This is a genomic window from Sporosarcina sp. OR05 (assembly GCF_041414805.1).
Lineage (GTDB): Bacteria > Bacillota > Bacilli > Bacillales_A > Planococcaceae > Sporosarcina > Sporosarcina saromensis.
In genome coordinates, this window is the sequence record NZ_JANKJL010000003.1 from 1 (window position 1) to 57,671 (window position 57,671).

Below are 57,671 nucleotides of genomic sequence, written 5' to 3' on the forward strand. Positions count from 1 at the left end.
AGAAAAGCGGAGACGACCGCATAGGCGCGACAAGCATAAGACGGCCTGCAAGGAGTGGCATAGCCACGGGAGCAGGATGGCTTATGACCTCGAGCGACTGGGAGTCGAAGCTGGACAATGTTAATTTAGTATAGTTGAACTTGTGTTTAGCAACAATGTTGGTTTTATCCGGTTTTGAGCGAATAAAAATAAATTATTTTTAAAAAAACGCTTGCAATATTGACCAGATTTGATATAATAAATCTTGTCCTGTGAAAAACAGTCTAGTGACGATAGCGAAGAGGTCACACCCGTTCCCATACCGAACACGGAAGTTAAGTTCTTCAGCGCCGATGGTAGTAGGGGGCTTCCCCCTGTGAGAGTAGGACGTCGCTGGGCAGTCATTTACAAGATGACTGAATGTAACAACCGTAAATTAGTTGTTACTGATTATTCCGCAGTAGCTCAGTGGTAGAGCAATCGGCTGTTAACCGATCGGTCGTAGGTTCGAGTCCTACCTGCGGAGCCAATTGGAGAGCTGTCCGAGTGGCCGAAGGAGCACGATTGGAAATCGTGTAGACGGTTAACGCTGTCTCAAGGGTTCAAATCCCTTGCTCTCCGCCAGTTTACTTTACTTATTATATGGCCCCTTGGTCAAGCGGTTAAGACACCGCCCTTTCACGGCGGTAACACGGGTTCGAATCCCGTAGGGGTCACCATTTACTACTTTGCATTACAAAGCAAAAGAAGAAACGTACAACAGTACGTGACCGAGTGAGTGAAAGAAGCTGACAAAGAGATGCGCAGCTTATCACGCTTTAAACTTGGAGGATTAGCTCAGCTGGGAGAGCACCTGCCTTACAAGCAGGGGGTCGGCGGTTCGAACCCGTCATCCTCCACCATTAACTTAAACGCAACATGTGATTTGTATAATTTCCAAAAGGAAATTATAACAACATCTTAAGAAACACTGAAAGCGTAGGATTTGAATTCCCTACAACTATTATTATCGCGGGGTGGAGCAGTGGTAGCTCGTCGGGCTCATAACCCGAAGGTCACAGGTTCAAATCCTGTCCCCGCAACCAAATGGTCCCGTGGTGTAGCGGTTAACATGCCTGCCTGTCACGCAGGAGATCGCCGGTTCGATCCCGGTCGGGACCGCCATATGTGGCTCAGTAGCTCAGTCGGTAGAGCAAAGGACTGAAAATCCTTGTGTCGGCGGTTCGATTCCGTCCTGAGCCACCATTTTTATATAGTGATGCCGGTGTAGCTCAGTTGGTAGAGCAACTGACTTGTAATCAGTAGGTCGTGGGTTCGACTCCTATCGCCGGCACCATTTTTCCCTTGGTGGGGTAGCGAAGTGGCTAAACGCGGCGGACTGTAAATCCGCTCCCTCCGGGTTCGGCGGTTCGAATCCGTCCCCCACCACCATTATACAGGGGCATAGTTTAACGGTAGAATAGAGGTCTCCAAAACCTTTGGTGTGGGTTCGATTCCTACTGCCCCTGCCATTACTGTTTAATTCAATATGATGGCGGTCGTGGCGAAGTGGTTAACGCATCGGATTGTGGTTCCGACATTCGGGGGTTCGATTCCCCTCGTCCGCCCCATTCACAGCAATTATCCAAAATGAATATAGTTCTATTATGGCGGTCGTGGCGAAGTGGTTAACGCATCGGATTGTGGTTCCGACATTCGGGGGTTCGATTCCCCTCGTCCGCCCCATTTACTTTTTGGGGTATAGCCAAGCGGTAAGGCAACGGACTTTGACTCCGTCATTCGTTGGTTCGAATCCAGCTACCCCAGTTTCGCGGAAGTAGTTCAGTGGTAGAATACGACCTTGCCAAGGTCGGGGTCGCGGGTTCGAATCCCGTCTTCCGCTCCACTTTTCATACGGCGGCATAGCCAAGCGGTAAGGCACGGGTCTGCAACACCCTTACCACCGGTTCGATTCCGGTTGCCGCCTCCAGTTTTATGAACGCTGTGTATATTGAATATGCCCGAGTGGTGGAATGGCAGACACGTCGCACTCAAAATGCGATGCCGCGAGGCGTGCCGGTTCAAGTCCGGCCTCGGGTATCCACACTTACGAGATACAACCCAGGTTGTATCTTTTTTTATTGGAACCATCCTGAAAAACGCTTCTCTCTGTCTTTATGAAGAGGAAGCGTTTTATGCTAGGGGCCTATCTAAGTTTAGTTCATAATGAACTTAAGCCTGATCATTCTCTAATGCAATAGAAGTTTGACCTGCATGCAGCACAAAAGACTCAGCTTCTCCGCCACTCATGCTCGTAAACATCTTGCCGCTCGCTTGAAGAAGTTGAAGGGCTTCTGTTGTGTCCATAGATGGCCGTATAAAGAAAATCTGTATCGCTTCAGTCGTTTCTGCTGTCACTGCTGTTCTGACAGAGTCCACATAAGGACTACCAAAAGGACTGTAATCGTCTTTCAGTAAGAGAAGACGATTTAATGAATTGGGACGACCGTTTAAGCCATCATAGCTGTCGTCTTCATTACCTTGTGTCAGTTGAATATCACCTACAATTTTCGCCAAATCATAAATGCCGATCGGTATATCATATTGAAGCGAGAAGAATGTATTTAAATCGACAGCGGTATGCACTGATTGAAGAAACTCTTGTTTCTTTATTCTTCTAAAAAGGGATTCTACTGAAGGACGATAGCGGTTTGGATCCGCGCCAAGAGCTTTCCAAACCGCTCGCCATTCTTGTATGTTTGCAAACTCAGTTAATGGTTTAGTGTCCAGCTCGAAATAAAGCTGTTCTTGAAATAATTGGAGCCTACCTTTTAACATTTGAGGAGATTCTGATACGGTAATTTTGGTATAATGGTTAATGCCGATTTTTACATGTGGTAGGATGGTTAAGAGTTCTTTGTCTATTTGAATGTTCAAGCCGATCACCCTTGTTATCTTTTTGTCAATCATATCATAAAGGAGGCGAAACGTTGTGAAGGTCGCTCAGCTTCAACAATCGATAAGAGAGTATGCACATGCAATCGGAATTGATAAAATTGGCTTTACGACGGCAGCCCCTTTTCTCGAATTGAAGAACCGATTAAAAAGACAACAGGAATTGGGGTATCAATCCGGTTTTGAAGAAAGTGATGTTGAAAAACGGACGGAACCGACGTTATTGCTCGATCAGGCTGAGAGTATCATCGCTATAGCAGTAGCTTATCCATCAAAAATGGATGCTTCTCCGAAAGGAAAGAAAGGAGAGCGTCGTGGAATTTTTTGTAGAGCTTCATGGGGGATGGATTATCATGTAGTGCTCCGTGAGAAGCTACAATTGTTGGAAACGTTTATTGCTACACAAGTACCCGACGCCAAGATGCGTTCTATGGTCGATACGGGTGAATTGGTGGACCGTGCGGTAGCGGAACGAGCAGGAATTGGCTGGTCTGCGAAAAACTGCTCCATTATTACGCCGGAATTCGGCTCATACGTCTATTTAGGTGAGATGATTACAAACATTCCATTTGCCCCGGATTCCCCAATGGAAGATGAATGCAAAGATTGTACGCTTTGCTTGGATGCCTGTCCGACGGGAGCACTCATTCAAGGAGGGCAATTGAATGCACAACGTTGCATTGCATTTTTGACTCAATCCAAAAAGCCGATTCCCGAAGAGTTCCGTGCGAAAATTGGAAACCGTATTTACGGTTGTGATACGTGCCAGACAGTTTGTCCGAAAAATAAAGGGAAATACAATTTGCATCAGGAAGCATTTGCGCCAGAACCTCAGTTGACCAAGCCGCTATTAACACCGATGTTAAAATTGACGAATCGTCAATTTAAAGAGTCCTTCGGTCATATGTCTGGTTCGTGGCGAGGGAAAAATCCGATACAACGGAATGCAATCCTTGCGCTTGCCCATTTTAAGGAAGAAGCATCAGTTCCTTTATTAGCGGAGCTTCTTGTAAGTGATCCTCGCCCTCTTATTCGAGGAACGACTGCTTGGGCGTTAGGAGAGATTGCTACTGCAGAAGCGATTGAGGCAGTCCAACAAGCATTGCAAACCGAAGAGGATACTAATGTACGTATAGAGTTGAATAATGTACTTGAATTTGAACAAAGGAAGTGCTGAAATGGCGATACATGTCGCGCTATTTGAACCGCTCATACCAGCGAATACAGGAAATATTGCACGAACATGTGCAGGAACAGGAACGAAGCTTCATTTAATTGAGCCGCTTGGCTTCTCAACCGACGATAAAATGTTGAAACGGGCAGGGCTCGATTACTGGGAGCATGTTGAGATTACGTATCATGCAGGCATCCAACAACTATTTGATGCTTTTCCGGAAGGGGAGTTTTACTTCATTACAAAGTTTGGTGAAAAGACGTATTCGAACTTTGATTTTACCTCTCCAACAAAAGATATTTTCTTCGTTTTCGGGAAAGAAACGACTGGGTTGCCTCCGGAAATCATTGAGCAAAATAAAGAGACATGCCTCCGGATACCGATGAATGAACACATTCGTTCGTTGAACTTATCAAATACAGCTGCCATCCTTATTTATGAGGCGTTACGACAACAATCATTTTTGGATTTACAATAAAAAACGGGACAGCCTTATGTAAGGCGTCCCGTTTTTTAGTACTTATTTCTTTACTTTACCAGGCTTGTCTTCGTACCCACCTGTAAAGATTGCAGATAGGAACGCGAAGCATACGGCCATGATTAGAATTAGGTTCATGAAATGTACCTCCTGTAAAAAAATCATTAGTCCTTTGTATAGTATACCCTAAAGTAACTGGAAAAGAAATGACCGCGATATGAAATTGTGACAATCTCCTTAACAATCAAATCGATTGTTCGCAATATCGTTTTTTTATCGTTACAATTAAGGAAATTAGTGGCGAAGGAGTGTGACATGCAATGAGCTATTTTGCCGGCAACATTATATTGAATAATGGGATCGCCATGCCGCAACTCGGTCTTGGTGTCTATAAGATGACAAATGCTGAAGAAACAGTTAAAGCGATTCAGACAGCTTTGCAATATGGCTATCGGGCAATTGATACTGCTTCCATTTATGAGAACGAAGTGGAAACTGGTGAAGCGATTCGTCTATCAGGCATCCCTCGAGAAGAGTTATTCATTACCTCAAAAGTTTGGAATGCGGAGCAAGGATATGACGAGACTTTACGTGCTTTTGAACAATCGCTTAAGAGAATAGGCGTAGACTACTTGGATCTCTATTTGACGCATTGGCCGGTCGCTGATAAGTATGTAGATACGTACCGTGCGATTGAACGCTTATATGAAGAAAAGCTTATCCGTGCAACAGGAGTGTCCAATCATCATATTCATCATTTAGAGCGTGTGTTTGAAGTGGCGAATGTGAAACCGATGGTCAATCAAATTGAGTTGCACCCGAAGCTTACACAAGAACCGTTACGTCGCTTCTGTGAAGAGCATGACATTGCAGTGACGTCATGGTCGCCGTTGGCAAGAGGACAGCTTCTCGATGATCCTGTGCTTACCCAAATAGGCTTGTCGTACGGAAAAACACCGGCACAAGTCATTATCCGTTGGCATTTGCAACATGGATTGGTCGTCATTCCGAAGTCTGTTACGCCTGAGAGAATCCGCTTGAACATTGACGTTGGTGATTTTCAATTGACGAAAGCGGATATGATGAAGATTGACGCGCTTAATCGAGATGAACGGACGGGCACGAATCCAGATACGTATGATAATGAATAGATGTTAAAGAAAAGGACAACATCCCGAGAGGTAAGATTGTTGTCCTTTTTCACTATTCTATTGTTATGGACTCGCTTGTGAAGGGGTGTACAAAGGAAACTTGTTTAGCGGTTAAACGATATTGGCTGTCAGGTGTTTCGCTCGCCCCGTACAATGTATCCCCGACAACCGGATGGCCGATATGGGCAAAATGGACGCGAATCTGATGCGTGCGACCGGTCTCAAGCGTTGCTTCCACTTTTGTCGACTGCTCCAAACGTTCAAGCACTTTGAAGCGTGTAATTGCATCTTGGCCATTTGGAGAGACTCTGCGTCGAGTTGGGTGATGGCGATCGCGGCCGATTGGATACTGAAGCGTGCCTTTGACGCGATTCAACCGACCTTCGACTTCTGCTTCATACATCCGTGTAATTTTACGCTCTTCAATCATTCGATCGAATAGAGCCTTGGCAATCGGGTGTTTGGCTACAAGCACGATACCTGCTGTTCCTTTGTCCAAACGGTGTATATGCTCTGCGTAATATCCATCGTTTTGACTGACGTGGTCCATGATTGCGTTCATGAATGTGCCACCGGTATCAGCTTTGTCAGGATGGACGGCGATGCCTGCTGGCTTATAGGCAGCAAGTAGGTGCTCGTCTTCAAAGAGAATTTTAACAGTGTCTATTTTCTCTTTCGTATATGTCGATTGTGCATCACTGAAGTGGATGACGAGCTTCGTACCCGCTTCAAGCGGGAGACGCCAGTCCAAAGGCTCCCCGGAAAGATCCGTCACAGCTTTTTCCATCCGTAGCTGGTGTACGGTCTTTTTACCTGCTTGCCATTGATTGCGTAGCAAGTCTTCAATTGTCGTCTGGTCCTGCTGGATTGTGAATTGGATGTTTAACATGTTTTCCTCATTTTTCTTCATCGTAGGCGTCAAAGAACGCTTGGATGTCTTGTTCTGGATTTTTAGGGAGACCGACTGAGCGGGCAACTTCTTTCCCATCTTTGTAATGGATCAACGCTGGCCAAGATGTAATGCCATATGGCTGCGCTTCATTTTTGAACTCTAGCATATTGTATTGATAAACGTGAATGTCATTTTTTTCTGCAATTGGCATCAGAATAGGTGTCATCTCCATACAATATGGGCATTCAGGTGAGAAGAAGTAGGCAGTGACAGACTCACCAGACTTGACTTTTTCATATAATTCGTCTGGTAGGACAATGTTGCTGTAATTTTCATTACCGAGCAAGCCGATTGTCGATTGCTCCAAGTCTTCTTTGCCGTATGGATTGTCTTTCAGCTTTGTTTCATTCGATTGGTTGTTCAAAAAGATGATCAGACCGAAAATCACGACAATAATTCCACCGATGATTAGTAGTTTTTTCAATTTACTTAGACTCCTTTTGCCATTTCATTAAAAATAGGCTTGTGATAAAAATCAGTACGAATGCCACGAGTGCCATGAACGGAATGGTGATAAACCCCAAGTAGTTCACGTATTGGCCTGTACAAGGTACATCTCCACAGGCAGGTGCATTAGCTTGTAGAAAGCTCAGTTTCTGTAAGCAGTAATGGTAGAGAGAAATCGATCCACCGACGAGAGCGAATACCGCGGTCGTCAACGCGATCTTGGCATTTTTCTCAAACAACCCGATTGCAGAAATCAGGACAAGTGGGTACATCAGGATTCGCTGATACCAACAAAACGTACACGGCGTAAAACCACGAACTTCAGAAAAGTACAAGGAGCCGAGCGTAGCGATGAGGGCTATTGTAAAAATAAAAATTAGACCGTTTTCCAACCGTTTATCCATCGTGTCAACTCCAGTTCTACAGACTACCTTTGATTATAAAGTGTGGAATGAAACATGTAAAATAATCGGTACGACAGGATTCGAACGCTAGGTTGGTGGGTAACTATAAAAGAAGAGGTGAAAAATGTGAGTGAAGAATTTAATGATGTCTCCCCGTTTGAGATGAGTATGGTCGTCCGTCAATTGGAACGGTCAGATATTGCCAAAATCCTGGCGATGCAAAAAGTCTGTTTTCCCGGCATGGAGCCTTGGGAGGAAAGTCAATTACTTAGTCATCTGGCGATCTTTCCAGAGGGACAATTTGTGGCGGAACTGGATGGGGAGATTATCGGGTCTTGTTCAAGCCTAATCGTCAATTTTGACGAATACGATGACCGCCATACGTGGGATGATATTTCTGCGGAAGGCTATATTACGAACCACAATCCTGAGGGGTATAATTTGTACGGCATCGAAGTGATGGTGCATCCGGATTATCGGAGAATGAAAGTAGGACAACGCTTGTACGATGCCCGGAAAGAATTAGCTCAACGTTTGAACTTGAAATCTATTATTATTGGTGGGCGTATTCCAAACTATCATCGGTTTGCGCATGAAATGACGGCAAGGGAGTATGTGTCCGCGGTTTCCCGACATAAGATTTATGACCCTGTCTTGACGTTCCAAATTATGAATGACTTTACACTCATGCGGGTGAACCCCAATTATTTGCCTGATGATAAAGCATCAAAGAAATATGCAACGTTAATGGAATGGAACAATGTTGATTACAAAGCAACGACGAAACGCCATTACAAAACAAGTTATCCTGTACGGATTTGTGTAGTTCAATATTTGATGCGGAAAATTTCTTCGTTCGATGATTTGGCCCATCAATGCGAGTACTTTGTCGATGTAGCGTCTGATGCAAATTCGGATTTTGTTGTGTTCCCGGAAATTTTCACGACTCAACTTATGTCCTTTTTGGATGAACCCTCTCCAAGTCGAGCTGTGCGCAAAATGACGGAATATACGCCTCAATACATTGAACTGTTTACGAATTTAGCTGTTCGTTACAATGTGAACATTATCGGCGGTTCGCATTTTGTAGAGGAAGACGATGAAGAGATTTATAACATTGCGTATTTATTCAGACGGGATGGGTCAATTGAAAAGCAATATAAGATTCATATTACGCCAAATGAACGAAAATGGTGGGGGATTAGTGCGGGTGATTCGGTCAGGGTATTTGATACGGATTGCGGGAAGATTGCGATTCAGGTCTGTTACGATATCGAGTTTCCTGAACTTGCACGAATTGCGACGGATAAAGGTGCGATGATCATCTTTACTCCGTTTTGTACCGAAGACCGTCAAGGCTATTTGCGTGTGCGTTATTGTGCGCAAGCCCGCGCTGTTGAGAACCAAATCTATACGGTCATTTCAGGTACAGTTGGAAACTTGCCACAAACGGAAAATATGGACATTCAATACGCCCAATCCGCAATTTTTGCGCCTTCTGATTTTGAGTTTGCGCGTGATGGCATTGTAGGAGAGACGAATGCAAACTTGGAAATGGTGTTAATAGGGGACGTGGATTTAGAAATTTTACGTCGCCAACGACAAGATGGCACAGTTAAACAGTTAAAAGATCGTCGTCATGATGTGTACCGAGTGGTGTATAAAAAGGAATAATAATCTAGTCGGAGAGGTATGGAACGAAATCGCCCCATACGAAAAGCAAGCATTGATTGACAATTATTCATCCTAACGCTTGTTAGGGTAGTGCCATGTTTGAGTGAAAGCCTTAAATACGATATAAAAAAGGACTGTCTGAGAAAATCTAGACAGTCCTTTATCATTACGATTCAACCGACAAGTCGGCTGTGTTGTTAATTTCTTCTGTTTCGTGTTTCATCGCTTCCAAGTAAAGGATGTGATGACCTTCGACGTCTTTTACGGTAAATTCATAGCCTTGTTCAATGATTTTCTCACCTGGCACGGCTTCAAAGCGTTCGGACATGAACCATCCGCCAATTGTGTCGATGTCTTCCTCTACAATGTCGATATTTAACACTTCATTGACGTTTTCGATTAACATCTTCGCGTCAAAAATATAATGGTTTTCGTTGATCATTTGTACTTCAGGTACTTCATCTATGTCAAATTCGTCTTGGATTTCTCCAACAATTTCTTCTAAAATATCTTCAATGGTGACGAGTCCAGCAGTTCCACCATATTCATCCATGAGGACTGCCATGTGAATACGTTCACGTTGAATCTTCAGTAGCAGATCTCCGATAGCCATCGTTTCGATGACGCGAATAATCGGCTGCATGTATTCACTAACGGGCTGATCGCCCGTGGAAGGGTCTTTAATGAAAGCTGTTAACAAGTTTTTCATATTGACCAAACCGATGACGTGGTCTTTGTCTCCGTCTGTGACCGGATATCTCGTAAACTGTTCGACACCTAACATTTCAAACATTTCACGCAACGTCGTATCTTTTTCAACGGTAATCATTTCTGTACGTGGCACCATGATTTCTTTTGCGACACGGTCGTCAAATTCGAAGATTTTATTCACAAATTTATATTCTGATTGGTTAATTTCCCCGCCTTTTAAGCTGTCTGAAAGAATGAGACGTAATTCATCTTCAGAGTGGGCGACATCCGATTCTGACACTGTCTTGTATCCGAATAGGCGCGTAATGAGTCGCGCTGATCCATTCATCCCTTTAATGACAGGGTACATGATCATGTAAAATCCGATGAGGGGTTTGGCGAATGCTAGCGTAATGGCTTCCGCCCGTTGAATTGCGATTGTTTTTGGTGCCAATTCACCTACAACAACGTGTAGGAATGTCACGATTGTAAAAGCGACAATGAAAGAAATGAACGTTGCGATATTCGGTGCTAATTCAAAATGGGCGAATATCGGTTTCAAAAGGAGTTTTACTGTCGGTTCTCCTAACATACCAAGACCTAAGGCAGTAATTGTAATCCCTAATTGACAAGCCGATAAATACTCATCTAAATTACTCACTACTTTTTTAGCAGTGACCGCTCTTCGGTTCCCTTCTGCTACAAGCTGATTAATACGCGTTGTTCGTACTTTCACGATTGCAAATTCACTCGCAACAAAAAATGCGGTGAGTGCGATCAAGGCAGCAAATGCTGCCAATCGTATGGCAATTTCCAAATAAGTTTACTTTGTTCCTAACCCGAATGAGGGGTAGAACAAAGTGCACACCTCCTGTAAGGTTAAAATTCGTTAGATGATATAATGATAATTTATTTACAAGAAAAAAACAAATGGTTTTGCATGAATTTTGTATGCTGCATAAAAAAACTGGTGGATGGACAAAGAACGGACAAATTCTCGAGCATAGTGTTTACTGGAACAACATAAAGTAAGATGCCAGCGTGCTGAACGTGGCATCTTACTTAAACAGACATATGGCAGTTCCATTCGTCGATCAGTTGAACATCGGAAAGACATAGTTCAGCAAGAACCAGAGGAAACCGAAGAATATGATGATGTAGGCGGCGTATTTGATGAAGGTTGCGCCTACTAAACTGTTATCGGTTTTTTCTTCGCGTTTCACTTCAATTTGTTTCTTTTCCTCCATTGTAAACATCCCCAGTCCAGTTGAATTTATTGCTTTTTGAATACCCATTCTTTGTGCAATTAAACAATTTGTCTAAATTGTATTGACAGATGGAAAAAGGTAGTGGTACTGTATAATTATTCGAAAAACGAAATAGTGAGGAGGCGTGCAAAATGAAAAAGAATGTATGTGCTACACAATTCAATAATTTTTGCGTGCCGACTGTTCTTACTGCATAAATTCATTTTATGGGAACGGCACGTATTGCCGTTCTTTTATACTGAGCACACGCTTATGTTAAGGGCGTGTGCTTTTTCGTTTTTAATGACATGAAAGGCCGGTGTTTTCACGCTTTGCGTGTAACATATAAAAAATGAGGAAAGGAGTGCTGAACATGAACAACATTATTCAGCAACGGAAACTATACCAACAGGAGTCTCTAGAAAGTGATTAGCTAATGTTCAAGGAAGAAGGTTGAAAGCATGTTTTCTGTTTTATTTAAATTAAAGTGGTTTTTTAAAGAAAATCGTCAACGGTATACGATTGCACTTGTTTTGCTAATGTTCGCAAACATTCTTGTCATTTTACCACCATGGCTAATTGGTAAGGCAATCGATGCAATTCATACACAAACGATGACGGCGAATACATTAGTCCTTTTCATTGGTGCGATGTTTCTCATTATGTTTGTGGCGTACATTGGAAATTTTGTTTGGCAGTATCAATTGTTTGGCGGCGCCTATGTAATTGAACGGCAATTACGGACGCGGTTAATGCGTCATTTTTTGAAGATGACCCCGACGTTTTACGAGAAGAACAAGACGGGAGATTTAATGGCTCGGTCGACAAATGATTTACGGGCCATTTCAGAGACTGCAGGGTTTGGCATTATGACGCTTGTCGATTCGACTGTCTATCTAGGGACACTGATTGTTACGATGGGATTTGTTGTCTCTTGGAAATTAACGTTGGCGGCGATTATTCCGTTGCCGATTTTAGCATTCATTCTCCAAGTACTAGGGAAGAAAATACATGAACGGTATATGACAGCGCAACAGGCGTTCGGGGATTTGAATGATAATGTCCTTGAAGCGGTGGCGGGTGTTCGTGTCGTTCGTGCGTATGTACAAGAACGTGCTTCTGAACAGCGTTTTGCTGAGATGACAGAAGATGTGTACAAGAAAAATATGCACGTCGAGAAGATCGATGCACTGTTTATGCCGTTCTCAAAAGTGTTGACGGCGCTGACATACATGGTTGGTCTAGGGTACGGAGCATTTTTAGTATCGACTGGGGAAATTACACTCGGAAATCTTGTGACGTTTAACGTTTACCTCGGTATGATTGTTTGGCCAATGTTTGCAATCGGTGAGCTAATCAACGTGTTACAGCGCGGGAACGCTTCGTTAGATCGTGTCATGGAGACGTTGAACTATGAAGAGGACGTGAAAGACCCTGAAAATCCGCAAGCAATTGATAAGCCTGAAAGTGTCGGGTTTGCGGATGTTAGCTTCACGTATCCGATGTCCCATGCGGTGAACTTGGATCGCATTGATTTGTCGTTGCAACGTGGGCAGACATTAGGGATTGTCGGCAAAACGGGAAGTGGGAAAACGACTTTCGTGAAGCAATTGTTACGGGAATACCCTGCAGGCGATGGAGACATTGCATTCTCGGATATCTCTCTTCATTCATTGAAGAAAGATCAAGTGCGTGACTGGATTGGTTATGTCCCTCAAGATCATGTCCTGTTCTCACGTTCTGTACGGGACAATATTTTGTTTGGACGTCCTGAAGCAACGGAGGATGATATCGCTGAATCAATTCGCTTGTCACATTTCGAGAAAGACTTGCAAATGCTTCCAGCCGGTCTTGACACACTTGTCGGTGAGAAAGGGGTTGCCCTTTCAGGTGGACAGAAGCAGCGGATTTCCATTGCACGTGCACTCGTGAAAAATCCTGAAATCCTTATTTTGGATGACTCGCTTTCTGCTGTCGATGCAAAGACGGAAGCGAAGATCATCGAGAATATCCAATCGGAACGGTCAGGTAAAACGACAATCATTACAACGCATCGTCTCTCTGCGATTCAACATGCGGATTGGATCATTGTGCTGGATGATGGACGTGTTATTGAAGAAGGACGACATGAAGACTTGCTAGCGAACAACGGATGGTACAAAGAGCAATTCGACCGCCAGCAGATTGGAGGGGTTGAATAATGGGGACAGGAAAACGTCTGTTGGATTATGCATTACAATATAAGAAACTACTTGCGACCGGTTTGGTTTTATTAGCATTTGCGGTCGGGGCGGATTTGATGGGGCCACTCATTGCAAAACGGATTATCGATAATCATATTGCGACTTCAATTGATCAATCCATTAACTTCACACCGATTGCAAAATTACTAGCCGTATTTTTCGGGTTAGCTGTTGTAACGGCAATTTTACGGTATTTCCAATATTTATTGCTCCAAAATGCAGCCAATCGGATTATCCAGAAAATGCGTAACGAATTATACGGGCATATCCAAACATTGCCGATTCGCTACTTTGATAATTTACCGGCTGGAAAAGTCGTCGCGCGGATTACGAACGACACGGAGGCAATCCGTAATTTGTATGTAACGGTCGTATCGCAATTTGCGATTAGTGGAATGTACATGCTCGGAATTTTCATTGCTTTATTCTACTTGGACCCGAAAATGGGCGCTATTATATTGTTCGTCTTACCTGTTTTGTATGTGTGGATGAAGTTATATAGAAGGTTTGCGTCGAAGGTGAATCATATTATCCGTAGTAAAAACAGTGAGATGAATGCGATGATCAATGAGTCAATTAACGGCATGACGATCATTCAGGCATTCCGTCGTGAAAAGCAGATGGACGGCGAATTTAATGCGTTGAACGAAGAGCATTATACGTATCAAAGTAAGTTATTGAAAGTAGAAGCGGCGACGTCCCATAACCTTGTGGACATTATTCGGTCACTCGCTTTCGTATTTCTGATCTGGTACTTCGGTGGGGCGTCACTCACAGCTGAAAGTGTCGTATCCGTAGGTATGCTTTACGCATTCGTCGATTACATTACTCGTTTGTTCAATCCGATTACGGGTGTCGTCAATCAATTTGCGCGGTTGGAGCATTCACTTGTTGCGGCAGAGCGTGTATTCGATTTGATGGATCGACAAGGCGAACCGGTAAGCGATGATAAAATTGTAAGATACCGAGGGAATGTGCGGTTCGAAGATGTTTGGTTTGCGTATAAGGATGAAGAGTATGTATTGAAGGATATTTCATTCGAAGCGAAACAAGGTGAAACGATTGCCCTTGTTGGTCATACGGGATCAGGGAAAAGCTCAATCATGAATTTGTTGTTCCGCTTTTATGACGTGTCCAAAGGGAAAATTACAATTGACGGAATGAACATCGGGGATCTATCTCGTCAGACAATCCGTGATCATATGGGCATCGTCTTGCAAGACCCGTATTTATTCAGCGGAACGGTTGAGTCGAATATTAGTTTAGGAGATGTACGGATTTCACGGGAGAAGGTCCAACAAGCATTGGATGCTGTAGGTGGCGAACGTGTGTTAAAGCATCTGCCAGGCGGTATTGACGAACCGGTTGTTGAGAAGGGGAGTACGCTTTCTTCAGGGCAGCGCCAACTCATTTCATTCGCACGTGCATTGGCATTTGATCCGGCGATATTAATATTAGATGAAGCGACTTCCAACATCGATACCGAGACAGAAGAAATCATTCAGCATGCGATGGATGTGTTGAAAAAAGGGCGGACGACGTTCATCATCGCGCACCGTTTGTCGACGATTAAAAATGCAGACAAAATTCTAGTGTTGGACCGTGGCGAAATTGTGGAACAAGGGAATCACGATGAATTGCTACAGCTAGATGGACAATATGCTCAAATGTATAAACTACAGGCGGGGAATAACTCGAATGTAGGATAAGGTAGAAGCGGCTTGGAGAGTATTCTTTCTGAGCCGTTTTCTTTTGTGAAAATTTACAAGGAATCGTTCTTTCTAAGTGGATATGATAGGATGAATAGTAGGATAATGAATCAGAAATTGGAGGTGATGTACGAATGAACGAGGAAATTGCTTTGTCGATTTTAGCTGAAGTGAAAGGGTTGAAATCAGAGTTAAATGGTGTCAAACAAGAAATGCAAGGATTTAGGACAGAGTTGAACGATGTCATGCTAGAAATTGAAGGTGTGAAAAGAGAACAGCAACTTACAAATGAACGGTTAGTGACGATTGAGGCTAAACAACAGCTCATTTATGAACAAACAGCACACTTAACAGATTTTCGATCGGAGACGCTGGCTCGGATGGAACAGCTTGCGACGAAAGAAGATTTGCGGTTTTTTGATTTGAAAATCGTAGAACATGAACATGCAATTTTTACAATGCAGCATCGTAGCTAAGTAGAGATAGGTGAGGTAAATGAATAGATGATCTGATTGAAGTCACTAAAATCGTAGAGACTTCTTTTTTGTTTCTTGAAATAGTTTGAAAAATGCATTGCATAATAGTTCAGCAACCCGTATATTTAGTGTATCGAAATAGTAGTGTACGGAAAGTTGGAGAATTGAATGAAATGGTTCATTGAGTGGAAAAGACAAGTAACCGCCTTCAATCGGAATGTAAAGTTGTTCATGCTAGGAAACGTGCTTGTTCAAATTGGCATGGGTGTTTTCATGGTCATGTACAATTTGTACATTCGGGAGTTAGGGATGCCGGAAACAGTGAATGGAAAAGTCATTTCCATGACCGCATTGGCGTTGGCAATCATTCTTGTGCCAGCAGGTTTTGTCAGTGATCGACTGGGGCGTAAGTGGCTCATTTTTGGTGGAACATTGTTAACTGCGGGGACATTGTTCTATCGAAGTATCGCGGTGATGGAAACGCCGATTGTCGTTGCTGCGTTACTGACGGGTTTATTCATGGCATTCGTTCAAGTGTCAGGCATTCCGTTCTTAGCTGAAAACTCCACACCCGGTGAACGCGTGCATCTGTTTAGTATCAATTTTGCGATTGTAACCGTTGCAAACGTCGTTGGCAGTTTGTCTGGCGGGATGATTGCAGATTTGTTGGAAACTGCTTTAGCCCTATCTACCGTCGAAGCAATTCGGTCGTCGTTGCTTATCGGCGCAAGTATCTTCACAATTGGATTATTTCCTTTTTTCCGCTTACAAGAGAAGCCGACTGAACCTGTGAAAACAAAACGGATTGAGGGTGTATCAACAGGTGAGGACAGTCTGAAACGGAACCTTCTTGTCATCTTCCATTTTTCCTTTGCCAGCTTGTTGATCGGCTTTGGTTCTGGCTTGGTCGTACCGTATTTGAATTTGTATTTTGCGAACCGTTTTGGGGCATCCAACAGTTATATCGGCTTCGTTTTATCACTTGGCTCAGCAATGACAGCAGTGGCGGTTATGATTGGCCCTGCGTTGTCGAGGCGGGTGGGGAAAGTGAAGGCACTCATCCTGTTTCAATTGCTGTCTATCCCTTTCCTTTTATTGACCGCTTATTCAACTTCGCTTTGGCTTGCTTCGTTAGGGTTTCTGTTGAGGCAGGCTTTGATGAATGCCGGAGGTCCCTTGCAAAGTGCAGTGGCAATGGAAGTTGTATCGGATAAATACAAAGGGCTGGCAAATTCAATGAACCAAACCGTTTTTAACATAGGCTGGGCGACGATGGGTCCAGTTGCAACAGGATTAGTCGTTGCACAAGGGAGTTATTGGGGGTATGCGTATGCATTCACAATTACAGCTGCTTTGTACGTTATTTCTTCGCTGTATTACTATTTCATCTTCGGTAGAAGGAAATTGCAAGATGCATGAAAACCGCGAAGTGTCTAGTACATAGGCTAGATACGACGCGGTTTCGTTGTTCATTGACCTCTATTATACTGCGTTTCTTTCCAAGCGTTCTGCTCGTTCGGGACGCGGCTTTTATCCTCAAACACATTCTCGGTTTTTTGGTTCTCAATCTTCATCTGGTCTTTCTCTTTTTTCAATTGTTCAGGTGTTTTTTCTTTATCCACACGAATCGCCTCCTTCATATCGGAGCTTAGTATATGCGGAAAAGCACCTTTCATTCATATACGTGGAAAGTCATGAGTTCGTGAATCATTTTTTTGACATTTTCTTCATCAGAAGGCACATCACTTGTCCACTTTATCGTACCGTCAGGCATATACTCCCCTGTGAAGCGTTCTTGTTGATAAAAAAATGAAAACGTCCATCCAGGTAAATTGCCCCCTGCAAACATTGGCGTAAAACGAAAATGCTGTAACATTGACCTGCTCCTTTCATATGACAGTCCTTGCGCGCATAAGGTGAATAAAACATGCGAAAGGGTGCTGACGTGTTTGTCGATCAATTAAAACAAGCGATTCAGAACGAATACAAAGACTATCACTTTTACAAGTCCATGTATGAACAGACAAAAGACCCGCTTTGGCGTGATTTCATCCAACATATGATTGAAGATGAAAAGAGCCATTATGAAATGTTCCAACAACTCTATTATATGTTGACGGGGACATTTGTTCAAAACCCGAAGAAGCCGATTCCATGCTACAATTTCAAAGAATGCGTAAAGCAAGCATTAGTGGATGAGCTTGAAGCGGTAGAAATGTACAAAGAAATGTTGTTGACGATTCCGATTCAACAAGCATACAATCCGCTCTTCATCGCCATGCATGATGAAATGGAGCATGCAATTCGGATGTCGACGATTTACAATTCATTAAGATGAAGCTAAACACGAGACCATCTACTTAGATGCTCCCGTGTTTTTTTTGGACATTTTTTCAGCAAGATAGTGTGCAGCTTCTAGCATTCTCGGGCCATACCAAAACATTTCACCGTCGACGAGTTCAATTTGGACGTCTGGAAGAAAAGCGTTGAATTCCGGGATATGTTTTTCCGTGTAAGGAAATGGTTCCGAAGCGAGCAGTAACACATCCAGATTCGCTTGTTGAAAGTCTTCGATTGTGACGGCGGGATATCTGCCTTCGTGTTGGACGAAGGGATTGGTGAACCCGAGTCTGTCCAGCAACGATTGAATGTACGTATCTTTTCCGACGACCATATACGGCTTGCGCCAAATGACATACGCTGCCCGTTTTCCAGCTCCCAGCGGCAACTTCTCAAAAGCATTGCGTGTAGATTGAATAAGTGATATTGCGGCGTTTTCTCGGTCCGTCAATTCACCCATTTCCTCGATCATCGCGTACGCTTCCTCAATCGTTTGCACTTCTGCGACATAGACAGGGAAGTATTGTTCAAGTTCTTCAACGATTTCTTTCGTATTTTCCTCTTTTTCTACAATAATTAAATCAGGTGCAACGTCTTGAATGGCGGCTAGCTTCACATTTTTTGTTCCGCCGACAACAGGGACTTCTTCAACTTTCCCTTTCGGATAAATACAATACTTCGTTCGACCGACAATTTCTTGTTCAAGGTTAAGCGCAAAAAGTGTATCTGTGATGCCGGGGCATAACGAAACGATTCGTTTAGGCGGATACGTATACGTGACAGTTCGTCCTACGTGGTCGACTACTGTTTTATTCAAAATAGATTTACTTCCCTTCTATGAAAAAACGCTGCACTTCCTTCGTCACCTGTTCAGGGACTTTTAGTGAAAGTGGCTCTGCATGTAAATAGTTAAACACATTGCAGTCACTCGATTCAAGCATACCAACTGTCATGCGAGGGAGCAGGCGTAGATGAACGGTTTCAGCTTCGCTCGCTTGAATCGGGATACAGAGTGCAAGGTTGAAACTTCCAATTCCGACAGCAGTGAAATACGTGAAGAAACGAAGGAGACCGTCGGCTAAATTCTCATAATCCTCATCCGTAAGATGCTGAAGAGAAGCAGCTTTCGTCATGCCGATGAAATCCATATGACTTTTCGGTGCATATGCATGAACCCAACGAATTGTGCCTGTTTCTCCTATCCAACGCTCACCGAGAGACTGTTCTTTTTCCGCAAGTGCCAAGTAGTAGTTTTCACCGTTTTTCGCATAATACTCTTTGCTTTTTTCCGTAATGACTGCTTGATAATTCGTCGGTTGTTCGGAAGCCAGGACATGGAGATGCGGGTGAACGATACTGCCGCCAGATGGGGGCATATAATTCCAGTTGACGGACACATATTTTGTTTGCGGATCAAACTCTACAATGTTTTCAATGTATTGATGAGCAGCTTTACATGCATTGGTTATCAAGTCGGTTGTGAATTGTTCAAGCGTTACATAATGCTGATCGGCCATCCGGACAACAGCATTATGTTTACTATATGGAAACAAATTCGGGAAAACGACCGCTTGATCGTGAATGAAACGCCCACCTTCAACGAGTTCATCCGGAAAACGGGGCGTGCTGGTCAACACATTCGGCGTGCAAAACGGACACTTCTCGCCTTCTGTCAATTTTGCGAGCTCTGCATAATCCTTTGGAACAAAGGGTGCACCCATATCATAAATAATGCGTGACGACTCGCCCGTTAACGGGTCAAACCGGATTTCCGTCTTCCGGTCAATCAGGTCGCCATTTTGTAAAGGGTCATGAAAGGTGAAAAATTCTTCGTGTGAATGGAATGAAATGGTCAATTTTCTAGTCCTCCTTTAGACAGTCTAACTAAAACGGATCTCAACTTGTCCTTTCCCATGCGCAACAGTTACAACACCATATGCACCATTCACAAATGTAATTTGCGGCGGTACATGTCCGACATCAGCATCATAAATAATTGGCAAACCTGTCAACTCTTGAATTCTTTCCATCGAATCAAAAACAGTAAAACCTTTAACTTCTTGACCAGCAGGGGAGCGTCCAAATACGATTCCTGCCGCATTGGCAAACCAGCCAGCGTAGTGTAATTGAAGAAGGGATCGATGAAGATCAGTACTAGTCAGTTCACAATTTTCTAGATACCAAATAATCGGCTCATCGTTTACGTAATTCTTTTGAAATGAAGCGACGTCTCCATACGGCGTACCTACTAAGTGACGAATTGTATCAATACATCCTCCTAATAACCGACCTTTCATTTCAATCGTATCCTCACCGATCACCTTCCACTTTGTATCGGTATTCAGTTTGTACACATAAGGATCGTTCGGAGCGTCATGTTGCCATTGGGACTGGTATTTCGTAGAGGACGTTTGGTAAATAGTCGCGTCAGGAGCAGCATGGAGTACGTCCAAAAACTTACTTGCGACGGGTTCCCATTCATCACTTCTCATTTCGACTAAATTGGGTCCATGTGCAGTAGCAATCCCAGTTTTAATCGTAAGAGCGAATAACAAAGTACTTGAATCCGAGTAACCTAGGAGCCATTTCGGTTCAACTTCATCCCAATCCAAAAGAGGGAGGATTTCCATCAGCAGTTCCCCACCCCAAGGAGGGATGATTGCTGCAATCGATGGATCTTTAAGCATTGCCATAAGTTCGGCCGCACGCACCTCTTTAGAAGCTGAAGCTGCTTTCTGTTGAGTCCAAACAGTATCACCAACTTCTACAGAGTATCCACGATTTTCGAACTGCTGTTTAGCATCATGAACTAACTGATGGAGGGCTTCATCTACGCCAGAAGATGGTGCAGTTACACCAATCGTATTTCCTTTTTGCAATGGTTTTGGATAGCGAATCAATACAAACACTCCTTTTTCGTATGTAGAATATGGTAAGATAATTGTATAGTAGTTTACCAATAATTCTTGAAACTGTCACGACTATTTGAAAAGGATGATCGAAATGAGGAGTGCTGTGAAACGATTTGTCCTGTGGATAGGCTGCATGTCCATCTTTCTGACGGGGTGCGCAAATAGCGAAACAAATGCAATCTACTTAATACCTGAAGCGTACACAGGCTATGCAATTGCAGTTTACAATGTGAAAAATGCGCCTCCCCTCACATACGAAAAAGGATTTGCGGTACATACAATGAATGAGGATGGATACTTTGCAACATCACAACCAGATATGCAATATGGGACAGTGACAGATCAATATTATTATGTGGATCAAGCAGGAAACCGTACCCCGATCGATCCAACGTGCATTCATACCTTTGGAACAGGCGGCCTACAATCAGATATGGTAAATCTTTTGTATACAGGCATTGAGGTGACGGATAGTTGCTCGGAGGCATTCGCCCAAAATAGTGAAAACTTTAATGATACCCAGTTGAGGACGATATTAAATAAAGTGACGAAGCAGTATTATGATGTTGAAGCTTATCCGTAAAGTACAAATCGTATTTACTAATGAACGATCTTTTGGTTGAGCAATGTTGTTAGTACGCATATGACTAACGTTTCGGATAAAGAGCAAATAGAAAACAGAGACAGGGGAAAATAGGGATGATTAAATCAGCGACATTATATACAAATCAGTTGAAAGCACTCAAGCGTTTTTATGGGAACTTGCTGGAGCTGGATATTACAGAATCGACTACTGAACAATTCACAGTCAGAGTCGGGACATCATATCTGACATTCAAACAAACAGAGCAACCTGCATTTTATCACTTTGCCATTAACATTCCAGGCAACCAATTTTCCATGATGAAATATTGGATGCAAGATCGCGTAACGTTTAACCGGGAAGAGGGAAGAGACGAAGTATATTTCCCAAGTTTCGATGCGGACTCCATGTATTTTGAAGATCCAGCAGGCAATATCGTAGAATTAATCGGCCGGAGAAAAAGGGATTTATTCGGCGATTTAACGAAGGAATCATTTTTAAGCTTAAGTGAAGTTGGCGTCGTGACACCGAACGTCGCGGAAGTAGGAGACGAGTTGCAAGATGTTGGGATTCCGCTTCGTAGCGGAACGGAAGTAGATCCAGATGAGTTGAACTTTCTAGGGCGTAACGACACATTTATCGTCCTCGTGCCAACAGGACGTCGGTGGTATTTTTCTAAAAAGACTTCCGAGACGTTCCCACTGGCGTTTACATGGAATGACACACACATACAAATCGGTGCAGACGGAAAGTTTACATGTAGTGAAGAAGGATGAATCGTTGAAGGTGACGTGGTGCACACGTCACTTTTTCTTTTGGGTTCGTCTGAATCGCGATGATCAGTAGACGATGTATTTGAAGTATGCCCGCATGACTGGGAAAAGTGGGGCGGTTTTCTAACGGTTGTGCATTGCAATACAAAGTTGGCTGCTTAACGCGACATAGAGGGTTCGCATCACAACGTATCGGGTTCGTATCACAACGTTCGCGTCGCATCACAACATAACCCGTTCGTATCACAACGTAAAGGCTTCGCATCGCAACGTACCGAGGTCGTATCACAATGCTTGCGTCGCATCACATCACAACGTAACCCGTTCGCATCACAACATAACCCGTTCGTATCACAACGTAAAGGCGTCGTATCACAACGCTCGCTTCACAAAACTCTCCATTTAACTCATGCACATAAACTTTCAAACAAAAAACCGGCTATATCGTAATAGCCGGCTACTTTTTGATAGATGAAATCTATCGTTAATCTTTATTCATGAGGAAACAAAGGTAATTTCTCCAAGAAGAGTATGTCGTCACGTTCTGCTGCATCGCCTTCGGCTAATATAGCTGCTTTTGCTATGACGTGTGCACCAGCTGCTTCAACCAATTCGCCTAATGCACGGAGCGATTCGCCTGTACTGATAACGTCATCGACTAATGCAACCCGTTTGCCTTTCATGAAATCAGCGTCTTTGCGGTCGAGGCATAGGACTTGTTCTTTTTGTGTCGTAATGGATACGACTTCATTCACAAGAGGATCTTCCATGTAAGGTTTGACCGTTTTACGGGCGACGACGTAGCGTGGCATGTCGAGCTGCTTTGAGAGCTCATATATGAGTGGAATTCCTTTCGCTTCTGCAGTTACAAGTACATCCACTTCAGGTAGTTTCGCTGCTAACAACGGTGCAGCTTTACGCACCACTTCTGTATCGCCTAAAATGACAAAACTTGCAATGCTCAATGCATCAGAAATTGGGAGTATTGGTAACTCCCTTTCAATCCCAGCTAGTTGTAATGTATATGTTTTCAACTGTTACCCCTCCAATTAAAATCCGAATACGGTCATAAGAAATTGAACGATGATTCCCGCTAACATGCCTAAGAATGGATCTGTAATCGCCGTGACGATCATTGTCACGCCACCAACTATTCCGTTGCCAGCTCCTTCACCAGTTAACGCAGAAATTGCGTTGCCAGGCAATGTGACAATCGCGCCTAAAACGAAAAGGAATCCAGCGATTGAAGCACTTGGCACAAACTTTCCAATCTTAGGAAGAAGTTTTGCAAATAAAATGATTGCCATCAAGACCATCATTAATACACCAGACCAAACGGCGTGTGGTGCACTTGCTGTTGCAGAAATGACGATTTCAACGGGTGCTCCACCAAAAAAGGAAGAAGCCATATCTGCCAAACTACTAATAATCGTTAACGTATCAACGTTTACATCAGTGTTTGCAATTTCCCCATTTATTTTACCGAAGGCAATATTTGCTCCGATATTTAAACAAACCATCGCTAGCGCACCTCTAATGACAGAAGGGTTTACGACAAGTTTTTGTCTGAACATGCCCTCTTTCATAAGATGGTTAGCGGGATTTGTCACATCTTTTTTCTTTATGAAAGTGTAAACGATACTTGAAAGAAGTACAGAAGCAGTAATTGTATAAACTAAATCTTTTGTTGCGAAATAGGTTACGAGTGCGCTCACCATCGATGTAATACCGATGATTCGATCATTCTTGGCCATATCCCAAGCCACTTTTGTCAGCATGATACCGACACCGGCCATCATCCCGGTTGTAATAATTGGACCAATCCAATCAATAAGGGATTCTAAACAACCGAAAAGGCCAATCACTAATAAAATCGCCGCTCCGAAGAAAATCATCGAGAGTCGTTCGCGCATATTTTTCCCCATTGTTCCTGCTAACGTAATCGTCTCCGCTTGATAGGAAATGACTGCCACATTACTTGTTGCAGCACTCCCGACCGCACCGACAACGAAGGCTAATGCTGTTGGAACGGATGCGAACCCAAACGTCATCGCGAGCAAACCTTGGGGAAGGGCGTTTAAAACCCCACTTAAAGCAGCCAAAATATCTTTCCAAATGTCCATGTTGTTCTCCTTCCATCACTCCATCTCTCTACGGAAAACAACTGGTTCGTTTGCACGGATAAATGAAAAAACACTTTTGTTCTACAAAAGCACTTTAGAAATCTGTCCGAACGACCATCCATAGTAGGGCAATTAAGGTTGCCCCGTAGAGACTCCCGAACCAAATTATCGGGATTATATGGGTGTGTCTAATGTCTTTGACTGTTCAAAAATAACACAAATCAAACTATTGCACAATAGCACATTATTTGTAAAAAGGGTGTCATTTTCGTTTGCGCTAGCGAATGCTTTTTCCATTGAACAACGTTCTGTTATAATGAAACGGAACGAACTAGAAAAAGGTGAAGCGATTGAATTTCATATGGACATTGTTATTCATGGCAATGATTGGTGCGTTAATTGGTGGTTTTACAAATCACCTTGCCATTAAGATGCTTTTTCGACCGCATGAAGCGAAGTATATTGGGAAGTGGCGGCTTCCGTTCACGCCGGGATTAATTCCAAAACGTCGGGATGAATTGGCTGTACAACTCGGGAAGACAGTTACGAATTATTTAGTGACGCCTGACATGTTCAGAAAAAAGTTGCTGACGCCAGAAATGGAAAAGAAGGCGGAGCAATTCCTTCAACGGAAGCTTGACGAGCATATTTTGCATTCTGACAAAACATTGAATGATTGGTTGCAAACAGCTGGTGCGACAACGTTTGCTGCAAAAACAGAAGAAAAAATCATTGACACCGTAGATGCGCAGTTGTTCAAAGTGAAGCACAAACTGACGACAGGTACGATTGAAGAAGTCGTTCCAGTGGCATGGCAAGAACAGTTGAAAAACAAAATTCCTACTGTCACATCCTATTTACTCGAACAATCGGCATCCTATGTCGATTCGTATGAAGGTAAAGTGATGTTTCAAAAGTTGATCAACGACTTTTTGGAGTCAAAAGGAACATTTGGTGGCATGCTCAATATGTTTTTCGGAGATTCCAATTCACTCGTTGAAAAAGTGCAAAAGGAAGCATTGAAATTCATTCAAGCACCTGGCACCGCAACCATGCTTACAACGTTGCTCGAAAAGGAATTTCTCAAACTGCAGCAACGGCCGATGGAAGAATTGTTAGCGGATTTCAATTGGGATGGATTGTTTACGTCGATTCGAGCATATGTTAAAAAGGAATTGGCGGTTGACGTACGATTGAATAAGACGCTGCACGATTACTGGCCGGATGGTTCGAAGTGGACGGCTGAAAATGTGACACCAAAGCTCGTTGAATTTGGATTCATGCAAGCGGAGAAACAATTGGATTTGTCACTGCAGAAATTGAAGCTCGATGAAATCGTTAAAGAACAAGTCGATTCATTTCCAGTCGCTGTGCTGGAAGACTTAGTATTAGGTATTTCAAGACGTGAATTTAAAATGATCACCGTACTTGGCGCACTATTAGGTGGAGTCATCGGGATTGTCCAAGGATTGATCGTCTTTTTTACACTATAATATAGGGGGAATTAATAATGACCGTAAACATTTATGATGACTTGAACAGATTGGAAGCGACGTTCCGTAAAACGAACGAATTTGCAGAAGTGACAACAGCGATTGAAGCTGTTAAAGCTGATGAGCAAGCGTTGGAATTGTTCAAGAGCTTCCGTCAAATCCAAATGACGTTGCAAGAAAAACAAATGCGTGGCGAAGAAATTGCACCGGAAGAATTGGAGTATGCTCAGAAAACGGCTCAATTAGCGCAACAAAACGAAAAAATCATGGAAATGCTTCAAGCGGAAATGAAACTAAGTGGCTTGCTAGAAGAAGTAAACCGCGTTCTCATGAAACCTGTCCAAGATTTGTATGAAACGATGTAATGAATAAAAAGAAAAACAGAAAAAATGCATGATGGCAAATTCGCCGTCATGCATTTTTCTGTTTGTACGATGTTTCTTATTATTTCAAAGTTCTTCAATTACATTTGTGATAACGCATGTGCAGATGCACTGATTTCCTCAGAGCTTTCTTGGAAAGACTTGATGGACGTGAAAATCTTCTCAACGTCCTTATGTAGTTGAGCGTTGCGCGTTTGCAACTTCGACATCGAGTCGACGATTGAAGCAAACGAATTACTGGAAAGTACAATTTGCTTATGTTCTTCATCAATTAACGTCTGTAACGCACCGACTTCTTTTACAATCGTTGTCGTTTTGGAATCCGTTTCTTCTAAAATCATTCCGATTTCCTCAACAGAAGCTTTCGTATTCGCAGCAAGTTTTCCTACCTCTCCAGCTACGACGGCAAATCCTTTGCCGTGTTCACCCGCACGCGCCGCTTCAATGGACGCATTCAATGACAACAGGTTCGTCTGGTTTGCAATATCGGTAACAATTTGCGCGATGGATGCGATTTTTACAGTCAATGTACGTAGTTCTTCAGCGCGTACACGGATGGAATCCATGTTGGACTGGATTTCAATACTTTGTCCTTCTGTCTTTTGCAATGCAGTGCGTTCCGTTTCGGAAGCGCTTGTGATTTCATCTGCTAACACCGTATTTTCATCCGCCAAATGATGGAGGTTATCAAGCACTTCTGTCATCTGCTGCACTTCAGTCGTTGTCTTGTCGATGACTTCATACAGGACAGAAGAACTTTGTTGGATCTCGTCCATTAAGGCCGTTTTCTTTTCATTTTCATCTACAAGTTTTTGTTCATGCGCTTGCTCATATACTTCTAACACGAGTTGTTGTTCAAAGTTTAAGATTTTGGAAATGCAGTGGATGGCGGTCACTTTGTCATTCCCCGCTAAGTCGGATTGTTCAATAATGGTAAAGAAGCTGTTCAGTAAGTCTTGAAATGCAGCTAAATACCATTTAGGCTCAAGACCAATTCTTGCATGGATAACCGCGATTTTATGACGTGTTTGTACATAATCATTGTCGATTTTCCCGTTAAACATTTCAGAGATGTGTTTTTCGAGTGTAATGCGCAGTCGCTCAACGCTACTATTGTTTGCAATGATGGTTTTGAGCGCTACTTCGTTTTCGAGATTTGCGTAAAATTTTGATACAATAGTGGACGCATTCTCTTTGACATACGGAATGAGAATACGTAAAACAGCTAAGTCGATTTCACGGATATTACTCATGCACAGTTGAGATTGTATATCTGCATCTAAGTCTTGGGAAATATGCACATGTTGTAATTCATGTTGTGCCTGTTCGAGTAGTGATGACGATACGGTTGTTTTTTTCTTTGTGAATAAAGCCAATGAAGTTCCCCCTAGAAAGTTGTAAAATGAAAACAATGATAAATGAAAGTTGGAGCGTACATGCAAAAGATTATCCTATCAAAACCATTTGAACAAGACTGGATTCGAATGTTCACACATCTTGCCAACCTTTTCTTTGAAGAGACAAAGATCAGTTTCGATACGGAAGAGGATGGCATCTATGTTGATGTTCATGTAGAGCAAGATTCGAACAACCGATTTTCAGGAAGTGCCCAGCTTAGACAGAACGACAAAGCGTATTGGGCATCGTTTGAAGAGCAAGTCGAAATGAACTTCACTGAAAAAGAAAGAGCTCGTCAGTTGAAGCGGGTGTATTCCCACGTATTTTTAGATGTGCTGGAACAACTTACGGGCACAACGCAGTCTTGGGGAATACTGACAGGAATACGTCCGATGAAGCTCTACCATAAGTATCGTCAACTTGGACATAATTGTGAAGAGGTTAAAAAGATTTTAATGGAAAACCATCGGATTGCTGAGGAAAAATGTACACTTTTAGAACAGATTGAGAAAGTACAGATACAGGCCATCCCTGATTTACACGCTATTAAAGATGAAGTGAGTATTTACATTGGTATCCCTTTCTGTCCAACGAAGTGTGCGTATTGTACGTTTCCTGCGTATGCCATTCATCGGAAAAACGGTCGTGTCGAGTCGTTTTTGGATGGCCTTCATGAAGAAATCCGTGAAATTGGCAAATGGTTGACGCAAAGGGATAAAAAGATTACGACGATCTATTTTGGGGGTGGGACGCCGACTTCTATTGAAGCAGATGAAATGGACGCTCTTTATCAAACGATGTATAACGCTTTTCCATATATGGACGAAGTGCGTGAAATAACGGTTGAAGCAGGACGTCCGGATACGATTACACCTGCGAAAATTGACGTATTAAAAAAGTGGGGCATTGATCGGATCAGTGTCAATCCACAGTCCTATACGGATGAAACGTTGAAAGCGATCGGTCGGCACCATTCTGTGCAAGAGACGATCGACAAGTTCTGGTTGTCTCGCAATATGGGCATGAACAACATTAATATGGACCTGATTATTGGCTTACCGAATGAAGGCGTAGAAGAGTTCCAGCATTCATTGACAGAAACTGAGAAAATGCAACCGGAATCTTTGACTGTGCATACATTATCTTTTAAACGTGCGTCCGAAATGACGAGGAACAAAGAGAAGTATAAAGTGGCGGACCGGGAAACAGTGGAACGGATGATGCAATTGGGAGAACAATGGACGAAGGAAAATGGCTATGTTCCATACTATTTGTATCGCCAGAAGAACATTCTCGGCAACTTGGAAAATGTCGGGTATGCAAAACCGGGCGAAGAGAGCCTTTATAATATCATCATAATGGAGGAAGTCCAAACGATCATTGGTATTGGGTGTGGTGCTTCGAGTAAGTTCATGGACCCAGTGACAGAGAAAATCACTCAATTCCAAAATCCAAAAGATCCTGCAGCGTACATTTTGACGTTTGAAGATTATATTGACAAGAAAATTGAACACCTTGAACGCATTTTCCCTGAGAAGGTCACAGTTGAGCTGGATCGCTGATGGGCAAAAAATCGTAACCGACAAGCAGTTCGCTGCTTAACCGGTTACGATTTTCTTTTTGACGGAAAGAAGGAGTTCCACAACATTCCTCGAATATGTACTAATGAATGGTTATTCATTATTGGAGGGATGGAGCATGTTTACGACAATTGAACTAACAAAAGAGGGGCGTTTAGCGCGTTTAGTACTTAATCGACCTGAAGCGATGAATGCGATGGACGATCGGATGATGAAGGAGTTAGCGGATGCTTTTGAAGCTTTGCACAATGATGAGGAAGTCCAGGTGCTCATTATTGAAGGGGCAGGAAGGGCTTTCTCAGCAGGCGGAGATATTAAAAAGATGGTAGACCCGGATTCGCCGATGGACATCGCGAGTGTAATGGTCGATGTATCACGTTTGGCGAAAGCGCTCTATTCGTTGCCGCAAATTACGATTGCATCGATTCATGGGGCTGCGGCAGGATTAGGTTGCAGTGTTGCACTTGGCTGTGATGTCATTGTTGCGGAAGAATCGAGCAAATTGGCAATGAATTTCATTGGCATCGGGTTAGTGCCTGACGGGGCAGGACACTTCTTCTTAAAAGAACGCGTCGGCATCAATACGGCAAAACAGCTCATTTGGTCCGGTGAAGTGATGGCGGCTGAAAAAGCGAAAGCGCTTGCGTTGGTTGATGAAATCGTTCCGGACGGACAAGCTTCGGGTGCATCGACTGCACTTGCGCAAAAGTTTCTCAACGCGCCAATCGCAGCCATGCTAGCGTCGAAAAACATATTACACGCACAAAAGATGGATGAATTAGAGAAAGTAGTAGCAATGGAAAGTGAGCAACAAGTACGTATGCGTCAAACGGAAGATCATTTGGAAGGCATTCAAGCGTTCATACAAAAACGCAAACCACAATTTAAAGGGAAATAAACCCAGAAGCTGCCGACTCGTCAAATCGGCAGCTTTTCGTATATAGTAATTTTGAATACATTGAGGTTTAACGTCTATACATAACGGTTATGTAAAGATACGGGATTAGAACCTAGGGGGGGACTTAGATGGACTTTGTAATTGCTAACAAAGAAATTAACGACTATTTTCAAGGAAATAAACAATGCTTTGAAGCCGAATTGTTATCGCAAGCTGTCACGGTAAAAGACAAAATAACCGAGATTTTAGAAGTGGGTAATATTGATTTGATCAATAACGCTCACAAATTGGTCAATTGTGTGCTTGAAGGGAAAGGCGAAGAGTTGCAAGATTTCGCAAAGCAGGAAGGGATTTTATGGGCGACGCATGCATTGACGCTGTCGTTTAAGTTGGAATGGGTGCAAGCAATTAGGCGGACACTTTGGATTTTTATTGAACGCTATTTACATGAAAAACAATTGGACATCAATTTTTTTACACTTGAAAAACACATTAATAATCATATCGACCAATTCCTCAATGCGTTCTTCATCAACTACTCTACCTATAAAGATGCATTGCTAAAAGCACAGAGAGAGTTGGTTGAAGATTTGTCTGTACCAATCATTCCGATTACACCGACTGTCTGCATTTTGCCGATCATTGGTGAAGTGGATTATTTCAGGGCGAAAGTGATGGAAGAAAAGGTTCTGATGGAAGTGAGTAGGCTACATATTCAAACGTTGCTCATTGACTTATCTGGTATTGCTGAAATGGAAGAGGAAGTTGTCGACCAACTCATGAAAATAATTGACGGGGCTGCGATGATGGGCTGTAATACGGTCATAACCGGTTTACGACCAGATGTCGTCCGCAGTGTCATCAAACTAGGCGTTCGTTTTGATACAAATACGAAAACCGTAGGCTCCTTGCAACAAGCATTGAAACTGTATTTGAAGTAAAAGAAAAGGACTCAATCCGCTTAGGAATTGAGTCCTTTTCTTTTGTATTTATCAGCTGTATCACGCCAAGAGAAGTACCCTTTTTCAACAGCGAGAATCAGTAATTCAGCCGTTGCGATATTAGTTGCAAGTGGAATGCCGTATACGTCACATAGACGAAGCAATGCACTGACATCCGGTTCATGCGGTTGTGCAGTCAATGGATCGCGGAAAAATAAAATTAAATCCAATTCACCTGTCGCGATCATCGAACCGATCTGTTGGTCACCGCCGAGTGGACCAGACATCATCCGGTGTACGGTTAGCCCAGTTTCATTCATGATAAGTTTGCCGGTCGTTCCTGTCGCAAAAAGGTTGTAATTTGCAAAGATATGTTTATACGCAATGGCGAAGTTCACCATTTCCTCTTTCTTCTGATCATGTGCAATTAGTGCAATATTCAAAGGAGCACCTCCAACTGTAGCTTTCAGCTTTAGTGTACCATTGCACGAGACGAACAGCCAAACAGAAAGATTATTCAGGAATCTATCAAATTAGACATGGAACAAAAGGAGTTTTCCTGCTGGTGAGGCTAAACGATGTGTTTGGTCGAGTAGATTTTGTTCTTCTAACAACGTCCTGCCCTTTTCTTTTGCTGCATCATCCGTTTCAGCGGTGAATGTCTCTTCCGTTAGTAATTTCCCCGTTTTTTCATATGCGGTTAACTTGTACGTTCTCATGTTGTTCATCCTCCCATCCTTTTTATTAGTATACTACGAATGTTCATAGAATGAATAGTAATTCATTTAAATGAAATATGACTTTCGTATGTAAAGTTTCCTTGACAATATGCATATAGTAAAGTAACCTTTACGTAAAGCGACCTTTACAAAAGAAAGGGGGAGCATGTCACTGGACAATTTAATACGGGAAAAGCGGACGGCGATGGGGCTGACCCAAGATGATTTAGCAGAGAAGTTGGAAGTTTCAAGGCAGACGATCATCTCGTTGGAAAAAGGCCGATACAATCCGTCTTTACTGTTAGCGTTTAAAATTGCAAAGTTGTTTCATTGCCAAATCGAAGAGATTTTTAATCCGGAGGAGGAGTGAAGATGTACGAAGGGTTTGATTTCTGGACATTTATGGCCGGATTGCCACTTGGATTGGCCATTTGGGGTGTCGTCTATTATTTTGTCAGGAAAAAAGGGAAGAAGGAGCGCTTGTTTGATGAACGGTATAAAAACATTCATCGACAAGCGAGGGCTTTTTCATGGATGGTCATGACGGGTGCAATCTTAATTGCTTGGATTATTGTCATGGTTGTAGAGGGTGCAAAATTAGCGTTCTTCATCATGACTGCGTTATGGGTCATTCATATGATGTCGTGGCTAGTGGGCGCGGTGATTGCGAATAGGGAACATTAAGGGAAAGGGGGAAGTTCATGATTCCCACAATGGAAAGTATTGCAGGATTTATTACAGGATTTGGTGTTGTTTCTTTAATCGCATTTATTTATTTTAAAAATGGCAATAAACACCGTCGTTTCGATGAAAGATACAAGGAGATTCATACAAAAGCTAGAACGATATCGTGGTCGATCACGCTCATTGTTCTTGTATGTATGTGGTTGGGGGCATTGCTAATAGAAGGACCTAAGCTTGCATTTTTCCTAGCGGTATTTGCATATGCTGTCATGCTAATTTCGTATGGGGTTAGTGTCCTTGTATTCAGTAAAAGAATGTAACTGAAACCATTCACATAGTTGTTCGTACTGTACAAAATGGAAACAGGAAAGGGGAAATATTGTGCTACAAATTGAACAAGTAACGAAAAGATTTGGGGATTTTACAGCTGTTGATCAGCTATCGCTCTCAGTTGAACAAGGAACGATGTATGGGTTCCTTGGAGCGAATGGAGCTGGCAAAACGACAACTTTTAGAATGATCTTAGGGTTATTGAATGCAAATGAAGGTCGGATTTCGTGGAATGGCAAGTCGATTTCTTATGCAACGAGTCCTGAAATCGGCTACTTGCCGGAAGAACGGGGTTTGTATCCGAAAATGAAAGTGGATGAACAGCTGCTGTTCCTTGGTGAGCTACGTGGGATGCGTAAAGCGGATGCCAAAAAGGCCATTCAGTATTGGCTTGACCGCTTTGAAGTGCCCCACTATGTGAATAAAAAAGTGGAGGAGCTGTCTAAAGGGAATCAGCAAAAAATCCAAGTGATTGCTGCGTTGATGCATGATCCGAAGCTCATCATCCTCGACGAACCATTTTCAGGACTCGATCCGGTCAACGTGGAAATGTTAAAACGTGCAATTATCGACTCGAGAAACAATGGAGCGACGATATTATTTTCTAGCCATCGGATGGATCACGTGGAAGAACTGTGTGAACAACTGAGTATTATTCATCGAGGAAAACAAATTGTCAGTGGTTCATTACGGGATGTGAAGCGATCTTTCGGTCGACAAAATGTGCGGATTCGGTCGGATTATGATTTGACGGCGCTCGATCAATTACAAGGTGTACTGAACGTGAATCATTCGATTGAAGGGGCAGTATTTCAAATTGAAGATGAAGCCGTCGCTGCGGAACTGTTAACAGCAGCGTTACAAGCGGGGCCGATTCGTCATTTTGAAATCGAAGAGCCTTCTTTACAAGACATCTTCATTGCAAAGGTGGGGAAAGAGCATGCGTGAGTTTTGGATTGTTTTCAAGCACGCCTTTTTATCAAAAGCGAAGGCGAAATCGTTTTACATTACAACGGCAATCATGGTGGCGGCAATCTTTTTATTTGCAAACTTCTCGAAAATCATTGATACGGTGCAAACGATAACAGGTGGGGACGAAACCGAAAATCGTCTCTATGTAGTCGACGAAAGCGGGGAGCTTGTCGGAAAGTTGCAAGCGCAATTGGAAGTTGTCGGCAGTGACCTGAAAGTTGAACAAGCTGAAGACGCAGAGCAAGTACTGATGGAGAAAGTGACCTCAGAAGAAATTGACGCTTTTCTGACTGTGTCTGTGGATGAGCAGAACACGATTCAAGCGACCTATACAACGATGGGTTTACTAGATTTCTCAATGCCGCAACGCATTCAGGAAGAGCTACAATCGATTCAGACTGAAATGAAGGCTGAACAATTGTCATTGACGGGCGAACAAGTTCAAACACTCTTTACGCCTATCCAGTTTGAACAGAAAAATGTGTCTCCTTCGGCTAAGTCTGAAGAAGAGTTAAATCAGGCGAGAGTGCTCGTATATGTGCTCATGTTTGTGATTTACTTCTCTGTCATTATGTATTCAAGTATGATAGCGATGGATGTCGCGACGGAAAAATCGTCAAGGGTGATGGAAATTCTCATTTCAAGTGTGTCACCTGTGAAGCATATGTTTGCGAAGGTGCTGGGCATCGGTTCACTCGGCATCGTGCAGATTGTCATTTATGGGATCGCTGGTTTCATCGCGCTACGGACGTCTGCAACCGAAGTGCCGGGTGGTGTATCTGATTTCTTCAGTGTTTCCGATATAAGTGGGATGACGTTAGTGTACGCGGCGATATTCTTTCTATTAGGCTATTTCTTGTATGCAACACTTGCTGCATTACTCGGTTCATTAGTAAGCCGTACGGAAGATGTGCAACAGATGATTATGCCGATGACGTTACTCATTGTCGCTGCATTTTTAATTGCTGCAACAGGGCTAGGTAATCCGGAAATAGGTTATTTGAAATATGCTTCTTACTTCCCGTTTTTCGCTCCACTCGTTATGTTTCTGCGCGTTGGTATGCTCGATTTGCCAATGTGGGAACCGTTGCTTTCCATTGCGATTATGGTGGCGACAATTTTCTTATTAGGATGGTTCGGTGCGCGCGTGTACCGCGGTGGTGTGTTAATGTATGGCCCATCCCGTTCCTTAAAAGATCTTAAAAAAGCAATTCAATTAGGGAAAGAATAAAAGACGACCACTTCATCATTGGTTTCATTAATGATGAAGTGGTTTTCTTCTATTTCCTTACCATTTTAAGAGAGAATGTGGTAAAATTAGAACAAATATTCGATTTTAGGAAGGGGGCGTCGGGTGTGTCATCAATCCGATTCATTCACACGGCTGATTTGCATTTAGATAGCCCGTTTAAAGGGATGACGGGCTTATCCACTGCAGCATTGCAAACCGTGCGGAATAGTACATTCGCCGCTTTTCATCGCCTCATAGAACACGCGGTGGCAAGTAAACCTGATTTTGTCGTCATCGTCGGTGATGTATACGACGGGGAGGACAGAAGTTTGCGTGCGCAGCTCAAATTCCAGCAAGGGATGGAGCGATTGCACGAAGCGGGCATCCCAGTCATTCTGTCGTATGGGAACCACGATCATTTAAGTGGCAATTGGACACGGTTTAAATTGCCGTCGAATGTCTATGAATGCAAGGAAAAGGTCGATAAGGTCACACTTACGGTCCGTGGACAGGAAGTTAATCTGTACGGCTTCAGTTACCCACAACGCCATATTCGACAAGAGATGGTCAGTCAATTCCCTGTCGCAACCGAGCGGAATGCTTTTCATATCGGGCTGCTACACGGCAGTCAATCGGGCAATGAAACGCATGACGTCTATGCGCCGTTCACAATCGATGAATTGCTCGCAAAGCAATACGATTACTGGGCACTCGGCCATATCCATTTACGGCAGCACCTTCATGAAGATCCTCCGATTGTCTATCCAGGCAATCTGCAAGGGAGGCACCGGAACGAGGCAGGCGAGAAAGGCTTTTATGAAGTGGAGTTATCGAAAACGGAAGCGGCGTTCACGTTTGTCCCGACATCGGCCATTCAATTTGCGACATTACGCATACCTTGTCAACAACTCCGTCATGTAAATGAATTGCTGGAGACGATTCAACAAGCGATTGAAGCATTTCTGACAGAAAACGGTCCAGCAATTCTCGATTTGGAATTGCAGCAGTTTGATGGAAACTCTGCTTCATTGGTCGAGCAAAATGGGGAAGAGTTGTTAATGGAAATGCTTACAGAACAATTGGAAGGACACGAGACGTTTGTTTCAGTGCAACGTCTAACGAGTGTGAATAACTACCGAGCCGCGGGGGAACAGGGCGCGCTTGTGACGTCCATCCTTGCGCAAATGGATAGCTGGGAACTAGACGAGTGGCACGAACGATTGGAAGACGTGTATAGCAATGTTCGTACACGCCGCTATGTGGAACGATTGACAGAAGAACAAGTCCAAACGATTCGACAACGTGCAGAACAGCTTTTGTTGAATGAACTGCAAGCAGAGAAATGAGGTGAATACGTGAAACTAAGGAAAATTGTCATTTATGGGTTCGGGAAACATGAAGATAAGACGATTGAGTTCACGGATGGCGTCAATGTCCTATACGGGCATAACGAAGCAGGCAAGACGACAATCCAACAATTCGTTCTCCAAGTGTTGTTTGGTTTTCCAAAAAAACAGAGTGCGTATGTACGGTACGAGCCGAAATCCGGTGGCAAGTATGGCGGACAAGTCCATCTAGAGGATGACACGTACGGGACGTGTGTCGTCGACCGTGTCCGTGGAAAAGCGACAGGGGAAGTGACCGTCTATTTGCCAGATGGCCGTCAAGGCGGTGAAGAACTGTTACAACGAATCATGCGCCACTATGATCGAGCTTCCTATGAAGCAATATTTTCCTTTTCAGTCTTGCAGTTACAAGGCTTTGAGCGGATGAATGAAAGTGAATTGAGTCGAACGTTGCTCGCATCTGGAACGACGGGAGTCGATTCGTTAGTTGCGCTGGAAAAGAAGATGGACAAGGAAGCGGGCGATTTATTCAAAAAAGCGGGTCGTGTCCCGGAGATGAATGTCCGTTTGCAACAACTGAAGGAATTGGAAGATGAACTGAAACGAGCAAGAGAGCGTCAGTCGACGTATGCACCAAAAGTGGCTCGCATCCGCGAAATTGAGCAAGAATTGCAAGCGGTCAAGGACCAATATGAGGGTATCCGTGCACGCAACCTCACAATCGATAAGCAGTTACAATTGTTGCCGTTGCATGAACGGAAAAGGTTGCTTCTGGCGAAAAGGAGCGCATTGCGAGAAGGTGGTTTCCCATCGGATGGCATTAGGCGGTATGAAACAATAAACAGTCGGTTGTTGGAAGCTGAAGCGAAACGGCAAGGCTTGGACAATGAAATGAATGTGTTGAAAGAACAACTCGAGCAAAATGTACAAGCGGAAGATGTGGCAGCGCTAGAAAGTCTGTTAGCTCGGGAACCTGAGTGGCACGAGTGGCGGTCGAGCTTAGTCACGATCCAAGATTCTGAACGCCAACTGTTTGCAAAAAAACATCAGTTGCTCGACCGTCTTGGCTTGCAGGATGCAGAAGAGATGTTGCAAGCGGACGTTTCTATTCATCAGGAAGAGCACTTGTATACGGAATTACAGCAAGTTGCTGAACTGGATCGTCAGCTTGAATATATCGATCGCCAGCTTTCGCAACTGGAAGCTGAGTTGAAGGACCTCAAACTGGAATGGCAGCACGTCCAGGAGAAGGGACCGACAGAGGAAGAACTGAAAAAAGCAGATGATTGGCCGTCCATACGAAGTAAACTGGCAGAAGCGAAAGCCTTTGTGCAGTTGAATGAAAATCGTGTACGCGGAGAGCATCCAGCGGTTTTGATTATACTCCTCCTCGCTTCTGTAGTTGCGATTGGCTTCGGCTTCATCGAACAGCAATGGCTCATTTTGCTTGCTGGTCTTTGCATTGCAGGCGTTGCAGTACTACGGGAAGTCGGAAAACGCAAACAGTCACCTGTCGCGTCTCAACAGGAGATGCAACGGCTCATTGAACAATACGGTGGACAAGAAGCGGATGCCGAACTACTTCTCGACGATGTCCGGTTGTATCGTGACAAAACAAAGCAGCTAACGGACGCAATTCAATCCATGGAACGAAAAATAGGGCATTTGGAAACTGATTATGCTAAATCTTCTCAGGAGAAAGAGAGAAAAGAACGCGCTTTACAACAATTTTTCTTGAACTATGGGATGACGAGCATTCCAAATGCGAGTATTGTGCATCAGTTTTTCAGTATCGCGCGTTCGTTACAGGAGATTCACCGGGAGCTCAACGACAGTAAACGACGACAGCAAACGTTGAGTGAACACGTCGATTTGCGAGCGTCGGCTATTCGTGCATTCGTCGGTGCAGATTGTCTTGAAGATGTTTTATATGAAAAATTGAGCACAAAGTATGTTGCTTTGCAAAGCGAGCTGAAGGAGCGGGCGCATGTAGAGGCGCGTCTCGCTACGATTGAACAGCAGCAGAACGAAATGGATGGACTTATTGCATCATTACGTCAACAGCAGGAAGCGCTGTTCGAGGAAGCATCAGTAGAGACGGAAGCAGACTATTACGAAGCATACGAAGCGCATGCGCAACGGTTACAACTCTCTCGGCAATTGGCTGATATCGATGCGCAATTGGATCTACAACCAGTCCTGGAAGTAGATGTGTCAGAGGAAATCGTGCAGGATGAGTTGGTACGCAACGAAAAGGAGCTAAATATACTCTCAGCCCGACTAGATGGCCTTGTACAAGAGAAAGCGAATTTGCAAGCTGAAACGGATCAGTTATTGACGGACGATGCCTACCAAGTGAAACAACAACAGATTGAAATGAAGAAGACGGAACTCGAGCAATTAGCGATGCGCTGGGCGACCAGGCAAGCGATTGTGCAAGCAATTAGAAGTATGATGACGGAGTTGAAAGACCGGAAGTTGCCACATGTTTTAGAACGGGCACAACAGCTTTTCAGTACACTGACAGCCGGTGCCTATGTAGCATTGGAAATAACGGAAGAAGGGCTGTTCAGAGCGGTTGCAAACAATGCGGTCCGATACCCGATCATCGAACTGAGTCAAGCGACAAAAGAACAAGCGTACATTTCGTTACGTCTCGCGTTAGCGATGGAAATGAAGGCACAGGCACCATTTCCAGTTTTACTCGATGATCCATTCGTGCATTTTGACGGTGAGCGTTTAAAACGGATGTTGCAGCTGATTGACGAAATAAGTAGTAAACATCAGTTCATCTACATGACGTGCCATGATAAGATAATAGAAGAGTGGACAAATGCAACGATCATAAATGTTTCCACAGTCGGAAACGATAAGGGGGCGGTTTCTATATGAAGAAAGTATTGGAACACCAAGTCGGAGAGTCGGTAGATCTGTTTTTGCTTATTAAACAATCAACGAAAGGGATCACGCAACAAGGAAGTCCTTTCATGACATTGATTTTGCAAGACAAAAGCGGTGACATCGAAGCGAAACTGTGGGATACAAACGAAGAACACGAACAACAATACGCTGCGGCCACTATCGTGAAAGTCGGAGGGGAAATCCATGAGTATCGTGGAAAAAACCAACTGCGTATTAAGAGCATCCGACCTGTAAGGGAAGACGAAACGGTCTCCATTTCGGATTTGGTCCCTTCAGCGGAAAAGAGCAAAGAAGTGTTGTACGAAGAGCTTATGCAATATTTCTTTGAGATGAAAAACCCGCATATCCAACGAATTACGCGTCATTTATTGAAAAAGCACCAACAGGCATTTCTTGTCTATCCGGCTGCCACACGAAACCATCACGACTACGTATCGGGCTTGCTCGACCATGTCGTGTCGATGCTGAAACTCGGAAAAGCGATTGCAGAATTATATCCTTCCTTAAATAAGGACCTGCTCTATGCCGGCATTATTTTGCATGATGTCGGGAAGGTGATCGAATTGTCAGGACCGGTCGGCACACAGTATACGATCGAAGGAAACCTGCTCGGACATATTACCATTATGGTGAATGAAATCGCGAAGGCTGCCGATGAGCTGGAAATCCAAGGCGAAGAAGTGATGTTGCTGCAACATCTCGTCTTGTCCCACCACGGAAAAGAGGAATGGGGCAGTCCGAAACGGCCGATGTTGATGGAAGCGGAAATCCTGCATTACATCGACAACATTGACGCGAAAATGAACATGCTGAACCGTGCAATGGCGAAAACCGGTAACGGAGAATTCACAGAAAGAATTTTCCCACTCGACAACCGTTCGTTTTACAAGCCCAATATTGAATAGGTTGGTTTGATGAAACAAGAAAAACTGCGTGAACGAAGGAGCCAATGTCCTCGCGTTCACGCAGTTTCTTAAATGAAAAGTTGCTTACTTTTCGTCTTTTTTGTCAGCGTCGTCTTCTTTAGCTGGCATGTACTTGTCCAAAACAGTTTTGTATTCATCGACTTTAATGTCGACATCCGCTGCTTTAATCAATTCTTGCAATTTCGCTTCAAAAAGAACACCTTTTAGGCTGTTTTCGATTTCCGCTTTCAACTCTTCTTCAGTCTTTTCAGATTCAGCTTTACGCGTATCAAGCAACTCGATGACGTGGTAACCGTAGCTCGTTTTTACCGGCTCACTCAGTTCACCTTTTTTCAACGCATACGCTGCATCTTCAAATTCTTGAAGCATTTTACCAGGACCGAACCAACCTAAGTCACCGCCTGTTTCTTGTGCAACGGGTTCAGTGGAATATTCTTTCGCTAGCGCTTCGAAATCCCCACCGTCTTTAATCTTCTGAATGACTTCTTTTGCAGTCTCTTCATCAGGAACAACGATATGACGTGCATGCAATTCCGTCTTCGCACGCTCTAATCCTTTAGCAACATCTTCTTCGGACACTTCTAATGATTCAACCATTTTCTTTTGAAGCATTTGAGACTTAACGTTCTTTTCGAAGAATGCTTCCGTAATACCGTTTTGTTCTAGATACATATCAAAGTTGTCGCCGTACACTTCTTTTTGTTTCTTAATTTCTTCTTCTACTTCTTTATCTGTAATTTTGTATTCATTTTCCAACGCTTGTTGAAGAAGCATATTTTCAATGACTTGAGGGCCAATCGCGTCTTTCATTTCTTCATATAAATCTTGTTTCGTAATTTCACCAGACTTCGTTGTTGCAATCACTTCATCGTCTGAAGCTTTTTGATCGTTACTACATGCAGCAAGGGCTAATACCGAAGCTGCCATTGTCATTGCAAGGACTGTTTTTTTCATGATTATTCTCCCCTAACTTTTGTGTACAACAGTTGATACTATACCATAAAAACGTATAGAAAACAAAAAGGTTCCATCTCGTGAATCGCCTAAATCATCTTTTCACCATCGCATACGATACAAAGAGAGAGGAGGTGCTCTAAATGAGTGGATACAGCCATGGTAATTCCGGCTTCGCGTTGATTGTTGTATTGTTCATTCTTTTGATCATCGTCGGTGCAGCATACTTGTATTAATAACAAAGGTCCAACGCCCTCGTCTTGGGTGTTGGACCTTCTCTTATTTACACGTTCAATAGAACTTCAAGGTAGAAAGACAATATCAGGATCGTAATGAGGATATTGACTGTACGATAGATTTTAGGTTGCTTTTCTTCAGGGATTTCCCGAGATTGGCATAACGCATATGTCATTTTGTTTATCTGAAATAAATAAAATAATGAAAACATCACCGTAACAATAAGGATCATGTCCATTCCTCCTCTTTAACACATACATGTATCATAGCAGACCAAAAGAGAAAAAGACATTATTTTTCTTTCGATGCAGGAACAGGGACAGGCTGTCTTTGCGGTTTTGAGAGGTTGACGGACACCAATTCACCGTCTTCTTCTTCAAAAGCATGATCGATTCTTTTGAAGCCACGCTCAAAAATTTCCATGAAATCTTCCCCATAAATATTCCGCAGCACCGACATGACTTCCAAAAACTCCGGGAACTTCCCGTAAATGCTTTTAATCGGCAACGAGCCTTCCAGAATGCCGTGATTGGAGTTGTAGTAGTTTTCATTCATGCCTTGTAACAGTTGCTCGCCTTCTTCCGTCACAGAGACATATGTATTGCGCCGATCGTCATCTCTCTTGTAAAACTTCAAGTAGCCACGCTCTTCCAGTTTTTTCGAGAAATTAAAAGCGGTCGACACGTGCATGACGCCGAATTTGGCTACATCCGAAATGGAGGCACCTTGTAAATGATACGCAATCCATAAAATATGGTGTTCATTAATATTCAGGTCATAAGGTTTTATCCACTGCTGCCAATCTTTTTCGACTGCTTTCCAAAGCGCTTTTGACATTTGGGCAACACGTTGACTATAAATCATTGCTTCCTTTTGAGAGAACTTTTGCTCAGTCATTGTATACCTCCAACAATTAAATAATTGGTCTTTCTGTCATTATAGCAGGAAAATATCAAATAAAAAAGTTTGAATTGCAAAAACATTGTATAGGGGGAATAGGAAGGGAGTTTTATATGTTGTCAAATCAATGAAATTTCCGTTAGTTTGCAAGAGGAAATAATTTTCGAAGTTGAGTGGGGGATTCCGCGTGTTTTGTGCGAAAGCGGCCTGTCACGCCTCAAAGTTGTTCCGTGCCCAATTCCGCTTTCTGCCACACTTGAATGGTACTGCCAAACCGGCTAATCGAGCAACAAAAAAGACAGAGGACGTACAAATCCTCTGTCGACGGAAGTCTCTCACTTTTGTTGCGCTGCAATGGATTGTTCGAGTTTAGCAAGTGATTGTTGAATAGCGGAGATTTCCTTTTCAAGGCGTTGCTTGTTCTTTTCAGTTGAGCGTTGCCATTGTTCAATCGAGCCTTTCACGTCTTGCACGGCATCAGGAACTAGTTCTTTCGCTTCTTTCGTCATGTGCGTGACGGAATCTTTCAACTCGGAAATTTTCCCTTTTACGTCATTCAATTTAAGTTTCATATCAGTAGAAGCGCTTTTAACAGATGATCGGATTTCACGACCCGATTGTGGAGTTGAAAAAAGAACGGTGACTGCCGCCGTAACGGATCCTGCAAGTAGTCCGTACATAAATGTCGATGCTTTCATGAAGGACACTCCTTTCATTTTGAATAGTATTCCTTTTCATAGTTTAATTAAAACATGGCAACCCGTTCTGGGCAAATAAAAAAAGCTTCGCTCGAGAAGAGGAAGCTTCGCTGTATCAATTGGATAATGCGGTTTTAAACGATGACCGTTTTAAAAACTTTTGAATGATCGGGTAGATAATAAAGAACACGATCCCATTCATTGCTATTGTCGGTAAAACAACTGTGACGAACAATAATGTGAATGGCACTTTCGCACCGAGTACAAAAATGGCAACGGACAAGAAAATCGTTCCGGACAATAATGTCCCTACACATGCGATCGCAGTGGAAACAACTAAGTGATTCGCTGCTTTTTTCAACAAAAGAATGACCGCATAGACGACAAATGCCGTAATGAGCTTGTCTATAATATTAGGGACGAGTCCACCTGGAAATGTCGTGAAGATGCCCGATAGGACACCCGTCGTCGCACCAAGTAAAAAGACGCTGCGTGCATCTGGGAATAAAAAGATGCCAATAAACATCATTGTCAGCATGAAATCTGGCTTCATGCCATCTCCGTAACCTGGGATCACCAAGTACAAAGCGGCACCAACAGCGACTAATAGCGCCATTAGCGTAAGATTTTTCGTATTCATTTCTCATCTCTCCTCAACTAAGCTCAATTATTGTTCTCCTAACGTATCCTCGTGATCGTTAGCGAAAACTTATTGAAAGTATACACATAATAGTCTGAATTGGCAACTGTTATTTATTGCCGATTGTCTTTCGGATTTCATTCGCAAACTCGTGAATCCGCTCTTTCGTCAGCTCTTCCACTTGTGGATTCCAGTTGGAAGAAAAGCCGTCCGTTTCATCATAACGAGGGATGAAATGCATATGGAAATGGAAGACGGCTTGGCCTGCAGGCTCGCCGTTATTTTGCAAAATGTTCATGCCAGCTGGTGTGAACGTTTCTTTTAATGTGTTCGCGATTTTCGGAGCAACCGCAAATAGATTTGCAGCTTCCGTCTCACTGAACTCATAGAGGTTTTCACGATGTGTTTTTGGAATTAATAAAACATGTCCCTTTGTCACAGGGGTAACGTCCATGAAGGCGACGACATGGTCGTCTTCATAAATTTTCTCACTCGGGATTTCTCCTTCAACAATTTTACAAAAAATACAGGATGTCATTGACGTTTCGTCCTTTCTCATTCGGTTTTCCGTTTCATGATGAGCGTGAAAACGGAGATGGATTCATGATTGAAACAAGTGTAGCATAATTTCAATTAACAAGTGAAAGTTGGACAAAGCATTTCGATTGGATGTTTGGTAAAATGAGTACAAGAATGGAGGATGGATATGGCAATTCTCGAAGTACAAGACGTAACAGGTGGCTATACACGTAAACCTGTTTTACACGAACTATCATTTGAAATCGGTGAAGGCGAACTGGTCGGTTTGATCGGTTTGAATGGAGCCGGGAAAAGTACAACCATTAAACATATTATCGGACTCATGAATCCTCATGAAGGGGACATAAAAGTGAACGGGGTCACGTTTAGTGACAACCCTGAAGACTATCGGAAAGCATTCTCCTATATACCTGAAACGCCTATTTTGTATGAGGAGCTGACGTTGCGAGAACACCTTGAACTGACTGCGATGGCGTATGGGCTCGATCAAGAAGTATTTGAAGCACGATCAGCAATGTTGTTAAAAGAGTTCATGATGGAAAAGCGGTTGAACTGGTTCCCGTCCCATTTCTCAAAAGGGATGCGCCAAAAAGTGATGATTATGTGCGCTTTTTTAGTGGAACCGTCGCTGTATATTATCGATGAACCGTTTGTCGGATTGGATCCGATTGGTATCCGTTCATTACTTCAGCAAATTACGGAACGAAAAGCGAACGGGGCATCCGTGCTCATGTCGACACACGTTCTTCCGACAGCAGAACAGTATTGCGATCGCATTATTGTTTTACACAACGGACGGGTGCGCGCGCAAGGAACGATGGACGATTTGAGAAAGGCATTCAACCGTCCGAAAGCAACATTGGACGAGTTGTATATTTCAATGACTGAGGAACAAGATTATGAACAGCATTCGTGACATATGGAGCAATCGGTTTGTTCATTACATGTCTGAACTTCAGCGCTACATGCAATTTGTGTTTACAGGTCATCTCGCAATTGTGCTGCTATTTACAATCGGAGCAGGTGGCTATGCGTACAGCGAATGGTTAAAAGAAGTGCCTGAAACGTTCCCGGCAGCTATTTTATCCGCGTTGCTCATCGGTTTTGCCTTATCGATGGGTTCGCCTGTCACGTTGTTGAAGCCTGCAGATCGTGTATTTTTCTTACCGATGGAAAAGAAGCTAATGTTGTACTTGAATAAGTCTTTGCGTTTCACGTTTATTACACAACTGCCAATTCCACTGATTTTATTCATTATTGTCGTACCGTTATTGGCGGCAACGGGAGTTGCGGGTAAGCCTCAATTTTACTTGACGGCTGTTGTAATACTCCTTGTGAAATGGCTATATGTTGAGACGGAATATCATTATCGCCATGCGAGCGCGGGTGAAGGTGTGTGGAAAGACCGGTTCATCCGCTTTGTGTTAGCGGCATTGTTGTTGTATGTAACGATTGCAGGGTTTCCGATTTTTATTCCACTCGTCGGTTTGCTCATGGCTTTCTATTATGTACTTTGGAAGAAAAGAAGTGCTGTAAAACCTTTTCCATACGATCACTTCATTACGCTTGAACAAAATCGAATGATGCGTTTTTATCGATTCGCTAATTATTTCACGGATGTGCCCCATTTAAAAGGCTCGATCAGTCGACGGGCATGGCTCGGCTTTCTCATGCGGCCAGCAACGTTTGAACGGACATCTTCGCAACGCTATTTGCTAAGAAGAACGTTAATCCGGACCGACGATACATTCTGGTTATGGGTAAGACTCACCGCATTGTCTGTTGCGGGTGTCGTTCTCATTCCTTTCCCAATTGTCATGTACATTTTTAGTGGAGCATTAGCTTTCGCGACGTCGATTCAATTGGTTCATGCATTGCGTGCTGGAGATGAATTCCGGATGGATCAATTATTTCCCGCGGCAACAGATGAACGGACGCCTGCCATTCGCAAAACAGTAAGCGTTGTGCAACGCATCCAAGCTGTCGCGGTTTTCCTAGCAGCCGTCTTTGCAAGTGGTTTATCCACAACCGCAATTATTGTAACGGTCATCGTCGTCCTCATTTCTGAATTGACAATCCGGTCATCGACAAAGCAGAAAGCAGAACAATGACTAGCAAACTAAAAATTAAATAGAATATTCTCAAAATCCTTGCAACTGAATAGCGAAATTATGTATAATAGAAAAAAGGCATCAGGGGTGAGGGAGATGGAAAACAATTATTCATATGCCGATTTCTTAAAAGCCGTGGGAAAAAACAGTTCTTCGCTACAAGCTGAAAGATTGCTAAATGATATCTATATGGATTTGTTTCTAAGTCACATTCATCGCGAACAGACGAAAAGCCGTCTCTTGGAGCTGATTGATCTCGCACTCGATGAAAATGACGAAAAGTCTTTTAAAAGGCTTACGGATGAACTGTTGAAAGTGGAAGACGATTAATAAATAAAAAGCGGGCTGCCTGGTAGGAAACTATCGGAGCAGCCTGTTTTTTTTTGCAGATAAAGGGTGCGTTTATTTGTATAGGAGGCTGGATAATGTTGATTTCCGTTCCAGGCGGACGCTTTCCGGGGGGCTTGCCCTCAGCCAAGCGAACAGCAGAGGGTTCGCTTTGCCGTATTTCTGCGTTCTTTGCGGAAATTAAGGCATCCTTGCTCCCAACGCTGCGCTGATCCCCCAGGAGTCGCCGCCCTGCACTCCAATCAACTGGATATTTCTTAAGACAGTGGTGTCATTTAACCCTTCAGCCGGTGCTCTCTTCGTCAAATAGGCCAGCATCTTAAAACAAATGGAAGCAAAAGTCCTCATCGCATGAGATGCTTTCCTTTGGCGTCGTAATTCTCAACCAGATTAAAAATGTTTGTCGGTTAAAGGGAGTCTAAGTTGGAGAAGTACTGTCCTGAAAAACGGATGTGAGCGTTTGTCAACAGATCGAGTTTTAAAACACATGTTCCCTTATTTCTTTCGACTCGTGAAACTCTATGGTAAACTAGAGGTAATCAATAATGATCTTGGGGAGGGAATGACATGGACCAAACATTCGACTTGCATGCGCCATATGAACCGCTAGGCGATCAACCGGCCGCCATTGCTAAATTGGTTGGCGGTATTAATGAAGGGAAAAAGCATCAGACATTATTAGGGGCAACAGGAACGGGTAAAACGTTTACTGTGTCTAATGTGATAAAAGAAGTGAACAAACCAACACTTGTTATCGCGCATAACAAAACACTCGCAGGGCAATTATATAGTGAGTTCAAAGAATTTTTTCCAAATAATGCAGTAGAGTATTTTGTAAGTTTCTATGATTACTATCAACCGGAAGCGTACGTTCCGCATACCGATACGTATATCGAAAAAGACGCAACGATTAACGATGAAATTGATAAATTGCGTCACTCCGCTACCTCTTCTTTGTTCGAACGGAATGATGTGCTGATCGTTGCTTCCGTCTCATGCATTTACGGTCTAGGTTCGCCGGAAGAATACGGGAAACATGTCGTCTCTCTTCGTGCAGGCATGGAAATTGGACGGAACGAATTATTAAGACGGTTTGTCGATAATCAATATTCAAGAAATGACATTAACTTCACACGCGGAACGTTTCGTGTAAGAGGCGATGTCGTTGAAATCTTCCCCGCTTCACAAGATGAACATTGCATCCGAATCGAGTTTTTCGGGGATGAAATTGACCGAATTCGAGAAGTGGATGCATTAACAGGGGAGATTCTAGGTGAACGGGAACACGTAGCGATTTTCCCGAATTCCCACTTTGTCACCGGTGAAGAAAAGTTGACGAAGGCGATTGCCAATATTGAAATTGAATTGGAAGAGCAACTGAAAGTGTTGCGAAAAGAAGATAAGCTGCTCGAGGCACAGCGGTTGGAACAACGAACACGCTATGACTTGGAAATGATGCGCGAAATGGGCTTTTGTTCAGGGATTGAAAACTACTCTAGGCATTTAACGTTGCAACCACCTGGTGCGACACCCTTTACATTGCTCGATTATTTTCCTGATGATTTCCTCATTGTCATCGATGAAAGTCATGTCACATTGCCGCAAATTCGAGGGATGTACAATGGTGACCAAGCTCGTAAACAAGTGTTGGTCGATCACGGCTTCCGGCTTCCATCTGCATTGGATAACCGGCCACTTATGTTTCAAGAGTTCGAGCGGTACATCCACGAAGCGATCTACGTATCCGCTACACCTGGTCCTTATGAAATTGAGCATACGCCGGAAATGGTCGAGCAGATCATTCGTCCTACAGGATTGCTCGATCCGCTCATTGAAGTACGTCCGATCGAAGGGCAAATTGATGATTTAATCGATGAAATTAATGAGCGTACAAAACGGGATGAACGGGTATTGATTACTACGTTAACGAAGAAAATGTCTGAAGATTTGACGGACTACTTAAAAGATATTGGCATTAAAGTGCAATACTTGCACTCAGAAGTGAAGACGTTGGAACGGATTGAGATTATACGGGAACTGCGTTTAGGAACGTATGACGTGTTGATCGGCATTAACTTACTGCGGGAAGGGCTAGATATTCCTGAAGTATCCCTTGTCGCGATTCTTGACGCAGATAAAGAAGGGTTTTTGCGCTCGGAACGGTCTTTGATCCAGACGATTGGCCGGGCTGCCCGGAACTCAGAAGGGCAAGTCATCATGTATGCAGACCGTTATACCGATTCAATGAAAAAAGCGATTGATGAGACGGCGAGAAGACGTGAAATCCAAATGGCGTACAATGAAAAACATGGCATTACGCCGACGACGATTAAGAAGAAAGTACGGGATGTGATCCGGGCAACTCAAGTTGCGGAAGCAGGAGAACCATCCTTTATGGATAAAGTGACGAAAGGAAAGCCGTTGTCGAAGGACGACAAGGCGAAACTACTTGTCACATTGGAGAAAGAAATGAAAGAGGCAGCGAAAGCGCTAGACTTCGAACGTGCAGCACAATTACGGGATACGATACTAGAATTGAAGGCTGAAAGGTGAAAACGCGATGAAGAATTCGGAGATTATTATTCAAGGGGCCCGAGCGCATAATTTGAAAGATGTTAATGTGAAAATTCCGCGCGACCAGCTTGTCGTCATGACAGGCCTGTCGGGATCGGGGAAATCATCACTTGCTTTTGACACGATTTACGCGGAAGGGCAAAGACGGTATGTAGAATCATTGTCGGCGTATGCACGGCAATTTTTAGGGCAAATGGACAAGCCGGATGTGGATGTCATTGAAGGCTTGTCACCTGCGATTTCGATTGATCAAAAGACGACGAGCCGGAATCCTCGGTCGACAGTCGGTACGGTGACGGAAATATCCGATTACCTCCGCTTGTTGTTTGCCCGTATCGGAAAACCGATTTGTCCGGTGCATGGGACAGAAATTACATCGCAGACAATTGAACAAATGGTCGATCGGATTATGGAATTGCCAGACCGATCCCGTCTGCAAATTCTTGCACCTGTTATTTCGGGCAGAAAAGGTACGCACGTCAAACTGTTGGAAGACATTAAAAAAGAGGGCTATGTCCGCGTCCGTGTAAATGGAGAAGTGATAGACCTCGATGACAATATTGAGTTGAATAAAAACAAAAAGCATACGATCGAAGTCGTCATTGATCGAATTGTCGTAAAGGAAGGCATTGAGTCGAGGTTGAGTGATTCGCTTGAAGCCGCACTCCGATTGGCAGAAGGGACAGTTATCGTTGACGTCATCGATGTAGAGGAATTGCTGTTTAGCGAGCATCATGCTTGTCCGTTATGTGGATTTTCGATTGGAGAGCTTGAGCCGAGGATGTTTTCCTTCAACAGTCCGTTTGGTGCATGTCCTGAGTGCGATGGGCTCGGAACGAAGTTGGAAGTGGACCCGGACCTTGTCATTCCCGATCGCGCATTGACACTGGCGGACGGTGCAATCGTTCCTTGGATTCCAACGAGTTCACAATATTATCCGGAGTTATTGAAGACAGTTTGTACGCATTTCAATATTCCTATGGATGTGCCTGTGAGTGAGTTGGCGGATGAAGATTTACACATCATTTTGCATGGTTCAAAAGACGAAATGATTAAATTCCAATATACGAATGAATTTGGCAATACACGCGTGAACAACATTTATTTTGAAGGTGTCTTAGCGAATGTTGAACGCCGTTTCAAGGAGACGTCTTCGGATTATATCCGCGAGCAGATGGAGAAGTATATGGCACAACGCCCTTGTCCGACGTGTAACGGTTATCGATTAAAGGAAGAGTCGCTAGCCGTCAAAGTGAATGGTAGCCATATCGGTGAGGTGACGGCACTCTCAATTACAGATGCTGATGCGTTTTTCAAAAACCTTGTCCTTTCTGAGAAGGATATGCAGATTGCGAGACTCATTTTACGTGAAATTGAGGAGCGGCTCGGCTTCCTTATCAATGTAGGGCTTGATTATTTGACGTTATCAAGAGCAGCGGGTACGTTGTCAGGCGGTGAAGCACAGCGGATTCGGCTTGCGACGCAAATTGGATCTCGTTTGACGGGTGTTCTCTACATTTTGGATGAACCGTCGATCGGTCTTCATCAGCGGGACAATGATCGTCTCATCGGTACGTTGCAAAGTATGCGGGATATCGGCAACACGCTCATCGTTGTCGAACATGACGAAGATACGATGATGGCGGCTGATTTCTTAATTGACATTGGTCCGGGGGCTGGTGCTGCTGGTGGACAGATTGTTGCTGCAGGTCCGCCGACTGAAGTGATGAATGACCCGAACTCATTGACAGGTCAGTATTTAAGTGGCAAGAAATTCATCCCGCTTCCGCAAGAAAGACGGAAATCGGATGGAAGGGTCGTTTCCATTAAAGGGGCGTCCGAGAACAACTTGAAAAATGTGAATGTGGACTTTCCGTTAGGTCAATTCATTGCGGTGACGGGCGTTTCAGGTTCAGGGAAAAGTACGTTGGTGAATGAAGTGCTATACAAAGTGCTTGCCCAAAAGTTGAACCGTTCCAAGCAGAAACCGGGACAATTTAAATCTGTGACGGGGCTTGAAGAATTGGAGAAAGTCATTGAAATCGACCAGTCTCCAATTGGGCGGACGCCTCGATCCAACCCGGCCACGTATACCGGTGTGTTTGACGATGTTCGTGATGTGTTTGCGATGACGAACGAAGCGAAAGTACGTGGGTATAAGAAAGGTCGTTTCAGCTTCAATGTGAAGGGCGGACGTTGTGAAGCTTGTCACGGCGATGGCATTATTAAAATCGAGATGCACTTCTTGCCGGATGTTTACGTGCCGTGTGAAGTGTGCCATGGGAAACGATACAACCGTGAAACGCTTGAAGTGACGTATAAAGGCAAAAATATTGCAGATGTTCTGTCGATGACGGTTGAAGATGCACTCGTCTTCTTTGAAAACATCCCGAAAATCAGTCGCAAACTACAAACGATTGTCGATGTTGGCTTAGGGTACGTCCAACTTGGACAACCGGCAACGACGTTATCAGGTGGCGAGGCGCAACGGGTGAAACTCGCATCCGAATTGCATAGACGGTCAAACGGCAAATCGTTTTACATTTTGGATGAACCGACAACAGGTTTGCATGTCCATGACATAGAAAAGTTGCTGAAAGTGTTGCAACGACTTGTTGATTCTGGGAATACGGTTCTTGTCATTGAGCATAATCTAGATGTCATTAAAACCGTGGACCACATTATCGATCTAGGGCCAGAAGGCGGACATAAAGGTGGACAAATTATTGCCACAGGGACACCGGAACAAGTGGCACGCTCGAAAAAATCGTATACAGGCCACTATTTGAAGCCAATCTTAGAGCGCGATGAGCAACGGATGAAAGACAAAATCGAGCAAGCACAAGTATAGAAAGATGAAACCTTCTGCACACTCTTTCGTATATATAGCTATGAAACGTGAGAGTCTCGAACACTTGCTTTGACGGAAGGCTCTTGTAAAGAAAAACCTAGGCATACCAATTTAGGAGGCGGAAATGATGCAAAACGAACGCAAACGTATATTGACCATGCTAGAAAACGGGACCATTTCAATGGATGAGGCCTTGACGTTATTGGAGAAGTTAGAGAACAAGTCGACGGCAGAGAGCGGTCACGTAGATGTGCAGCAAACTGCGCATTCGGAATCGGTTCACGATGAGGATGCTGCGCACACGACAAAAAGAGGAAAAGACAAAAATCCTTCTATGGATGAATTCATTGAAGATATCCGCAAAGATTTTGTAACAGTAGGCGACCGTTTCATGCAATTCATGCAAACGACTGTCGACCGCATGAAAGGTTTCGACTTCGATTCGCCGTTTGGTGGAAGTTCCACTTTCCATCATTCAATTGTGAAGCAGGGAACGGATTTGTCTGAAATTCTCATCGATGTGGATCACGGGAGTGTCATTGTCCAACCGACGGATGCAACAGAGATCCGGGCAGAATTTACGGTCAAGGCGTTTAACAACCGATCCGAAGAAGAGGTCAAAAAGGAGTTCCTGGATAAATTAATTTTTGTACAAGATGAAGGGAAACTTCGCCTTTTGAGCGATTTGAAGTTGTACCAAGTGAACATTGATTTGTTTGTGCCGAAGAAGAAGCTCGACAAAATTTCTGCACGATTATTGAATGGAAGCTTTAATTTGAAAGATTTGTCCGTCGACCGTTTATATACAAAAACAGCAAACGGAAAAGTGGACATTGAGCGTATGGAATTTGATGAGGCGGAATTGGAAACAGCCAATGGATCGATCCGTGTGAATGAAAGTACAGGCCGCTTGCTCGAAGCGGAAACGATTAATGGACGCGTATACATTTTAGGGAAATTAAAAGATGTAGAAGCGAAGTCGTTGAACGGCCATGTCGTCGTAACAACAACCGATCAAGCCGCACAAAAGGTGGAAGCACGAACGGTGAGTGGATCTGTCGAGTTATACATTCCATCGGATGTTCCGCTTAATGGCGAAATTTCGACGAACATGGGACGCTTAGATCTGCAGTTGCATGACATTAATAAAACAACGGAGCAGGAGCAGTTTTTACAACGTGCTGTCCGTTTCAAGAAAGATGTTGAAGGGGATGCAACGCCACTTCATTTGATTGGAGAAGCGAAGTCCGGTTCTGTCATTGTGTGCTATACGGTGAAACATTCGTAATGAGTATGGGTAGCCTGAAGAGTTGTCTTGTATGACGACTCTTCAGGCTTTTTTGTTTGTAGGGAAATGCGGTGATTTGATTGGAATATGCGGAGTTTGAGTGGATTATGCCGCGTTTGGAGAAGTTATGCGGCGAATGCGTGAGTTTTGCCGCGTTCTGGAGGGATATGCCGCGTTTGACTGGAATATGCGGAGTTTGAAGAAGTTATGCTGTTGTTGCCGCGGGGAGATGTATATGTGAGACGGTAATTGTCGCGCTGAATGGGTTTTGACAATCTAAAAATGGGCTGATTATTGGTGGGGGTATTACTTAAAGTGACGTCGAGTTTTAGGGGAATGCGGCGTTTTGCTTGGATATGCGGCGAATGGAGAAGTTATGCGGCGTTTGAGCGACTTTTGCGGCGTTCTGGAGGGATATGCGGAGATAGAAGGAATTATGCCGCGTTTGGCTGGAATATGCGGAGTTTGACGGAAGTATGCCGCGTTTGACGGGAGTATGCGGAGTTTGATGAAATTAGGCTGTTGTTGAAGTTGTTGTTATCGCGGGGAGTTGTTTATTTTAACGGTTACAGTCGCGCTGAATGGGTTTTGACAATCTAAAAATGGGCTGATTATTGGTGGGGGTATTACTTAAAGTGACGTCGAGTTTTAGGGGAATGCTGCGTTTTGCTTGGATAAGCGGCGAATGGAGAAGTTATGCGGCGTTTGAGCGACTTTTGCCGCGTTCTCGAGGGATATGCGGAGTTTGACGGAAGTATGCCGCGTTTGACTTGAATATGCGGAGTTTGAAGAAGTTATGCTGTTGTTGAAGTTGATTTTATCGCGGGGAGTTGTATATGTGGGACGGTTATTGTCGCGCTGAATGGGTTTTGGCAAATAAAAAGGGTTGGTTGAGGGTGAGTTGTATGACTAAGGTGATGTGCTCGCCTGGCTTTACTTTTTTGTCGTTTCATTGTAGCGAGCCACCCTCGTCCAAGTAAGTCAAAATTACTTTATGTTAAATCCAGTTCCATGCTTATACCAATCCGCTCTTAACCTTTATCTAAACGGTACAGCCATGCTAACACGCCGAATGCGATGGCGTTGGCGCATTGTTGCTGGTATTTCGGATCTAAGAGCAATTGGGCTTCTTCTCGATTTGTCATGAAGCCGCATTCGAGTAGAACGGCGGGCATGGTGGTTTCGCGGAGTACGGCGAAATTGGCTTTTTTGATGCCGCGGTCTTTTCGGTTGCAGGCGGTGAGTAATGATGTGTGCAATAGATTTGCGAGCAATTGGGTTTGGGTACCGGCGGTTGGATAGATATACGTTTCGATTCCTTGCGCTGCATTCCATGTGTTGCCGTATGCGTTGGCGTGGATGGAGATGAAGGCTGCAACTTGTTGGCGATTAGCATAGGTGGTCCGTTCTGTAAGTGGAACGTCTCGGGTTTTATTGTGAGCAAATCGAACGGTGATGCCTTTAGCGATTAGATGTTGCTTCGTTAAATTGGCGACGGCGGCATTGAAGGTGAATTCGCGTAAAAGGCCGTCGGGTGAGCGTTTACCAGGTGTGTCTGGTCCGTGTCCTGCGTCAATTAGTAGTATCGTCATGTTATTCCCTCCTTACTTCTTATATAGAATGGAAGGGGTAAGAAGTGTACAAGTTCGAATTGAATTCATTTAAAATGGAGCAGTTCGTGGTAAAATGGTGCGTAGACAGATTGATATGAAAAGGTGGCGAGAGGATGTCGATTGTGACGGTGAAAGATGTCCAAGAACGTTTTGGACTTGAATTGCTTGGTGGCCACGCAGGGATTGACCGACGGATTGAAGTGAGTGACATTTCACGTCCGGGTCTTGAGATGGCTGGTTATTTCGATTTTTATCCAGCTTCCCGTGTACAATTGCTAGGGAAAACAGAGCTCTCCTTCTTTTATAAACTGACGGCAGCAGAACGGGTGGACCGTATGGAACGGTTATGTTCGCCTGATACACCTGCTTTCATTATTGCGCATCAGATGGAATGTCCAGAAGAATTGATGGCAGTTGCGGAGAAACGCAATATTGCTATTTTACAGACGGATAGCGCAACGACGCGATTTTCGGGAATGCTGACGAATTTCCTTGAAGGTAGGCTCGCTCCGATGACAACGGTCCATGGTGTGTTGGTCGATGTGTATGGCATCGGGGTGTTGATTACCGGGAAAAGCGGTGTGGGGAAAAGTGAGACGGCGCTGGAGCTCGTGAAGAGGGGGCATCGGCTCGTTGCGGATGATGCGGTCGAAATTCGTCAAGTTGCGAAAAATGTCCTCATTGGCAATCCGCCGAAGATTTTGCGGCATATGCTTGAAATTCGTGGCGTTGGCATTATCGACATGATGACGTTATTTGGTGCGAGTGCGGTGAAGGACGATAAACGCGTGCTCATGGTCGTCGATTTAGAAGTGTGGGATCCGGAAAAGATTTATGACCGCTTAGGCATCGATGAGGAGAAGATGAAGATTATTGATTCCGAATTGACGAAGTTGACGGTACCGGTGAGGCCGGGACGGAGCTTGTCGGTCATCATTGAGGTGGCGGCAATGGATTACCGCATGAAAAGATTGGGCATTAATGCTGCAGAGGCGTTTTCAAAGAAATTAGATGCGGCAATTCATGATGAAACGACGAAATCTGACATAGAGGGGATCGAGTGAACGAATGTTTGATTTACTAGCAATTGACCCGACTGCGTTCAAGTTAGGGCCGATTCCTATACGATGGTATGGGATATTAATTACAACAGGGATTATTTTGGCGTTTATCGTCGTGCAAAAGGAAATGGTGAAGCGGGGGATGCATCCTGACTTTTTAACAGACCTGCTCATTTGGGCTGTTCCGATCGCCATTATTAGTGCGCGGATTTACTATGTCATTTTCTCGTGGGATTCGTATAAGGACAATCCTGCTAATATTATCAAGATTTGGGAAGGTGGCATCGCGATTCACGGTGCATTAATCGGTGCATTTTTGACGACATATGTCTATACAAAGCGGAAAGGCATTTCGTTTTGGAAAGTGGCCGACATTGCAGCGCCTGGTATTTTGATTGGCCAAATTATTGGACGTTGGGGGAATTTCATTAACCAAGAAGCGCATGGTGGACCGGTTTCGCAGTCGTTCTTGGAAAATACGTGGATTCCTGATTGGATTATGCAACAAATGACGATCGAGGGCGTTACATACCATCCGACATTTTTGTATGAATCGTTATGGAATGTTGTCGGATTGATCATTATTCTTTTATTACGGAAAGTGCGTTTGAAACGCGGAGAGATGTTCTTCTTCTATTTGACGTGGTATTCGATCGGCCGCTACTTCATTGAAGGGATGCGGACGGACAGTTTGTATGGCGGCGATTTACGTGCTGCGCAAATCGTATCCATTTTGGCGATTGTGTTTGCGGTAGCGATGTTCATCTACAGAAGGTTCATTAAAAAAGTGAACGTGCATTATCAAGATAAATAAAAGAGGGTTGGGGACATGGAGACGTTGAGGAATGGGTTGAAAGCGGGGTTGAAGACGACGTGGACGTTAGGGAAGATTATATTCCCGATTACGTTGTTGCTCGTCATTTTACAGCATACACCCGTGTTGTCTTGGATTGTGAAGCTTGTTTCCCCTTTCATGGGCATTTTTGGATTGAGCGGGGAAGCGGCAATTCCGTTAGTGCTCGGGAATGCGCTCAATTTATATGCGGGGATTGCAGGGATTTTATCGCTTGAGTTGACTGTGAAAGAAGTGTTCATCTTAGCGGTGATGCTCAGCTTTGCGCATAATATTTTCATTGAAACCGGGGTGGCGTTGAAAGTTGGCGTCAAGCTGTGGGTTGTGCTTGTCGTACGGTTCGGATTGGCGGCGTTCTCAGGAATTGTTATTAATTTGTTCTGGAACGGTGGCGGGGAGATTGCAAAATACGGCATAGCACCTGAAGTTGTTGCTGCACCGGAAGGGTGGCTGGCAATCGGTTTGCTTGGTTTGCAAAAAGCGTCATTCGGTGTGCTGCAGCTTGCGATGATTGTCATTCCGTTAATGATTTTTGTGCAGTTTTTGAAAGACCGGCAGTATTTGCAGAAGTTTTCCGAGAAACTTGCTCCTTTCACGAAAGTGATCGGTGTGCAACCGAATGCTTCGATGACATTGGTAGCCGGTTTGGTCATTGGATTGGCGTATGGGGCAGGTGTGATGATTCAAGCGGTGCAAGAGGATGGCGTCAGTAAAAAGGATGCGACACTTGCATTCATTTTCCTCATTGCCTGTCACGCCGTCGTGGAGGATACGTTAATATTCATTCCACTCGGAATTCCAGTGTTACCGTTATTACTGATCCGGCTCGTGACAGCGTTTGTCTTAACGATTGCTGTGGCGGTCATTTGGAAGCGGAACGAACGAAGGAAA

The 57,671-nt window shown here is 43.7% G+C and carries 57 protein-coding genes, 16 tRNA genes, 1 rRNA gene and 1 riboswitch (1 of these 75 running past the window's edge); of the genes, 51 read left to right on the forward strand and 23 right to left on the reverse strand.

Translation table 11 applies throughout. The features are described 5' to 3' along the window. Positions 1–262: 262 nt before the first annotated feature. From rrf to NRI27_RS07015, 17 genes are all read left to right on the forward strand, one after another. Positions 263–378 (forward strand): 5S ribosomal RNA (rrf, locus tag NRI27_RS06935). Positions 379–433: 55 nt separating this feature from the next. Then, positions 434–508, forward strand: a tRNA-Asn gene (locus tag NRI27_RS06940). A gap of 3 nt (positions 509–511) precedes the next feature. Continuing rightward, positions 512–603, forward strand: a tRNA-Ser gene (locus NRI27_RS06945). A 20-nt stretch (positions 604–623) separates the two neighbouring features. Further along, positions 624–698 (forward strand) — tRNA-Glu (locus NRI27_RS06950). Positions 699–805: 107 nt separating this feature from the next. After that, positions 806–881, forward strand: a tRNA-Val gene (locus NRI27_RS06955). Positions 882–989: 108 nt separating this feature from the next. After that, positions 990–1,064 (forward strand) — tRNA-Met (locus tag NRI27_RS06960). Positions 1,065–1,067: 3 nt separating this feature from the next. Next, positions 1,068–1,143 (forward strand) — tRNA-Asp (locus NRI27_RS06965). 5 nt (positions 1,144–1,148) lie between these two features. Beyond that, positions 1,149–1,224 (forward strand) — tRNA-Phe (locus tag NRI27_RS06970). A 15-nt stretch (positions 1,225–1,239) separates the two neighbouring features. After that, a tRNA-Thr gene (locus NRI27_RS06975) sits at positions 1,240–1,315 on the forward strand. 10 nt (positions 1,316–1,325) lie between these two features. After that, positions 1,326–1,410, forward strand: a tRNA-Tyr gene (locus NRI27_RS06980). A 6-nt stretch (positions 1,411–1,416) separates the two neighbouring features. Continuing rightward, positions 1,417–1,490, forward strand: a tRNA-Trp gene (locus NRI27_RS06985). A 23-nt stretch (positions 1,491–1,513) separates the two neighbouring features. Next, positions 1,514–1,589 (forward strand) — tRNA-His (locus NRI27_RS06990). 39 nt (positions 1,590–1,628) lie between these two features. After that, positions 1,629–1,704, forward strand: a tRNA-His gene (locus NRI27_RS06995). 9 nt (positions 1,705–1,713) lie between these two features. Then, positions 1,714–1,785: transfer RNA gene (locus NRI27_RS07000), tRNA-Gln, on the forward strand. 4 nt (positions 1,786–1,789) lie between these two features. Then, positions 1,790–1,864: transfer RNA gene (locus NRI27_RS07005), tRNA-Gly, on the forward strand. Positions 1,865–1,874: 10 nt separating this feature from the next. Next, a tRNA-Cys gene (locus tag NRI27_RS07010) sits at positions 1,875–1,948 on the forward strand. 29 nt (positions 1,949–1,977) lie between these two features. Then, positions 1,978–2,058 (forward strand) — tRNA-Leu (locus tag NRI27_RS07015). 132 nt (positions 2,059–2,190) lie between these two features. On the opposite strand, the gene NRI27_RS07020 is transcribed toward NRI27_RS07015, so the two are convergent. Further along, a complete protein-coding gene (locus NRI27_RS07020) occupies positions 2,191–2,895 on the reverse strand; it encodes a B3/B4 domain-containing protein (RefSeq protein WP_371390073.1) in 705 nt (234 codons plus the stop codon). A gap of 55 nt (positions 2,896–2,950) precedes the next feature. Between NRI27_RS07020 and queG the strand changes: the two genes are divergently transcribed. The 3 genes from queG to NRI27_RS07035 all read left to right on the forward strand — a co-directional run bounded on the left by queG (position 2,951) and on the right by NRI27_RS07035 (position 5,716). Next, positions 2,951–4,090, forward strand: coding sequence for a tRNA epoxyqueuosine(34) reductase QueG (queG, locus tag NRI27_RS07025; RefSeq protein ID WP_371390074.1), 1,140 nt, complete (start codon positions 2,951–2,953; stop codon positions 4,088–4,090). A 1-nt stretch (position 4,091) separates the two neighbouring features. Further along, the gene (gene trmL / locus NRI27_RS07030; RefSeq protein WP_317946340.1) at positions 4,092–4,565 is read left to right on the forward strand and encodes a tRNA (uridine(34)/cytosine(34)/5-carboxymethylaminomethyluridine(34)-2'-O)-methyltransferase TrmL; all 474 of its coding nucleotides are present in this window, start codon (positions 4,092–4,094) and stop codon (positions 4,563–4,565) included. 320 nt (positions 4,566–4,885) lie between these two features. Continuing rightward, positions 4,886–5,716 carry an aldo/keto reductase gene (locus NRI27_RS07035; RefSeq protein ID WP_371390075.1) on the forward strand — a complete coding sequence of 277 codons (831 nt, stop codon included), beginning with the start codon at positions 4,886–4,888 and terminating at the stop codon, positions 5,714–5,716. A 52-nt stretch (positions 5,717–5,768) separates the two neighbouring features. Here the strand turns inward: NRI27_RS07035 and NRI27_RS07040 are convergent, their stop codons facing one another. Genes NRI27_RS07040 through NRI27_RS07050 form a run of 3 tightly spaced genes read right to left on the reverse strand, consistent with a single transcriptional unit; the run spans position 5,769 to position 7,519 of the window. Continuing rightward, entirely contained in the window at positions 5,769–6,605 is an 837-nt protein-coding gene (locus NRI27_RS07040; RefSeq protein WP_371390076.1) for an RluA family pseudouridine synthase, read from the reverse strand. 7 nt (positions 6,606–6,612) lie between these two features. Beyond that, positions 6,613–7,092: a thioredoxin family protein gene (locus NRI27_RS07045; RefSeq protein WP_371390077.1), complete on the reverse strand. Its 480-nt coding sequence runs from the start codon at positions 7,090–7,092 to the stop codon at positions 6,613–6,615. A 1-nt stretch (position 7,093) separates the two neighbouring features. Then, on the reverse strand, positions 7,094–7,519 hold the full coding sequence (locus NRI27_RS07050) for a disulfide oxidoreductase (protein ID WP_371390078.1): 426 nt from the start codon (positions 7,517–7,519) through the stop codon (positions 7,094–7,096). A 126-nt stretch (positions 7,520–7,645) separates the two neighbouring features. Between NRI27_RS07050 and NRI27_RS07055 the strand changes: the two genes are divergently transcribed. Then, complete coding sequence (locus NRI27_RS07055) at positions 7,646–9,193, forward strand: GNAT family N-acetyltransferase (protein WP_371390079.1); 1,548 nt, start codon at positions 7,646–7,648, stop codon at positions 9,191–9,193. Positions 9,194–9,359: 166 nt separating this feature from the next. Here NRI27_RS07055 and NRI27_RS07060 read toward each other — a convergent pair whose 3' ends face one another. Both NRI27_RS07060 and NRI27_RS07065 read right to left on the reverse strand, forming a co-directional pair. After that, a complete protein-coding gene (locus NRI27_RS07060; RefSeq protein WP_371390080.1) occupies positions 9,360–10,682 on the reverse strand; it encodes a hemolysin family protein in 1,323 nt (440 codons plus the stop codon). A 295-nt stretch (positions 10,683–10,977) separates the two neighbouring features. Then, positions 10,978–11,130 (reverse strand): hypothetical protein, encoded by a 153-nt coding sequence (locus NRI27_RS07065; RefSeq protein ID WP_371390081.1) that lies wholly within the window; start codon positions 11,128–11,130, stop codon positions 10,978–10,980. A gap of 461 nt (positions 11,131–11,591) precedes the next feature. Between NRI27_RS07065 and NRI27_RS07070 the strand changes: the two genes are divergently transcribed. From NRI27_RS07070 to NRI27_RS07085, 4 genes are all read left to right on the forward strand, one after another. Beyond that, positions 11,592–13,331 carry an ABC transporter ATP-binding protein gene (locus NRI27_RS07070; protein WP_371390083.1) on the forward strand — a complete coding sequence of 580 codons (1,740 nt, stop codon included), beginning with the start codon at positions 11,592–11,594 and terminating at the stop codon, positions 13,329–13,331. Then, positions 13,331–15,082, forward strand: a complete 1,752-nt coding sequence (locus NRI27_RS07075; RefSeq protein ID WP_371390084.1) for an ABC transporter ATP-binding protein — start codon at positions 13,331–13,333, stop codon at positions 15,080–15,082. The genes NRI27_RS07070 and NRI27_RS07075 overlap by 1 nt, the downstream gene beginning before the upstream one ends. Positions 15,083–15,216: 134 nt before the next feature. Continuing rightward, positions 15,217–15,558, forward strand: a complete 342-nt coding sequence (locus NRI27_RS07080; RefSeq protein ID WP_371390085.1) for a hypothetical protein — start codon at positions 15,217–15,219, stop codon at positions 15,556–15,558. Between the two features lie 168 nt (positions 15,559–15,726). Then, entirely contained in the window at positions 15,727–16,977 is a 1,251-nt protein-coding gene (locus NRI27_RS07085; RefSeq protein ID WP_371390086.1) for an MFS transporter, read from the forward strand. 50 nt (positions 16,978–17,027) lie between these two features. Here the strand turns inward: NRI27_RS07085 and NRI27_RS07090 are convergent, their stop codons facing one another. Then, positions 17,028–17,180 (reverse strand): hypothetical protein, encoded by a 153-nt coding sequence (locus tag NRI27_RS07090; protein ID WP_317946320.1) that lies wholly within the window; start codon positions 17,178–17,180, stop codon positions 17,028–17,030. 50 nt (positions 17,181–17,230) lie between these two features. After that, the gene (locus tag NRI27_RS07095) at positions 17,231–17,434 is read right to left on the reverse strand and encodes a YheE family protein (RefSeq protein ID WP_317946318.1); all 204 of its coding nucleotides are present in this window, start codon (positions 17,432–17,434) and stop codon (positions 17,231–17,233) included. Positions 17,435–17,485: 51 nt separating this feature from the next. Between NRI27_RS07095 and NRI27_RS07100 the strand changes: the two genes are divergently transcribed. Continuing rightward, positions 17,486–17,896, forward strand: a complete 411-nt coding sequence (locus NRI27_RS07100; protein ID WP_317946316.1) for a ferritin-like domain-containing protein — start codon at positions 17,486–17,488, stop codon at positions 17,894–17,896. Between the two features lie 18 nt (positions 17,897–17,914). Here NRI27_RS07100 and NRI27_RS07105 read toward each other — a convergent pair whose 3' ends face one another. From NRI27_RS07105 to NRI27_RS07115, 3 genes are read right to left on the reverse strand one after another with little or no spacing between them, the layout of a single operon-like run. Then, positions 17,915–18,715: a helical backbone metal receptor gene (locus tag NRI27_RS07105; protein WP_371390088.1), complete on the reverse strand. Its 801-nt coding sequence runs from the start codon at positions 18,713–18,715 to the stop codon at positions 17,915–17,917. Positions 18,716–18,722: 7 nt separating this feature from the next. After that, on the reverse strand, positions 18,723–19,754 hold the full coding sequence (locus NRI27_RS07110; protein WP_371390089.1) for a hypothetical protein: 1,032 nt from the start codon (positions 19,752–19,754) through the stop codon (positions 18,723–18,725). A 24-nt stretch (positions 19,755–19,778) separates the two neighbouring features. Then, positions 19,779–20,807, reverse strand: a complete 1,029-nt coding sequence (locus NRI27_RS07115) for a S66 family peptidase (RefSeq protein ID WP_371390091.1) — start codon at positions 20,805–20,807, stop codon at positions 19,779–19,781. A gap of 94 nt (positions 20,808–20,901) precedes the next feature. On the opposite strand from NRI27_RS07115, the gene NRI27_RS07120 reads away from it, so the two are divergent. Continuing rightward, complete coding sequence (locus NRI27_RS07120) at positions 20,902–21,393, forward strand: DUF6843 domain-containing protein (RefSeq protein WP_371390092.1); 492 nt, start codon at positions 20,902–20,904, stop codon at positions 21,391–21,393. Positions 21,394–21,509: 116 nt separating this feature from the next. Continuing rightward, positions 21,510–22,169 (forward strand): glyoxalase, encoded by a 660-nt coding sequence (locus NRI27_RS07125; RefSeq protein WP_371390093.1) that lies wholly within the window; start codon positions 21,510–21,512, stop codon positions 22,167–22,169. Positions 22,170–22,657: 488 nt separating this feature from the next. Here NRI27_RS07125 and NRI27_RS07130 read toward each other — a convergent pair whose 3' ends face one another. Continuing rightward, positions 22,658–23,200: a phosphoribosyltransferase family protein gene (locus tag NRI27_RS07130; protein WP_371390094.1), complete on the reverse strand. Its 543-nt coding sequence runs from the start codon at positions 23,198–23,200 to the stop codon at positions 22,658–22,660. Between the two features lie 15 nt (positions 23,201–23,215). Beyond that, positions 23,216–24,289: a SulP family inorganic anion transporter gene (locus tag NRI27_RS07135; protein ID WP_371390095.1), complete on the reverse strand. Its 1,074-nt coding sequence runs from the start codon at positions 24,287–24,289 to the stop codon at positions 23,216–23,218. A 101-nt stretch (positions 24,290–24,390) separates the two neighbouring features. Next, positions 24,391–24,491: riboswitch (purine riboswitch) on the reverse strand. 139 nt (positions 24,492–24,630) lie between these two features. Here NRI27_RS07135 and NRI27_RS07140 point away from each other — a divergent pair. Next, positions 24,631–25,782: a DUF445 domain-containing protein gene (locus NRI27_RS07140; protein ID WP_371390096.1), complete on the forward strand. Its 1,152-nt coding sequence runs from the start codon at positions 24,631–24,633 to the stop codon at positions 25,780–25,782. Between the two features lie 17 nt (positions 25,783–25,799). Beyond that, positions 25,800–26,147 carry a YlbF family regulator gene (locus NRI27_RS07145; RefSeq protein ID WP_317946300.1) on the forward strand — a complete coding sequence of 116 codons (348 nt, stop codon included), beginning with the start codon at positions 25,800–25,802 and terminating at the stop codon, positions 26,145–26,147. Between the two features lie 98 nt (positions 26,148–26,245). On the opposite strand, the gene NRI27_RS07150 is transcribed toward NRI27_RS07145, so the two are convergent. Then, positions 26,246–27,541, reverse strand: coding sequence for a protoglobin domain-containing protein (locus tag NRI27_RS07150; RefSeq protein WP_371390097.1), 1,296 nt, complete (start codon positions 27,539–27,541; stop codon positions 26,246–26,248). Positions 27,542–27,601: 60 nt separating this feature from the next. On the opposite strand from NRI27_RS07150, the gene NRI27_RS07155 reads away from it, so the two are divergent. From NRI27_RS07155 to NRI27_RS07165, 3 genes are all read left to right on the forward strand, one after another. After that, on the forward strand, positions 27,602–29,125 hold the full coding sequence (locus NRI27_RS07155) for a coproporphyrinogen III oxidase (protein ID WP_371390098.1): 1,524 nt from the start codon (positions 27,602–27,604) through the stop codon (positions 29,123–29,125). Positions 29,126–29,261: 136 nt separating this feature from the next. Then, positions 29,262–30,041: an enoyl-CoA hydratase gene (locus tag NRI27_RS07160; RefSeq protein WP_317946297.1), complete on the forward strand. Its 780-nt coding sequence runs from the start codon at positions 29,262–29,264 to the stop codon at positions 30,039–30,041. A 128-nt stretch (positions 30,042–30,169) separates the two neighbouring features. Further along, entirely contained in the window at positions 30,170–30,982 is an 813-nt protein-coding gene (locus tag NRI27_RS07165) for an STAS domain-containing protein (protein ID WP_317946296.1), read from the forward strand. A gap of 20 nt (positions 30,983–31,002) precedes the next feature. Here NRI27_RS07165 and mgsA read toward each other — a convergent pair whose 3' ends face one another. Together mgsA and NRI27_RS07175 are read right to left on the reverse strand one after the other, a co-directional pair. Continuing rightward, on the reverse strand, positions 31,003–31,425 hold the full coding sequence (gene mgsA, locus NRI27_RS07170; RefSeq protein WP_371390099.1) for a methylglyoxal synthase: 423 nt from the start codon (positions 31,423–31,425) through the stop codon (positions 31,003–31,005). Between the two features lie 90 nt (positions 31,426–31,515). Further along, complete coding sequence (locus NRI27_RS07175) at positions 31,516–31,701, reverse strand: YhzD family protein (RefSeq protein WP_317946292.1); 186 nt, start codon at positions 31,699–31,701, stop codon at positions 31,516–31,518. Positions 31,702–31,873: 172 nt separating this feature from the next. Here NRI27_RS07175 and NRI27_RS07180 point away from each other — a divergent pair, with 172 nt between their 5' ends. The 8 genes from NRI27_RS07180 (at position 31,874) to yhaM (ending at position 40,091) form a co-directional block, all read left to right on the forward strand. Next, positions 31,874–32,071 carry a helix-turn-helix transcriptional regulator gene (locus tag NRI27_RS07180; protein WP_371390311.1) on the forward strand — a complete coding sequence of 66 codons (198 nt, stop codon included), beginning with the start codon at positions 31,874–31,876 and terminating at the stop codon, positions 32,069–32,071. A gap of 2 nt (positions 32,072–32,073) precedes the next feature. Further along, on the forward strand, positions 32,074–32,385 hold the full coding sequence (locus tag NRI27_RS07185) for a DUF2178 domain-containing protein (RefSeq protein ID WP_317946290.1): 312 nt from the start codon (positions 32,074–32,076) through the stop codon (positions 32,383–32,385). Between the two features lie 17 nt (positions 32,386–32,402). Continuing rightward, on the forward strand, positions 32,403–32,705 hold the full coding sequence (locus NRI27_RS07190) for a DUF2178 domain-containing protein (protein WP_317946288.1): 303 nt from the start codon (positions 32,403–32,405) through the stop codon (positions 32,703–32,705). A gap of 58 nt (positions 32,706–32,763) precedes the next feature. After that, positions 32,764–33,663 carry an ABC transporter ATP-binding protein gene (locus NRI27_RS07195; RefSeq protein ID WP_371390312.1) on the forward strand — a complete coding sequence of 300 codons (900 nt, stop codon included), beginning with the start codon at positions 32,764–32,766 and terminating at the stop codon, positions 33,661–33,663. Further along, on the forward strand, positions 33,656–34,918 hold the full coding sequence (locus NRI27_RS07200; protein WP_371390101.1) for an ABC transporter permease: 1,263 nt from the start codon (positions 33,656–33,658) through the stop codon (positions 34,916–34,918). The genes NRI27_RS07195 and NRI27_RS07200 overlap by 8 nt, the downstream gene beginning before the upstream one ends. Before the next feature lie 125 nt (positions 34,919–35,043). After that, positions 35,044–36,264: a metallophosphoesterase family protein gene (locus NRI27_RS07205; protein ID WP_371390102.1), complete on the forward strand. Its 1,221-nt coding sequence runs from the start codon at positions 35,044–35,046 to the stop codon at positions 36,262–36,264. 9 nt (positions 36,265–36,273) lie between these two features. Beyond that, complete coding sequence (locus NRI27_RS07210) at positions 36,274–39,156, forward strand: ATP-binding protein (protein WP_371390103.1); 2,883 nt, start codon at positions 36,274–36,276, stop codon at positions 39,154–39,156. Further along, on the forward strand, positions 39,153–40,091 hold the full coding sequence (yhaM, locus tag NRI27_RS07215) for a 3'-5' exoribonuclease YhaM (RefSeq protein ID WP_317946280.1): 939 nt from the start codon (positions 39,153–39,155) through the stop codon (positions 40,089–40,091). The genes NRI27_RS07210 and yhaM overlap by 4 nt, the downstream gene beginning before the upstream one ends. 84 nt (positions 40,092–40,175) lie before the next feature. Here yhaM and NRI27_RS07220 read toward each other — a convergent pair whose 3' ends face one another. Next, positions 40,176–41,066, reverse strand: coding sequence for a peptidylprolyl isomerase (locus tag NRI27_RS07220; protein ID WP_371390104.1), 891 nt, complete (start codon positions 41,064–41,066; stop codon positions 40,176–40,178). A 143-nt stretch (positions 41,067–41,209) separates the two neighbouring features. On the opposite strand from NRI27_RS07220, the gene NRI27_RS07225 reads away from it, so the two are divergent. Beyond that, entirely contained in the window at positions 41,210–41,302 is a 93-nt protein-coding gene (locus NRI27_RS07225; RefSeq protein WP_317946277.1) for a YjcZ family sporulation protein, read from the forward strand. Between the two features lie 47 nt (positions 41,303–41,349). Here NRI27_RS07225 and NRI27_RS07230 read toward each other — a convergent pair whose 3' ends face one another. The 5 genes from NRI27_RS07230 to NRI27_RS07250 form a co-directional block, all read right to left on the reverse strand. Then, complete coding sequence (locus tag NRI27_RS07230; protein ID WP_239432685.1) at positions 41,350–41,535, reverse strand: hypothetical protein; 186 nt, start codon at positions 41,533–41,535, stop codon at positions 41,350–41,352. Between the two features lie 59 nt (positions 41,536–41,594). Continuing rightward, positions 41,595–42,200 (reverse strand): HTH-type transcriptional regulator Hpr, encoded by a 606-nt coding sequence (locus NRI27_RS07235; RefSeq protein WP_317946274.1) that lies wholly within the window; start codon positions 42,198–42,200, stop codon positions 41,595–41,597. 338 nt (positions 42,201–42,538) lie between these two features. After that, complete coding sequence (locus NRI27_RS07240) at positions 42,539–42,901, reverse strand: YtxH domain-containing protein (protein WP_371390105.1); 363 nt, start codon at positions 42,899–42,901, stop codon at positions 42,539–42,541. A gap of 115 nt (positions 42,902–43,016) precedes the next feature. Next, the gene (locus NRI27_RS07245; protein ID WP_371390106.1) at positions 43,017–43,541 is read right to left on the reverse strand and encodes a tryptophan transporter; all 525 of its coding nucleotides are present in this window, start codon (positions 43,539–43,541) and stop codon (positions 43,017–43,019) included. Between the two features lie 109 nt (positions 43,542–43,650). Next, on the reverse strand, positions 43,651–44,079 hold the full coding sequence (locus NRI27_RS07250) for an HIT family protein (protein WP_371390107.1): 429 nt from the start codon (positions 44,077–44,079) through the stop codon (positions 43,651–43,653). 168 nt (positions 44,080–44,247) lie between these two features. Here NRI27_RS07250 and NRI27_RS07255 point away from each other — a divergent pair, with 168 nt between their 5' ends. The 6 genes from NRI27_RS07255 (at position 44,248) to NRI27_RS07280 (ending at position 53,253) form a co-directional block, all read left to right on the forward strand. After that, a complete protein-coding gene (locus NRI27_RS07255; RefSeq protein WP_371390109.1) occupies positions 44,248–44,997 on the forward strand; it encodes an ABC transporter ATP-binding protein in 750 nt (249 codons plus the stop codon). Continuing rightward, on the forward strand, positions 44,981–46,192 hold the full coding sequence (locus tag NRI27_RS07260) for an ABC transporter permease (protein WP_371390110.1): 1,212 nt from the start codon (positions 44,981–44,983) through the stop codon (positions 46,190–46,192). The genes NRI27_RS07255 and NRI27_RS07260 overlap by 17 nt, the downstream gene beginning before the upstream one ends. 96 nt (positions 46,193–46,288) lie before the next feature. After that, positions 46,289–46,522 (forward strand): IDEAL domain-containing protein, encoded by a 234-nt coding sequence (locus tag NRI27_RS07265; RefSeq protein WP_317946263.1) that lies wholly within the window; start codon positions 46,289–46,291, stop codon positions 46,520–46,522. 585 nt (positions 46,523–47,107) lie between these two features. Next, entirely contained in the window at positions 47,108–49,093 is a 1,986-nt protein-coding gene (uvrB, locus tag NRI27_RS07270; RefSeq protein ID WP_371390111.1) for an excinuclease ABC subunit UvrB, read from the forward strand. Positions 49,094–49,100: 7 nt separating this feature from the next. Then, a complete protein-coding gene (uvrA, locus tag NRI27_RS07275) occupies positions 49,101–51,965 on the forward strand; it encodes an excinuclease ABC subunit UvrA (RefSeq protein ID WP_371390112.1) in 2,865 nt (954 codons plus the stop codon). 127 nt (positions 51,966–52,092) lie between these two features. Then, positions 52,093–53,253 carry a DUF4097 family beta strand repeat-containing protein gene (locus tag NRI27_RS07280; RefSeq protein ID WP_371390113.1) on the forward strand — a complete coding sequence of 387 codons (1,161 nt, stop codon included), beginning with the start codon at positions 52,093–52,095 and terminating at the stop codon, positions 53,251–53,253. A gap of 1,031 nt (positions 53,254–54,284) precedes the next feature. Here the strand turns inward: NRI27_RS07280 and NRI27_RS07285 are convergent. After that, positions 54,285–54,845, reverse strand: a complete 561-nt coding sequence (locus NRI27_RS07285) for an N-acetylmuramoyl-L-alanine amidase family protein (protein ID WP_371390114.1) — start codon at positions 54,843–54,845, stop codon at positions 54,285–54,287. Between the two features lie 134 nt (positions 54,846–54,979). Between NRI27_RS07285 and hprK the strand changes: the two genes are divergently transcribed. The 3 genes in view from hprK to NRI27_RS07300 are tightly spaced (at most 15 nt apart) and all read left to right on the forward strand, a layout consistent with a single transcriptional unit that may run on beyond the window. Further along, positions 54,980–55,930, forward strand: a complete 951-nt coding sequence (gene hprK / locus NRI27_RS07290; protein WP_371390115.1) for an HPr(Ser) kinase/phosphatase — start codon at positions 54,980–54,982, stop codon at positions 55,928–55,930. A 4-nt stretch (positions 55,931–55,934) separates the two neighbouring features. Then, a complete protein-coding gene (gene lgt, locus NRI27_RS07295; RefSeq protein WP_371390118.1) occupies positions 55,935–56,741 on the forward strand; it encodes a prolipoprotein diacylglyceryl transferase in 807 nt (268 codons plus the stop codon). A 15-nt stretch (positions 56,742–56,756) separates the two neighbouring features. Further along, on the forward strand, positions 56,757–57,671 hold the 5' portion of the coding sequence (locus NRI27_RS07300) for a nucleoside recognition domain-containing protein (RefSeq protein ID WP_371390120.1). The gene runs 30 nt beyond the window's last position; 915 of the gene's 945 nt are visible here — the first part of the coding sequence; the start codon lies at positions 56,757–56,759; the stop codon falls past the right edge of the window.

Coding starts and splice junctions, on each gene's coding strand:
- trmL (WP_317946340.1), top strand. CDS start 4,092: ATGGCGATACATGTCGCGCTATTTGAACCGCTCATACCAGCGAATACA.
- NRI27_RS07035 (WP_371390075.1), top strand. CDS start 4,886: ATGAGCTATTTTGCCGGCAACATTATATTGAATAATGGGATCGCCATG.
- NRI27_RS07040 (WP_371390076.1), bottom strand. CDS start 6,605: ATGTTAAACATCCAATTCACAATCCAGCAGGACCAGACGACAATTGAA.
- NRI27_RS07050 (WP_371390078.1), bottom strand. CDS start 7,519: ATGGATAAACGGTTGGAAAACGGTCTAATTTTTATTTTTACAATAGCC.
- NRI27_RS07065 (WP_371390081.1), bottom strand. CDS start 11,130: ATGGAGGAAAAGAAACAAATTGAAGTGAAACGCGAAGAAAAAACCGAT.
- NRI27_RS07070 (WP_371390083.1), top strand. CDS start 11,592: ATGTTTTCTGTTTTATTTAAATTAAAGTGGTTTTTTAAAGAAAATCGT.
- NRI27_RS07075 (WP_371390084.1), top strand. CDS start 13,331: ATGGGGACAGGAAAACGTCTGTTGGATTATGCATTACAATATAAGAAA.
- NRI27_RS07080 (WP_371390085.1), top strand. CDS start 15,217: ATGAACGAGGAAATTGCTTTGTCGATTTTAGCTGAAGTGAAAGGGTTG.
- NRI27_RS07085 (WP_371390086.1), top strand. CDS start 15,727: ATGAAATGGTTCATTGAGTGGAAAAGACAAGTAACCGCCTTCAATCGG.
- NRI27_RS07095 (WP_317946318.1), bottom strand. CDS start 17,434: ATGTTACAGCATTTTCGTTTTACGCCAATGTTTGCAGGGGGCAATTTA.
- NRI27_RS07100 (WP_317946316.1), top strand. CDS start 17,486: ATGCGAAAGGGTGCTGACGTGTTTGTCGATCAATTAAAACAAGCGATT.
- NRI27_RS07120 (WP_371390092.1), top strand. CDS start 20,902: ATGAGGAGTGCTGTGAAACGATTTGTCCTGTGGATAGGCTGCATGTCC.
- NRI27_RS07125 (WP_371390093.1), top strand. CDS start 21,510: ATGATTAAATCAGCGACATTATATACAAATCAGTTGAAAGCACTCAAG.
- NRI27_RS07135 (WP_371390095.1), bottom strand. CDS start 24,289: ATGGACATTTGGAAAGATATTTTGGCTGCTTTAAGTGGGGTTTTAAAC.
- NRI27_RS07145 (WP_317946300.1), top strand. CDS start 25,800: ATGACCGTAAACATTTATGATGACTTGAACAGATTGGAAGCGACGTTC.
- NRI27_RS07155 (WP_371390098.1), top strand. CDS start 27,602: ATGCAAAAGATTATCCTATCAAAACCATTTGAACAAGACTGGATTCGA.
- NRI27_RS07160 (WP_317946297.1), top strand. CDS start 29,262: ATGTTTACGACAATTGAACTAACAAAAGAGGGGCGTTTAGCGCGTTTA.
- NRI27_RS07165 (WP_317946296.1), top strand. CDS start 30,170: ATGGACTTTGTAATTGCTAACAAAGAAATTAACGACTATTTTCAAGGA.
- NRI27_RS07175 (WP_317946292.1), bottom strand. CDS start 31,701: ATGAGAACGTACAAGTTAACCGCATATGAAAAAACGGGGAAATTACTA.
- NRI27_RS07185 (WP_317946290.1), top strand. CDS start 32,074: ATGTACGAAGGGTTTGATTTCTGGACATTTATGGCCGGATTGCCACTT.
- NRI27_RS07190 (WP_317946288.1), top strand. CDS start 32,403: ATGATTCCCACAATGGAAAGTATTGCAGGATTTATTACAGGATTTGGT.
- NRI27_RS07200 (WP_371390101.1), top strand. CDS start 33,656: ATGCGTGAGTTTTGGATTGTTTTCAAGCACGCCTTTTTATCAAAAGCG.
- yhaM (WP_317946280.1), top strand. CDS start 39,153: ATGAAGAAAGTATTGGAACACCAAGTCGGAGAGTCGGTAGATCTGTTT.
- NRI27_RS07220 (WP_371390104.1), bottom strand. CDS start 41,066: ATGAAAAAAACAGTCCTTGCAATGACAATGGCAGCTTCGGTATTAGCC.
- NRI27_RS07225 (WP_317946277.1), top strand. CDS start 41,210: ATGAGTGGATACAGCCATGGTAATTCCGGCTTCGCGTTGATTGTTGTA.
- NRI27_RS07230 (WP_239432685.1), bottom strand. CDS start 41,535: ATGATCCTTATTGTTACGGTGATGTTTTCATTATTTTATTTATTTCAG.
- NRI27_RS07235 (WP_317946274.1), bottom strand. CDS start 42,200: ATGACTGAGCAAAAGTTCTCTCAAAAGGAAGCAATGATTTATAGTCAA.
- NRI27_RS07240 (WP_371390105.1), bottom strand. CDS start 42,901: ATGAAAGCATCGACATTTATGTACGGACTACTTGCAGGATCCGTTACG.
- NRI27_RS07245 (WP_371390106.1), bottom strand. CDS start 43,541: ATGAATACGAAAAATCTTACGCTAATGGCGCTATTAGTCGCTGTTGGT.
- NRI27_RS07250 (WP_371390107.1), bottom strand. CDS start 44,079: ATGACATCCTGTATTTTTTGTAAAATTGTTGAAGGAGAAATCCCGAGT.
- NRI27_RS07255 (WP_371390109.1), top strand. CDS start 44,248: ATGGCAATTCTCGAAGTACAAGACGTAACAGGTGGCTATACACGTAAA.
- NRI27_RS07260 (WP_371390110.1), top strand. CDS start 44,981: ATGAACAGCATTCGTGACATATGGAGCAATCGGTTTGTTCATTACATG.
- NRI27_RS07265 (WP_317946263.1), top strand. CDS start 46,289: ATGGAAAACAATTATTCATATGCCGATTTCTTAAAAGCCGTGGGAAAA.
- uvrB (WP_371390111.1), top strand. CDS start 47,108: ATGGACCAAACATTCGACTTGCATGCGCCATATGAACCGCTAGGCGAT.
- uvrA (WP_371390112.1), top strand. CDS start 49,101: ATGAAGAATTCGGAGATTATTATTCAAGGGGCCCGAGCGCATAATTTG.
- NRI27_RS07280 (WP_371390113.1), top strand. CDS start 52,093: ATGCAAAACGAACGCAAACGTATATTGACCATGCTAGAAAACGGGACC.
- NRI27_RS07285 (WP_371390114.1), bottom strand. CDS start 54,845: ATGACGATACTACTAATTGACGCAGGACACGGACCAGACACACCTGGT.
- hprK (WP_371390115.1), top strand. CDS start 54,980: ATGTCGATTGTGACGGTGAAAGATGTCCAAGAACGTTTTGGACTTGAA.
- lgt (WP_371390118.1), top strand. CDS start 55,935: ATGTTTGATTTACTAGCAATTGACCCGACTGCGTTCAAGTTAGGGCCG.